Origin of the sequence: Natronobiforma cellulositropha (assembly GCF_025629245.1) — an archaeon.
Classification (GTDB): Archaea; Halobacteriota; Halobacteria; order Halobacteriales; family Natrialbaceae; genus Natronobiforma; species Natronobiforma cellulositropha.
Window position 1 is genome coordinate 386757 of the sequence record NZ_JANZXN010000015.1, and the last position, 53736, is coordinate 440492.

The following is a 53736-nucleotide window of genomic DNA, read 5'->3' on the forward strand; positions in this document are numbered from 1 at the left end:
GCCGAGCGAACTCGTCGTCGACGACTTTCTGCCGACGTTTCGGGCGATGCTCGCCACACGGCTCTCGGACCGGGGGATGACCCAACAGGAGATCGCCGCCAACCTCGGCGTCACACAGGCGGCGATCAGCAAGTACGTGGGCGGGGGCGCAGGCGGTGACGACCGGTTCCGTGACGACCCGGACACCGCCGCCACCGCCGACCGCATCGCCGACGGTCTCGCCGAGGGTGACCTCGAGCCCTACGACGCGCTCGCCGAGACACTCGCGCTCGTCCACCGACTCACAGACCGCGGGCCGATCTGTGCGCTCCACGAGGAGGCGATGCCCGCACTCGCCGGACTCGGCTGTGACCTCTGCGTGCGCGGACTCGACCCGGACGCCCAGCGCGAACGCGAGACGCTCGCGACCGTCCGGAAGGCTGCACGGACGCTGGCGACGATTCCCGGTGTTGCCGCGTACATTCCGAACGTCGGCACGAACGTCGGCATGGCCCTCCCCGAGGCGAGCGACCCGACCGACGTGGCGGCGATTCCCGGCCGGATCTACGAACTCAACGGCCGTGTCGAAATCCCCGCGGGTCCCGAGTTCGGGGCCTCGAGACACGTCTCGACGGCGATCCTCGCCGCGAGTGCCGTCGACGGGACCGTCCTCGGCGCGGTCAACGTCGCGACCGACGACGCGCTGCTCGCGGCCGCTCGAGCGCTGGGTATCGAACCGCTCGAGTTCGACCCCGACTACGCAGACCGGGGTGCACACCTCCGTGAGCGCTTCGACGCGGTTGGCGGCGTCCCGCGAGTGGTCTACCACCGCGGCGCGTTCGGCATCGAGCCCGCGACCTACGTCTTCGGGGAGAGCGCGCTCGAGGCGGTCTCACGGGTTGGAGAGCTGGTCGAGTTCGCTTCCAGGGACGACCGCTGAGCGGGGTGCTCTACCCGGCCGCCGGGTCGCGGTAGACAGTATTGAATATAAATATGTTTCGGTGACTTGCCGACCGGCGCAGTCGGTGGTCCCCTATATTGTCCAGCCGTGTGATGCTCGAGTCGATGCGATCACGAGAGACGGAACGACGTGGCGGTCGAGGGCGGCGGGCAGTCCTCCGGTCTGCCGGTAGTGCACTGGCGACAGGGATCGCGGCCTCGGTTTCGGGGTGTCTCGCGTCGATGCCCACCCTCGGCCAGCAGGTCCGGTACGAACCGGTCGACGTCCCCGAACCCGACGAACCGCGCTACCGCGAGTGGATCCCCGCCCCCTCCGCGATCGAGACCGACGGGGCCGACTGGGGCGGACTCTTCCACACCGCTCCCGGTGAAGTCGGAGACGGGACCGTCGGGACGCGACTCTCCCCGCTCGAGGCGTTCGCGAACGCGCAGGTCGATCACGTCGGTATCGGCTACGACGGATACGAGCACGTCGTCAGCGTCGGGCCGGCCGTCGTCGGTCTCGGCTCGTTCGACGCCGAACCCGTCCGCGAGGCAGTCCTCGACCGGGGCTTCGAGCGCGTCGACTCCTACGAGGGGTACGACCGTTTCGAGCGGACCGACCCCGCGAGCGCCGTGGCCGTCCGCGACGGAACGGTCGTCTGCCGTCGCCGCGGCCGACTCGGGGAGCGACCCGAGATGGACACCATCGAAGCGGTGATCGACGCCGGTGACGGTCGGCTCGAGCGTCGCCACGAGGTCGACGAGGGCTTCGACGCGCTCACTCGAGCGGTCGGTGCGTACCCGACGGTCCAGTTGTTCGACTCGGGTGGCTTTCTCACCGACCAGCTCGAGGACGAACTCGGCGTCGAGCGGGCCGTACACGCCTACGCGTTCGACGACGACGGCGTGTACTTCCAGTCGACTTACCTCGTCGACGACGGGCTCGGAGTTTCGCCCCACCACGTCGAGGACGCCCTCGCCCACGACAGCCGCGCCATCGACGCCTATGCGGTCGAGGTGTCGATCGACGAGCCGTTCGTTCGGGTCGACATGCAAGAGTCCCACGAACAGTTTCGCAACCGCGTCGGTGATGCAGAGTCGACGGTCTATCCACGGGTCACGTGGACCGTCGAGCACAACGGCGACCGACTCGAGGTGACCCACGGCGGCGGCGACTCCGTCGACGCGGAACGCCTGACGCTCTACTATGATTCCCGCTCCCGGAGTGACCCAGGTATCGATCACCAGTTCGGAGACGAGTTCGAGACCGTCTCCGTCGGCGACTCGGTCGTCGTCGACGTCTCCGAGGCACCACCCGACGACTCCGTAGCGCTGCTCTACAGTCCGCCGGATACGAACAACGCCGCTGTCGTGATTCGAGTACCACTGGAGCGTACATGATCGATCCGACCGTCCGACTGCCACGACCCCCCACCGACGGTCCCCTCGTTCCAGCGACGAGGGGACCGCGATACCCCCGAAACGCGAGCCGCCGACAGGCCGAAGCCATTACGTGTCACATGTCCGATCAACCGAACGTGAACGAGGAGCCGACGCTCGAGACCGTCCTCTCGGTGCTCGAAGACGAGTACGCGCGTGCGATCCTCGAGGCGACCCGAACCGATCCCCTGTCGGCGAACGAACTGTCCGACCGGAGCGACGCCTCACTGTCGACCGTCTGCCGCCGCCTCGAGCGACTCGAAGCGGTGAGCCTCGTTCGCGAGCGAACCCGGCCACGAGCGGACGGCCACCACGACACCGTCTACGTGGCCACCCTCGAGGAGTTCCGGCTCCGGCTCGAGCCCGACGGGTTCACGTTCGACTTGCGACGCGACGAGGAAGACGTCGCCGACCGACTCAGGCGGCTGTGGGGTGACCTCTGAATGCTCGAGTGGCTCGAGACCGTTCGCCCGATCGAACTCGCCGTCGGTGCACTCGCCACGGGGGCGACGCTGATCGGTCTCTACATCGGTTATCAGGCCTTTCGTGCCTGGGGCCGTCACCGCGACCCTTCGATGCGGTATCTCGCCGTCGGACTCTTCTTGCTGACGGCCGTCACGTATTCGACGGCCCTCCTCGGAACGGTTCTCGTCCACCTGCGCCTACTCTCGCTGCCACAGCAGGACTGGTTCTGGCTCGCGGTGCACGCCTCGCAGTTCGCCGGTCTCGTGTTGATCGCCTACGCGCTACACAGACGGTGACGGTCACACGACACCCGCGGCTCTATTACCGTGCGTCACAGGCTGGAAATCGCGAAAAATCGTCCGTCTCAGAGCATGCTCTCGAAGTCCTCGAGCGAGTAGGACGGCTCTGCGCCGCGGCGGTCGAGGACTTCGTTGGCGAGCAACCAGTAGACGACCGACAGCGCCTTGCGCCCCTTGTTGTTCGTCGGGACGACGAGGTCGACGTTGCTGGTCTGGTTGTTCGAGTCACACATCGCGATGACGGGGATACCGACGGTGATCGCCTCTTTGACCGCCTGGGCGTCACCGATCGGGTCGGTCACCACGACGACGTCGGGCTCGATGTAGCCCTTGTACTTCGGGTTCGTCAGCGTACCGGGGATGAACCGGCCGGTGCGCGCGCGGGCACCGACGGCCTCGGCGAACTTCTCCGCCGGGAACCGCCCGTACTGGCGCGAGGAGGTGACGAGGATCTGCTCGGGGGCGTAGTTCGCGAGGAAGTCCGCGGCCGTACGGATGCGGCCGTCGGTCTTCGAGACGTCGAGCACGTAGAGACCGTCGGTTCGGACGCGGTGGATGAACCGCTCCATGTCCTTGGTCTTCTGCTGGGTCCCGATGTGAACACCAGCCCCGAGGTAGTCCTCGACGGGGATGAGGAGGTCTGCCTCCTCGTCGCTCATGACGTCGTCGTCGAGCGTCGGCCCCTCGTCTTCGGGTTCCTCGTCGGTCGTTTCGGCCTCGACGTCGTCCGTCTCGGCGTCCTGTTCGTCTACTGGCTCGATGGTCTCCTCCTCGGCGGAGCCGGCGGCGGGTCCAGCCCCCTCGGCTGGCTCCTCGTCGATCTCCGCCTCGGCGGCCTCGAGCCCTTCCTGTGGTGCGTCGTTGTCGGTCATGTCGCGTCGTCTGCGATTCTGATGAGTTCGTTGAGTTTCGCGGTTCGCTCGCCGCCGACGGCACCCGTCTTGATGAACGGTGCGTCGGTCGCGACGGCGAGGTGTGCAATCGTCGCGTCCTCGGTCTCGCCCGAACGGTGGGAGATAACCGAGTCGTAGCCGTGGTCTCGAGCGAGTTCGATCGCGTCGAAGGCGTCGGTGAGCGTCCCGATCTGGTTCGGTTTGATCAGGATACTGTTTGCCGCACCGATCTCGATTCCCTCGGCGAGTCGCTCGGTGTTGGTGACGAAGAGGTCGTCCCCGCAGACGAGCGTCCGGTCACCGACGCGCTCGGTGAGCGTGGCGAACGCCTCGTAGTCGTTCTCGTCGAGGGGGTCCTCGACGTAGACGAGGTCGTACTCCTCGACGAGGTCGGCGATGTAGTCGATCTGCTCGTCGGTGTCTCGCGTCGTGTCGCTGTACTCGTAGACACCGGCGTCGGCGTCGTACATCTCGGCAGCGGCGACGTCGAGTCCGAAACGGATCTCGAAGCCGACCTCGTCTTCGACCGTCGAGACGGCCGTCTCGACGAGTTCGAACGCGTCGGCGTCGTCGATCGACGGTGCCCACGCGCCTTCGTCGCCCTTCCCGCAGGCCTCGCCGCGCTCGGCGAGCAGCGAGGAGACCTCCGCGTGGACGGCGGCGTTGGCGAACACCGCGTCGGCGACGCTCGGCGCGCCAACGGGTGCCGAGAGGAACTCCTGGATGTCGGTCGCGTCGGCGGCGTGTTCGCCACCGCCGACGACGTTGCCGAACGGGATGGGGAAGTTCTCGCCGCGGAAGGTGCCACCCAGGTGCTGATAGAGCGGTGCACCGAGGACGTCGGCGCCGGCTTTCGCTGCGGCCATCGAGATGGCGACCGCACTGTTCGCGCCGATGCGCGAGAAGTCGTCGGTGCCGTCGGCGGCGCGAAGTATGGTGTCGACCTCGCGCTGGTTGCCGGCGTAGGTCTCGCCGACGAGGCGCGGCACGGCGTGTTCGCGAGCCGCTGCGATGGCCTCACCGGCCGGCCGTTCGATCGCCTCGTATTCGCCGGTGCTGGCACCCGAGGGCGCTGCAGCGCGGCCGAACCCGCCGCTCTCGGTGAGCACGTCGGCTTCGACGGTCGAGTTCCCACGCGAATCCAGAATCTCTCTGAGTCGAACGTCTGTGATGAGCGTCATTAGTTGTTCCCTCGGTGGACGGTGAACGGGAGCACACCCGCGTCGTACTCTTCGGCGGCGATCAGAATCGGTTCTGAGAGGTCGGTGTCGGTCAACACCGGCGCGCCGTAGGACACCTGCAGCGCTCGAGCGCCGAGGATGCGAGCCTTCTCGTAGCGGTTGTATCGTTGTCCTTGCATTATTGGTACGGTGAGACGACGTCGACGAGGTCGGTGTGACTGACGAGCATCCGCCGACAGCAGTAGCGCTCGACACCGAGTTCGTCGAGTACCTCCTGTGGGTCCTCTTCACCCTCTTTCGCACGCGTGTCGAACTCCTCCCAGTGCTCGCCGACGACGTTACCGCACGTGAAACACCGGACCGGTACCATCATATCCTGGTCACCTCAGCGGTAGGATTTCTGGTAGCGGGCCCGTGCGCCTGGGCCGCCCCACTTCTTGGGTTCGGACTGGCGAACGTCGTTGACCAGCAGCGAGCGGTCGAACTCCATGAACGCATCACGGAGTTCGGCGTCGTTCTGGTACTGGACGATGCCGCGTGCGATAGCGGTACGGACGGCGTCTGCCTGCCCGCTGATCCCGCCACCGTCGACGCGGACGTCGACGTCGATCCCGTCGCGAAGCTCGTCGCCCGCGATGCGGAACGGCTCGAGCATCTTCAGACGCGACATCTCGGGTTCGACCAGCTCGACCGGCTGGGAGTTGATCCGTACCCGACCCTCGCCCTCACGTACGGTTGCGCGGGCGACGGCCGTCTTCTTCTTGCCACTCGTGTTCGTTACCATGTGACGTTTGCTCCGAGTTGTTCTGCGATTTCGTGTAAGTGCACGAATCGGATGTTCGAGAGGCGATCCAGCGACGTGTCCGCGAGGACCTCGCCGTCTTCCTCGTACGGGTTGCCGACGTAGACGCGAACGTTCGAGAGCGCCTCTCGTCCGCGCGGCTTCTTGTACGGAATCATGCCGCGAACGGCCCGCTTGAAGATCATGTCCGGCCGTTTCGGGTAGTACGGCCCGCTGTCGGAGCCGAGGTGAAGCCGGGTGCGGTAGGTCTCGAAGACGTCCTCTTTGTCGCCGGTGATGACGGCGTCTTCGGCGTTAACGATCGCGATGCGCTCGCCCTCGAGCGCGCGCTTTGCGACCTGGCTCGCGACGCGACCGAGAATGCAGTCGCGCGCGTCGACGATCACGTCGGCGTCGAACTCCGCGGCGCTCGCACTCATGCGATCACCCGTACGCCGCTGCCGTCTGGGTTCTCTTCGAGCAACTGCTCGAGCGGTACTGACTGGCCGACCTGATCGATCTTGGTCGCGGCCGACGACGAGAAGTCGACGGCGGCGACGGTGACGTTCTTCTGGAGTGCGCCGGATCCCAGCACCTTGCCGGGAACGACGACGGTCTCTTCTTCACGTGCGTATCGCTCGATCCGCCCCAGGTTCACCTCCGCGTGGCTCGCTCGGGGCTTCTCGAGACGGTCGGCGATATCTCGCCAGACGTCGGCGTCGGCCTCGCGAGAGGTCGACTTCAACTCGGCGATGAGATCGGTGAGTCTCGGATTCGTTTTACTACTCATTGATGTCCTCCGTAGTGGTTGCGTGGAACCGACGCGGTCGAGAGCGTCCCGACTCGGCGTCCGGTTCCGGAGAGAAGTGGATGCAGGGAGCAGGATTTGAACCTGCGGACTCCTACGAGACAGCGCCCTGAACGCTGCGCCGTTGGCCAGACTTGGCTATCCCTGCGTGCACTTCCGTCTACTTCTCGCCCCTTCAAACCCCTTTCGATTCGCTCGCTCGAGACGACGCCGCGGCTCTCGTAGCTCACGGGACCGCAGAGCGCCGTCGTAGGGTGGGAGGGGCGTTCGATCATGTTACAACTGCACCGCGTCTTCGAGTTCGCGTGCGCGCTGCTCGAGCGAGTCGATCGCTCGCGTGACGAGTTCTTCGACCGAGAACGAGCCGTCGGTCTCGACGTGGAAGACGAAGGCGTTCGGAACGTCCTCGATGCGTACCTCCTTACCGGGGTAGCGCACGGTGAGGTCGTGGTCGAACTCGCTGGTCGGAACCAGCTCGCCGTCGTCTTCGATGACGCCGCGAACGATGTGTGGCTCCTCGTCCTCGAACTGGTCTCGGTCGCCGACGACCTCGACACGCTGGAGGTGACGGTAGCCGACCGCCACGCCGCCCTGGTGTCTCGCGTGAGACTTCCCGCGGTCCATCGCCGCATCGGCCTCGGCCTCGAGTCGCTGGCCGTCTTTGAGGTCGATGATCGGCACGTTCAGGTCTGCGGGTTTCACCAGCTCGTCACTCGAGACGAAGTCGCCCGAGTAGGCCGTTCCCGGTCCCTCGACGTCGATCGCGAGCGTGACGGTGTCGCCCTCGACGAACTCGCCTTCCGGTGGCGTCGTCAGGGGGATCAGCCCCATTCTGAGCGCGATCTGTTCGTCGAACATCACCGAGGAGTTCTCGATGAACCGGACCTCGTCGATGGCCATGGTGGGAACGTCGGCGACCATCGCCCGGCGGATGCCGTTGGCGAACGCCGGCGTCACTCCACGGACGAGAAAGCGCGCTTTTCGCTCCTCGCGTTCGACGAACTCGACGTCGTATGCAGGTGCCATGGGTTCAGTATCCGCCTTTTCCTTTCGGTGCTCGCGACCCGTCGTGTGGGATCGGCGTCACGTCTTCGATGCGGCCGATTTCGATGCCCGCACGCGCGAGCGCTCGGATCGTCGCCTGCGCACCGGGACCGGGCGACTTCTGGAGGTTGCCGCCGGGACCACGGACTCGGATGTGGAGTCCGGTGATGCCCGCGGCCTTGACCTCCTCTGCGATGCTATCGGCCATCTGCATCGCCGCGTAGGGCGACGCTTCGTCGCGGTTCTGTTTCACTGCCGTCCCGCCGGAGGACTTCGCGATGGTCTCGGCGCCCGTGAGGTCGGTCACGGTCATGACGGTGTTGTTGAACGATGCGTGCACGTGGGCGACGCCCCATTTCTCGTCTGCCATGTTATTGTCCCTCCGCACGTTCCGGGTGCAGTTCGTCCGCGAGCGGACTGTTCTCCTCGAACGCGACGAGGTCCTCCTCGTCGACGTCGACGACGTACGACGGTACACAGTGGCGCTGGCCGTCGACGACGATGTGGCCGTGGAGAATGAACTGTCGTGCCTGCTGGGGCGTGTTCGCCAGCCCCTTGCGGTAGGCGACCGTCTGGAGCCTGCGCTCGAGAACGTCTTCGACCTCGAGCGAGAGGATGTCACCGAGGTCTGCGCCCTCGTCGAGGACGCCGATCCGGCTCAGCCGTCCGAGGAACTCCTCGGTTCGGCGGACGACGACCTCGTCGTCCTGGGCCTGGGCGAGGAGGTCTCGAGCCTCGCGTCGGTACGAGCGCAGTTCCGACTGCGCGCGCCAGAGTTCCTCTTTGTTCTTCAGGCCGTAGCGGTCGAGCAACGAGTGCTCGGTGGCGATGCGTTCGCCCTGGTAGGGGTGATTCGGCGTCTCGTACTGTTTGGTGTTCGAGCCGAGCGCCATTATTCGTCACCACCCTCTTCGGCCTCTTCACGGATCTGTTCGACGTTGACTCCGATGGTCCCCTCCGTACGGCCGGTAGACTTGGTTCGCTGTCCGCGGACCTTCTGGCCGCGCATGTGGCGAACGCCCTTGTAGGAGCTGATCATCTTCATCCGGTTGATGTCCTGCTGACGGGTCAGCTGGAGATCGTTGCCGATCTCGTGGCTCGTCTTGCCGGTGTAGAAGTCGTGCTGGCGGTTCGCAAGCCAGTCTGGGACCTCTTCGGCGTAACTCTCTACGGTTTCGACGACGTCCTCGATCTCCGACTCGTCGAGTCGACCGAACGTCGCGGTTCGGTCGACACCGGCTTTCTCGGCGATGATGCGGGCGGTCCGTCGACCGATCCCGTTCATCTCCGAGAGCGAGCGCTCGACGGACTTCGTCCCGTCTAGGTCTGTCCGACCGATCCGGACGAAGTACTGGATGTCGTCGTCCTGTTGTTCTTGAGGTTCTTCCTCGCTCATGTGTTGTGTCTGTTGTCTGGTGTGTGTGCGATTCGAGTCCGTGTCTGGCGGCGAGCCGCCTGTACGGACTATCGTCTCCGGCGGAAAGACCGCCGGTGGGAGTCGTATCCGACGTCGCGGCGGGGATTCGAACCCCGGAGGCTTGACGCCACATGGTTAGCAACCATGCGCCTTGGGCCGCTTGGCTACCACGACACCGTCTCTATCGTCGCCCTCGCGGACTCGGGGACGGCGTCCCCTACAGCGTAGTGCACTCGAAGGTACCCGCGTGGGGTACTTAAGCGCAACGAATCGCCCGAGGCACTCGCCTCCGTCGGTCTCACTGCCGGGTCTTCGTCACAGTCTCGCCAACGCGTGCCCAACGGTCCCTTTTATGTCTGACCGACCGATAGGTCAGGACGACAGGTGTCCCGACGTAGCCTCCTCGTCCGACTCACCGGTGCAGTGATCGGCATCGGTGCGATCGCTCTCGCCGCTGCGACCATCGATAGCCCGCTCGAGCCAGGTGGCGACGGTGGCTCCGGTGGTGGGGCCGACGGATTCGCACCGGAGTCGCCACCGATGGAACCGGAGCCACTCGCCGAGGGCGTCCCGCCGTTTCTCGAGTACCTCGTGATCGCGCTCGTCCTCGCCCTCGCGCTCGTCCTCGCCTGGTACCTCCTCGCTCACCGGCGCGACGCGCTCAAACTGCTCGCCATCGTGGCAGTCTTCGCGCTCGGCCTGCTGGCGGTCATCTACCTCGTCTCTACGATCGACGTGACGGTGGATCCACCGCCCGCGGAGCTTCCGCCACCCGAAAACGAGACCGGAGGCGAACCCGGAGGCGGTGGCGACGGCACGGCCGATACGCTCCCGGTCGGGACGTTACTCGTACTCATCGGTGCCGTCACTGCGGTCTTCGTCGGCGCGCTCGCGCTGACGCGCTCGTCGGACGACACGGCGCCCGCCCCGTCGTCGACGGTCTCCGAGGACGACACCCATGCCGCTGCGGTCGGGGCCGCGGCGGGTGAGGCCGCAGCGCGGATCGAGGAGGCGGCCGGCGACGACCTCGACAACGAGGTGTACCGCGCCTGGCTCGAGATGACCCGGCTGCTCGAGGTCTCACACCCCGAAACGACCACACCCGGCGAGTTCGCCGACGCGGCCGTCGACGCCGGTCTCGAGGGCCAACACGTGGCGGCGCTCACCCGACTCTTCGAGGAAGTCCGCTACGGCGACGCGGAAACGACCGCCGAGACGGAACGGCGAGCACTCGAGACGTTGCGAGCGATCGAAGCGGCCTACGCGGGCGACGCTTCGGTTACGGACGACACGCCCGCCCGACCCGGACGAGACGGTGGTCGACGATGAGCGTCAGAGTCGTGCCGCTCGTCGTGGGCGTGCTCGCCTTCCTCCTCGCCGTGTTCGTCCTCTTCGGTTCGGTCTCGGTCCCGGCCGGCCAGGGGCTTCTGGGTGTCGTCGCGCTCGTCGTCTTGCTCATCGCCGCGGTCGCGATGAGCAACCGTCGCCAACGCACCCGGAACGCGTTCGACGCGCCCGACCCCGAACGCCGCCAGCACGTCCCCGTCCCCGGCGCGTCGCTCACCGGCGCCGCCGGCCTGTTCCACTCGCAGGAGTCGCCGTTCAGCGCGGGTGATCGCGTCTCGAGCGGTCTCTACGAGGCCGCCACCGCCGCGCTGACCCGCTTCGACGGCTGTTCGCTCGAGGAGGCACGCGAGCGCCTCCGGGAGGGGACCTGGTCCGACGACCCGTACGCGAACGCCTTCTTCGCCCCCGAGGTCGACCCGCCAACCCGGACGCTCCGCGACCGACTCACGCGCGGCTTCGTCCGTCACACCTCCTACCGCGAGGGAGTTCGCCACACCGCTCGCGCCGTCGCGACCATCACCTCGCCACACGCCGACGAACCGCCACTCGCGGCGTACGACCCCGAGGAACTCGACGAACCGGAGACGCGGACGACGGCCGACGCCATCACCGAACCCGTCGTCGAACGCTCCGAACGCTCGACCGGCCACTGGGTCGGCATCGGCGTCGTCTCCCTGCTCGCGGTCGGTCTCGGGGCACTCCTCGAGTCGCCGGCCATCGTCGTCGCCGGCGCAGTCGCCATCGGCTACGCCGCCGTGGCGAACGCGACCGACCCACCCACACCCGACCTCTCGATCGAGCGGCAGTTCGACCGCGAGACGCCGGAACCCGGCGACGAGGTCACCGTCACCGTCACCTTCGAAAACGAGAGCGGGCGGATACTCCCCGACGTGCGCATCGTCGACGGCGTTCCGACCGGCCTTCCCGTCACCGACGGCGTCGCCCGCATCGCCACCGCCCTGCGCCCCGGCGAGTCGCTCACCTTCGAGTACACGGTGACGGCGCTGAACGGTCGCCACACCTTCGATCCGACGCTGGTGGTGACGCGAGATTTCGCGCGCTCGAGCGAACGGGAGTTCCTCGTCGCCGCCACGGACGCCATCGTCTGCGAGCCGGTGTTGCGCCCAGTCACGTCGAACGTCCCGCTACGGACGACCGCCTCGACGTTCGCGGGCCACCTCACGACGGCCGAAGCCGGGTCGGGCACACAGTTTCACTCCGTGCGCGAGTACCGAAAGAGCGACCCGCTCAACCGCATCGACTGGAACCGCCACGCGCGCACCGGCGAACTCGCGACCCTCGAATTCCACGAAGAGCGCGCCGCGCGCGTGGTCGTCCTCGTCGACGCCCGGAAAGCCGCCTACCTCGCGCCGACACCCGACACCACCCACGCCGTCGACCGCTCGGTCGGCGCGGCGGGCCGAATCGCCGCGACACTGCTCGAGAACGGCGACGCGGTCGGACTGGCGGCGCTCGGACCCTACTACAACCGTACCGACGACCCGTCACCGGAAGCCTGCTGGCTCGCACCGGGGTCGGGGGGACACCACCGTGCGCGCTACCAGCGGACGCTCGCGGCCCACCCGCAGTTCTCCTCGCGCCAGCCCGAATCGGAGGGACTGTGGTCGCCACAGGTACGTGCGCTCGATGCGCGTCTCTCCGCCGAGACACAGGTGGTCTTCCTCACGGCGCTGTGCGATCGAACCTCGAAACACATCGCCGAGTGGCTCGACGCACACGGCCACACGGTCACCGTCGTCAGCCCGGACCCAACCACGACGCGAACGGTCGGCCACCAGCTCGTCCGCACCGCCCGCCGAATCTACCAGTTCGACCTCCAGCGCGGCGGCATCCCGGTCGTCGACTGGCCCCACGAGGAGTCCATCGACGACGTGTTCGCCCGCAACGCACTCGCTGCCCGCTCCGGAGGTGGACGGTGAGCGACCACCTGACCCGGAGACCGACGCGACGCTCGAGCGCCGTCGCCCTCGGGAGCGCCCTCCTCGTCACGACGCTCTCGGTGCTCGCGAGTACCGACGCACTCGCGCTCGCCCTCCTCGGGACCGTTCTCGTCGCGCTCGCGCTGGCTCGCACCAGCCACGCGCTGCTCGACGTCGCCGGACTCACGCTGTTTCTCGCCGTCGTCCTGATCGGCTACCGCAACGGCTCCGTCGAACTCACACTCCTCGCGACCGTCGCGGTCGTCGTCGCCTGGGACCTCGGCCACTCGGCGCTCGACCTCGGCGAGACGTTCGGCTGGGAGTCGACCACCGCGAGACTCGAGACCGTCCACGCGGTCTCGAGCGCGCTGATCGGACTCGTGACGGTCACGTTCGCGTACACGCTGTACCTCTTCGCAGCCGGTGGACAACCGGTCGCTGCGGTCGCGCTGTTGCTCGTCGCGGCGACACTCGTGACGATCGGGCTGGGTGCCGGCGGCCGGTCCTCCCGTCGCCGGTCGCGTCGCCCGCGGTGAGTGTGACACCGCTCGGCTCAGCCGCCGGAATCCGGCCCCGTCTGCCCCTCCATCTCGACGAACTCGAATAGCTCCGCGTACTCGTCGGGAAGCCCATCACGCACGGCTCCGATCGCCCCCTCGTCGACAGCGTCGTCGACGACGTCAATGACGACACGGCTCCGGTACACCACGTCCGCGCGCTCGCCCTCACCGACGCGCTCTCGCTCGGCGACCGTCTCGTAGAACTCCTCGAGATCGAAGCGGTCGGCGTCGTCGCTTCGCTCGAGGTGGCGGCCGATCTCCGTCGGAAGCTGTGCGGCGAGGTTCTTCGCGTCACCCGGCTGGACGCGCTCTGCGAGCGTCTCGAGTGTCGCCCGACTGGTGCTGAGTGCGGCCTCCTGGGAGTCGAGTTGGGCACGGTGTTGGACCTGCCCGACGAAGTCTGCGTACTGCATGTGAGCGGCTTCGACAGGCGTTCGAAAGAGCGTGTGGCCGTCGAGTGAAAGCCGCCGGTGTGCGCTGTCCCCCGTCGGCCGCAAGGGCGCTCGAGCCGCGGCCGTTCCGAACGTTTCGGACGGTCACCCGTGGAATCGAAAGACAGTTTCCCCCACCCGCGCTACTCCGGGGCATGCTCTCGATCGCCCTCGCCGGAAAGCCAAACGCCGGGAAGTCGACGTTTTACACGGCGGCGACGATGGCCGAAGTGGACATCGCCAACTATCCGTTCACGACCATCGACGCCAACCGTGGCGTCAGCTACGTCCGCACCGAGTGTCCCTGTCTCGAGCGCGACCAGCGCTGTACCAGCGACCACTGCCAGGACGGCAAGCGCTACGTCCCCGTCGAACTGCTCGACGTGGCGGGACTCGTCCCCGGCGCACACGAGGGGAAGGGGCTGGGCAACCAGTTTCTCGACGAACTGACCAACGCCGACGTGATCGTCAACGTCATCGACGCCTCCGGCGGGACGAACGAGAAGGGCGAACCGGTCGACATCGGCGAGCACGACCCCGTCTCGGACATCGACTTCATCGAAGAGGAGATGGACATGTGGCTCGCGGGTATCGTCGAGCGTAACTGGGAGTCAGTCGAGCGCAAGTCCCGCTCACCCGGCTTCGACTTAGACGACGTCCTCGCCGACATGCTCACCGGCTTCGGGGCCTCAGCCATCGACGTCGCGACCATCCTCCGCGAACTCGAGTACCCCGAGGACCCCATCCAGTGGACCGACGACCACCGCGAGGCGCTCGCCAGGGACGTCCGCGCGCGAACCAAACCGATCGTCGTCGCCGCCAACAAGATCGACGTCGCCCCGCCGGAGCACGTCGAGGCGCTGCTCGACCTCGAGAAGCCCGTCATCCCGACGACCGCCGAGGGCGAACTCGCCCTCCGACGCGCCGCCGACGCCGACCTCGTCGCCTACGATCCCGGCGACACCGACCTCGAGATCACCGGCGACGTGACCGACGGCCAGCGCGAGGCGCTCGAGGACTTAGCCCAGACGATGGCCGACTGGGACGGCACCGGCGTCCAGGCCGCGCTCAACTACGCCGTCTACGACCTCCTCGAGCACCTCACCGCCTATCCCGTCCAGGACGCCTCGAAGTGGACCGACGCGAGCGGAAACGTCCTCCCCGACGCACTCTTGCTCCCCGAGGGATCGACCCCCGTCGACCTCGCCTACGCCGTCCACACCGACATCGGCGACGGCTACCTCCACGCGGTCAACGCCAAGACCAGCCGTGAAGTGAGTGATAGCTACGAACTCGAGGAGGGTGACGTGGTCAAGATCGTGAGCACGAACTGAGACCACTCGCAGAAACTGAACAGTGCGTTGTAGGTTGGTGCGGTGGTCAGCAAAGGAGATGCATTATTCGTCTTTCGCTCTTCTGTAGGAGATTGTTGATACTGTTCAGCTGTGGCTCTGAAATCGAAGAGGACAAGGACACCGCGTCAGCGGTGTCCGATACGTATGATTCCGCTAGATGTGTTTGGGTCGGAATCGGTCGCAGCGGACCTGTTACAGCAGGTTCGCTGGCGTAACGGAGTTTCCTGTCCCCGCTGCCGTTCAGACCGAACGGTCAAGAACGGCAGCTATGGACACTTTCAGCGCTACCTCTGTAAGAATTGCGACCGCACGTTCAACGATAAGACTGGCACGATCTTCGCCCATTCGAAGATCGCGCTCAGAAAGTGGCTGTTCTCGATTTACGCGTTTCTCCGGTTTAACACAAGCCTGCGCCAACTTCAGCTCGAAATTGATGTCCAGTACAAAACAATCTACCAGCGCGTCGAGCGCTTCACGAAGGCGCTCGACGCGCCTTCGCTCACCCTCGTCGGACCGGTTGAGATCGACGAGGTCTACGTCTCTGCGGGGATGAAAGGCCGCGAGCGCGACCACCCGTCGCGCTCGCGTGGCCTCTCTACGCGCGGACGAGGAACATACGAGCAGGACAAACCGCCGGTATTCACGATCGTTGATCGTGGCACCGGCAACCGGTACGTGATCCCTGCGAAATCCGCCGACGAATCGACGATTCGGCTCCTTCTCGCAAACCGTGAAAAGGAGCCGTTGACTGTTTATACAGACGGATTTCGAGCGTACGAACCACTAGAGAAGGACGACGCATTCGAACGCGAATACGTCGTCCACGGTGACGGTCAATACGCCGATGACGACGTTCACGTCAATAGCTGCGAGAGCCACGGCTCGCTGCTGCGACCGTGGCTCTCGCCTCATCGAAGTATCTCGAAGGATAAACTCACACAGTATCTCCGAGCGTTTCAGCTTCGACGAGAGTTACTGCGAAAACCGGGAAGAGAAGCGCTTAAACACGCCATCAAAGCGACGCTGTGAGATCAACAAAGTGCTACACAAGAGCGTCGAAGGTATTCGAGGGGTTCCGTTTCGTCGACGGTTGCCTGATCCGTGCCGAACTGCTCGAGGATCGTCCTGATTTCGTCGTCGCACGCGAACCAATACCCGTTGAGAACGTAGAATTCCTCACAGGCTTTATCCCCCTTGGACCCCTTTATCGATACGGGACCTCAAACATACTGTGCGTTCGTGCCCATTCACGGGCCGCTTGGACCGGATACCCGGTCGCGCAATCATCTTCGTTCTCTTCGCGTGGCAGTCGCGCGGAACGTATCACAGAGTACACGTGTTCCGCACCAACGAGCCACGCAACCATGAGCCAAACCACCACTTCGGCGTCTCTCGACGTCATGTTCGACATGCTGGGAAATTCGTACCGCCGCCGCATTCTGCTCGCAGTCGCAGACCATAACCCCCGCGACGAGGACGAATTTGCCCCGGAAACGTTCAATTCAGACAGCGTTGACGAAAACGAAGTTGAGCAGATGAAGACGGAATTGTTCCATTCACACCTGCCAAAGCTAGCAGATGCGGGATACATTGCATGGGACCCGGACACCGAGACGATTCGACGAGGGCCAAATTTCGAGGAAATCGCACCGCTGCTCGAACTGATGGACGAACACGAGGACGAATTACCAGCCAACTGGCCGTGACAGTACAAATAGGTTCGCAGCCATACTTGGCACAGAGCGGACACAACGTCCACCTCCGCGAGACCGTGAGACGGTGAGCCACTCGAGCGACAGAGATGGAGAACCGGCGTCTCGGTTTTCGGCCCTGGTTTCGTCCCACCTCGAGACGTGAGAACGAAACGTACCACCAGGATTATGCTCTCGACCGGTGAGCCACGCCTATGTCTCCCGAGGAGTATCCATCGATTTCGCTACACAACGTCGCCGAGACGACGCCCGCCGAGTGGGCGGCCGACGGCGAGCGGCTGTATCGCGTGCCTGCGGCCGTGATCGAGGGGTTGAACCAGCGTGCCAGCGACCGGGTGCGCCACCCCACTGGCTGTGAGATCAGGTTCGTCCCCGACTCGCCCGAGGCGGAGATCGAGGTGACGCTCTCCGCGCCGGAGCCAACGCGGGTTCACACCTTCTGGGGACCGTTCCAGCCCTGGCAGCCGACCGACATCGGGCCGGAGCCGACGACGCTCACCCTCTCGCTTCCCGAGCGTCTTCGCGATCTCGCAAAGAACGAGGCGACGGGACGGTTCGCCCCGCAGGTGTGTCGGCTCCGCCTCGAGCGCGTCCCCGCGGTCGCGCTCCACGAGGTTCGCGGTGACTGTCGCCCACCCGACGCCGACGAACTGCCCGACCGACGCTACCTCGCCTACGGGACCTCGATCACCGAGGGGGCCGTCACCTCCGCACCGCACCTGAACTACGTCACCCACGTCGCCCGCACCTGCGGCTACGACGCGCTGAACCTCGGCTGCTCCGGCTCTGCCTACGCCGAATCGGCGATGGCCGACTACATCGCGAGCCGCGAGGACTGGGACGTGGCGACGCTCGCGCTCTCGGTGAACATGGCCAACGGCGGCTTCTCACCGGCGGAGTTCCGCGAGCGCGCCGACGTCTTCGTGAACACGGTTGCTGCGGCCCACCCCGACAACCCAGTCGTCTGCGTGACGCTCTTTCCCTACTTCGCCGACCTGACCGAGACCGGCGACGCCGAACACGCTCGAGCCTACCGCGAGGCGCTGCGCTCGGTCGTCGCCGACGCTCCGCACGCGAACCTCTCGCTCGTCGAAGGACCCGAGTTACTCGAGGTATCCGGACTCACCGCCGACCTCCTCCACCCGGGCGACGCCGGGATGGCGGCCATCGGTGCCGGACTGGCCCGCCACCTCGAGCGAGTGGTCGAGTGAGCGCCTGCTCGCCGATGTTGCGTGCAGGCCGCAGACTCGGAGCGACGGCCCCTGTGGTCACGCCTCTGTTGGCTTTCGGGCGTGTGCATCGCGGGGTCTCTCGAGCGTCTCGTCCAGCCAGTCGAACAGCCGTCGGTGAAACACCGACTGGCCGGCTCCCTCGCAGTGGCCGCCAGCGCCTTCCGCGTCGGTGAAGCGCTCGAAGGTAGTCGGTGCGGCCGTCGACTCTGCCAGCGTCCGTGACTGCACCGAGAGGTGGTCCGATTCGTTCTCGGTGATCAGCGTCGGACACGCGATGCGCTCGCTGCGCCCCTCGAGCGTGTACGCCTGTAGCTCGCGGACGTACTCGCCGAGGGAGTCGACGCCGTGGGCGGCCATCCGCGAGCCGAAGTACTCGAGGGCGTGTGGCTCCTCGAGCTTGGCTTCGAGTGCCGCGTCGGCGTCGGGATCACCCTCGAGCACGCCGTCTCGAAGCGCGTCGGGGAGCCGGTCGTTCACGAGTGTGCCGAGGTCGTACAGGCCGGGGTCGGCGACGAGGGCGGCGAGACGGTTGTCGTCAGTGGCGGCCCGCGGTGCGAGGTAGCCACCGAAGCTCCGGCCGACCAGCGCGAGGCGGGAGGCGTCGACGGCCGTCCGGCCGACCGCGTAGTCGACGACAGGAGTGACCACCGCTTCGTAATCGGGGCGAAACGGAAGACCCTGCTCGTAGCGGACGCTACCCTGTCCGGGACCCTCGAACAGCAGGCAGGTGTATCCGCGTCTGAGCGCAGCCTTCGCGAGCATCGGATAGGACTCCTCGAGTGGTGCGTCGTAGCCCGGAAAGCCGATTACCGTCGCCCGTGCTTGAGTCGAGTCGTCGGGTGTGAGCAGATACCCCGGCAGCGTCGTTCCCTCGTAGGGAATCTCGACGACCGCTGCGCCGTGGTCGGCCAGCGAGAGCGCCTCCCGGAAACAGGCGCGCTGGCGACGCCACGCCTCGAGGAGCGTCGGATCGTCGAGGTCGTGTCGGCGAAAGAAGTACGCCGAGCGGTAGTACTCGGTCGCTCGCAGGAACGCCTCGCGAGCGCTCACGTCGTGGCCGCGCTCCAAGGACTCACGCGCGGCCGTCTCGACCGCCCTCGCCGTTTTACTCCACTCCTCGTACCAGCTCACGTAGTCGCCGTCGTCGATCCGTGCTGCGGTTGCGAAAACCTCTCCGACATCCGCACAGCCAGCGGGGGCCTTTCCAAGCGTTCGCTCGAGTTGTCCAGAAAACTCCGCGCCGAAGTGATCGAGGGCCATGGCCCTCGGACCACGGCGACGGGCATAATCCCGTCACACCACGGTTGCGCCGCTCGAGGTGGCTCACGCGTCGCTCGAGTGACCCCCCTGCTACCGACGGCCGATGGCAGCGACGAGACCGACCCCCCAGAGACCGGTGATCGCCGCTGCGCCAGCGAGTGCGCCAGCGAACTGTTCGTCGATCCCCAGAGCGACGAGCGTCGTGGTGATGGCGATGAAGGCCGCCGACCCCACGAGTACGCCCCCGAGCATCGCATTTCCCCCCACGAGGTTGACGGTCGAGGTGACCATTGAGATAATTAAAATCCACATCAATATAATATTTTCTGCGAGTTGTCCCGTTCATTGACACACAGCACCAGGGTGATGGTCGGCCGCTCGAGTCGGTACGTCCGCCACCCCAGCCCGGCTGGCTGACACCCAGTCCACCCCACACTCCGGTCCGACCGGCCGACATCAGTCGCTCCCCTCACCCGAGTCCGACGAACGGGTCGAACCAGACGGCGGCGACGAGGACGGCGAGGAAGACGTAGGAGCCGCGGATGAGCAACATGGTCGCGAGCCGTGGCTCGGCCCGTCTGGCGACGGCGGCGACGGCGGCGAAGGCGAGGACGGCAAGGACGGCAGTGGGTGGAAAGACCCGGACGGCAGCGAAAGCGACGACGACCAGGAGCGCCGTGACCATCAGGCCGTAGGCGACGGTGTGCGCCCGGTCGGGACCGACGACGACGGCGACCGTCCGTTTCGCGATCGAGCGGTCGTACTCGTAGTCCTGGGCGTCGTCGATCACCTTGATCCCCGAGAGCAAGACGAGAAAGACGAGCGCGAAAGCGAGGACGACCGGCGAGAGCGTCGCCGTCTGGACGGCGTAGCCGCCGAGGATCGCCAGCGCGATGCCGAGCGGGTAGCCGGTCGTCGCCGTAATCGGGTTCATGTCGAGCTGTGGCGCGTGGTGGTAGGCGATCAGCCACGTCGGCACCGTCAGCGCCACCGCCAGCAGATTCGCCCCCAGCGCGAGAACGAGACAGCAGCCAGCGAACACGGCGGTCGAACCCGCGAGACCGACCCGACAGCCACGCACCGTCAGCGGGTGGTCGTCGTCCTCGCCGCGGACGTGGAAGTCGACGTAGCCGTCTTTGAGGTGGGCCGTGTACACCGCCGCGAAGATGGCGAGGACGTGCACCGTCGCGAGCGCCCCGTCGACCGTCCCCGCCAGCAGTGCGCCGAACAGCGACGCCGCCAGCGGCGGCAGCATGAACACCGGGTGGACCTGTGAGAGGTACGCTCGAGCGCTCGCCGTCGGGCCGGTCGCACCTCTCGCCAGTGACATGATCTGTGCCACCACGGACGGGCCAATAAGCCTCGGGGTCAGGACTCCGAACAGGTCTCGAGAGTCAGCCCCGGCTACGCCTCGAGTGGCTGCGGTTCCGGGGCGACGGCGCGCGGCCGTCGTCACTCGAGAACCGTGTGAACGTAGTCGCCCATGTCCCGCGAGAGTGCGACCGAGCGCGGGCAGGTGAAGTAACAGGAGAAGACCATGCCGTCGTCCTCGCCCGCGCCGGTGACGACGTGGTCCCACGCGTCGCGCGGTTCGTCGACGAGGACGTGGAAGAAGTGTCGCCGGTAGATCGCACGCCGGCGGTCGTGGACCCAGCGGTCGCTCGCGAGGTGGGTCACCTCGGTCGGTTCGTCGATGCCGGTCTCCTCCTCGAGTTCGCGGACGACCGCCTCGGCGGGGGCTTCGCCCTCGTCGACGGTTCCCTTCGGGACCTGGACGCCGGTTCCGGGCGTCGGCTGTTCGAAGACGAGTAACTCGAGGCCGGTGTAGCCTCCAGCGTCTCGAGTCACGTAGGCGTACGCCTTCTCGACGGTGGGGTACGCAGGGTTCATAGACTCCGTACGCAGATGGGGGTCCTAACCCTTCTGTCAGCCGTCGTCTGGCAGGACTTTCCCGGGGTTGAGCGTGCCGGTCGGGTCGAGCGCGCGTTTGATCGCGGCCATCGCCCCGACCGCGCCCGCGCCGTGTTCGGGGACCATGTAGCGGCGCTTGCCCTCGCCGATGCCGTGTTCGCCGGTCGCCGTCCCGCCGAGGTCGATCGCGCGCCGCACCACGCGGTCGTAGATGTTCTCGGCGCGCTCGAGCGCCGCCGGGTCGTCGTGGTCGACTAAGACGGTGTAGTGGAGGTTGCCGTCGCCCGCGTGGCCGTAACACGGAACGTAGACGTCGAACTCGGCGGCGAGGGCTTTCGCGAAGCCGACGATCTCGGGGTAGGCGCTGATCGGCACCGTCACGTCGCCGTGGTGGACCGGCTCGAGCGCCTCCTCGTAGGTGAGAATGGCGTAGGCGAGTTCCTTGCGGACGGTCCAGAGGTCGTCCATCGCGGCCCGGTCGGCACCGATCTCGAACGCCCGCACGCCGTGGCTCTCGAAGAGCGCCTCACAGAGGGCGATCTCCTCGTCGATGCCGTGGTTGGCGTGGAACTCGAGGAAGACCATCGGGGCGTCCGGGAGGTCGGTCTCGAGGTAGGTGTTGCTCATCCGGGCGCTCAGATCACAGAGGAGTTCGATCTTCGCGACGTCGACGCCCGCGCCGATGGCGTCGGCGATGGCCTCGGTCGCGTCGGAAATGGAGTCGAAGATGGCTCGCCCACCACGGACCTGTTCGGGCCGCCCTGCCAGCTCGAGTGTCGCCTCGGTGACGACCGCGAGCGTGCCCTCGCTACCGACGAGGAGGTCGGTCAGGTTGTAGCCGCTCGAGGTCTTCGTCGCTCGCGATCCCGTCCGGATCACCGTCCCGTCGGCGAGGACGGCCTCGAGTCCGAGCACCCAGTCGGCGACCTCGCCGTACTTGACGGTCTGCATGCCGCTGGCGTCGGTTGCGATCATACCGCCGACGGTCGAAATCTCACCAGAGGAGGGCAGCGGCGGGAAGAAGAGCCCGTCGCGGCCGACGTGCTCGTCGACGGCCGCACCGAGAACGCCCGCCTGGACGTCGATCTGGAAGTCCGCGGGGCGGTACTCGAGCACGGCGTCCATCCGCGTCAGGTTCATGCTGATCCCACCCTCGACGGGGACGGCGTGACCCTCGAGTCCGGTGCCGGCCGCGTAGGGCGTGACGGGAACGCCGTGGTCGGTCGCCGCGGCGAGGATGCGCGAGACGTCGTCGGTCGACTCGGGCCAGACGACGGCGTCGGGGCTGACGCCGTCGCTGATCCGCTCGGTCGCCCAGTCGGTCGCGTGCTGGTCGCGGCTCGCCCGCTCGAACGAGACCTGGTCGTCTCTCAGGCCGAGATCGGTCAGAAACGAGCACTCGTGGTTCATGGATGGACCTGTGCGAGCGAGCCTATCAAGCTTTCAGAACCGGAACGCGACGGGGGTGGCTCGGGGCCGAAACGCCGACGGCACTCGCGGCCGTACGGTGCGTATGGACCCTGACTCACAGCTCTACGTCAACGAACTCTACGCCAGACTCGAGGCGACGGCGGCGCTGCCGGTCGACCCGCGGACGAACCGGTGGCTCGGCGAGGCGGAAGCCGTCGCCCGCGACGCCGCGACGAACGACCTCGACGCGGAGACGACCGAAAAGCGCGTCCGGCAGGTGGCGTCGCTGCTCGAGTCGGCTGACGAGCCGGAGAACGAGGAGGCGGCCGCTCACGTCGAGGCGGCCAGAGAACTGTGTGAGACGATTCTCGAGTAGCGAGCGGCCTACCGGCTGAGCGCGCGAGTCGCCTCGCGCATGATCTCGAGGGCCTCCTCGAGTTCGTCCATGCCGGTGGCGTAGGAGAGGCGGGCGTAGCCCGCGCCGTTCGCGCCGAAGGCCTCGCCGGGGACGACGACCACGCCGCGGTCGATGACCTCGTCACACCAGCCATCGGGTACCTTCGGCATGGCGTAGAAGGCTCCCTGTGGGGTGGGGACCTCGAGTCCGGCGTCGGTGAGACCGTCTAAGACGACGTCGCGGCGGTTTTCGAACGCGGAGACCATCTCCTCGACACAGTCCTGTGGGCCGGTGAGGGCGGCTTCGGCGGCGTACTGGGCGGGGGCAGAGGCGCAGGCCTGGCCGTACTGGTGGACGCGGAGCATGCGCTCGATCCGGCGGTTCGAGGCGACGACCCAGCCGAGTCGCCAGCCGGTCATCGAGTAGGTCTTCGAGCAGGCGCTGACGACCACGACGTTGTCGCTCTCGGCGAACTCGAACGGCGAGCGGTGGACGCCGTCGAAGACGATGCGCTCGTAGACCTCGTCGGTCAGACAGAGGACGTCGTGTTCGTCGGCGATGCGGGCAAACTCGCGCACGTCGGCTTCGCTCTGGACCGCGCCGGTCGGGTTCGCGGGGCTGTTGACGACGAACACCGCGGTGTCGTCGGTGATCGCCGCCTCGACGGTCGCCGGGTCGAGCGTGAGGTCCTCGCGCAACGGCAGCGGCTTCGGCGTCCCGCCCGCGATGTGCGTCAGCGCGTCGTAGGAGACGAAGCCGGGGTCCGGGAACAACACCTCGTCACCGGGGTCGACGTGTGCCTGCAGGGCGATGTGGAGCGCCTCGCTGCCACCGGCGGTGACGATGACGTCCTCGGGGTCGACCGCCTGTCCGTAGTCGGCGTCGTACCGGCCCGCAATCGCCTCGCGGACCGCGAGCGTCCCCTTGTTCGAGGTGTAGGCGTCAGTGCGCCCGGTCTCGATCGCTTCGATCGCCGCCTCGCGGGCGTGTGCAGGCGTCGGAAAGTCTGGCTGGCCCAGGCCGAGGTTGATCGCGTCCTCGCCTGCGGCCTCGAACACCTTCCGGATGCCGCTTATCGACACCTGTTCGACGCGGTGTGCGAACTCCGTCATAGCTGATCCGGTGGGCCGGAGGCGGTTAATCCTTGCTGGTTGCCATCCTGTCCCTGCGGCCGGAACGGATTTACGGGCCCGCTGACTCGTAGGCGCACATGTACTCGAGACGGGCGATTCTCGCCGGTAGTGTCACCGGAATCGTCGCTCTGAGCGCGGGCTGTCTCGACCTCGTCAGGGGAAACCCCGTCGAGTTCGAGGCGGCTGCCGTCAGACCGACCGACGACGCACTCGCAGAGACCGGCTACGAAGAGGGGGAAGCGGACTGGGAGCGGATCGAAGAGACGGTCGAAGCCGCTGGCGTCGAGCGCGAGATCCACGCCTCGATCTGGGCGGCGATCTACGGAAAGGAGGTCGCCATCGCCGGCGTCGAACGCGAGGCTGCGGTCTTCGCGGCCGTCTCGCTCCCGTCGATGGAGATTCTCGGGCGGACGATGAACCCACTCGAGGACATGAACAACCGCGAGGTACTCGAGGAGGTCCGCGGCGAGATCGAGGGTAACTACGGCGGTCTCCGGAACGTCTCACACCGCGAGACGTTCGGTCTCGAGATCCTCGACGCCGAACGCACCGTCGAAGCCTACGACGCGACCACCGACGTCGACGGCCAGGAGGTCGAGATCGTCCTCCTGCTCTCGACGTTCGACCACGACGACGACATCCTCGTCCTGCTCGGGGGCTACCCCCGACTGCTGCCCGACGAGGGCGTCGACCTCGAGACGCTGCTGGAGTCGGTCGAGCACCCGCTCGAGGAGTGAGAGCGGAGTCGAGAGGTCCTGGCTCAGCGTCGGACGCGGACGATCTTCGTCGAGCCACTTCGCTGGTCGATGTGGACGTGCCACTCGCCCTCGTCGGTCGTCGCCGGGACGAGCCACGTGCCGCTCGTCTGGTAGGGTGTCGTCGTCACTACCGACTCACAGCCAGCATCCGTCAGCGCCTCGTAAGCCGTGCTCGCGGCAGCGTCTTCTGAGGGGACACGTTTCGTCTCGCTCGAGGAGGGAAGCCTGTAGTTCATGATTATAAATGATTGTACATCACTCACACACATGAAGGTTGGCCCAGACCCCCCCAGCGGCGGGACCGACGCGATACTCACGGGTGCGGCCGGTGCGTCCGCTCTCGTGAGGGTGCTCGCTCGAAACGGTTCGAACCCGGTCGTGCTCAGTAGAACTCGCGGACGAGGTCCATCGCGTCGTCGGGTGCGCCGTCGGGAATCTCCGACATATTCTCGGTGACGCCGTGTTGTTCGTGATACGGCACGGAGTTCTCGTTCTGGTAGATGACGCCCTGGTACTCCTTCTCGGTGTCGAGGATGACCTCGGCAGCGGCGTCGTAGTCGCTCGAGTCGTGGTCTTGCTCTTTCAGGTCGACCAGGGTGTCGCGGAAGTAGTCGTAGGTGTCGACGTCGTTGAACGTGACACAGGGGCTGAAGACGTTGACGAAGCCGAAGCCGTCGTGTTCGATCGCCTCCTCGACGATCTCGGTGTGACGAAGCGCGTCGCTCGCGAACGACTGGGCGATGAAGGTCGCACCCGAGGCGAGTGCGAGGGCGAGCGGGTTGACGGGGGGCTGTTTCGGTCCCTCGGGAGTGGTCGAGGTCTCGAAGTTCGACCGCGAGGTGGGCGAGGCTTGGCCCTTCGTCAGCCCGTAGATGCGGTTGTCCATGACGACGTAGGTCATGTCGACGTTCCGCCGGACCGCGTGGATGAAGTGGCCCGCACCGATGGAGTAGCCGTCACCGTCTCCACCGGAGACCAGCACTTCGATGTCCGGTCGGGCCATCTTCACGCCCGCGCCGACGGGCAGTGCGCGGCCGTGGACGCCGTGGAGCGCGTAGCTGTGCATGTAGGTTCCGATCTTCCCGGAACAGCCGATTCCGGCGACGACGAACGTGTTGTCCGGGTCGTTGCCGGTGTTGGCGAGGGCTTTCATCATGCCGTTCATCGTGCCGAAGTCCCCACATCCGGGGCACCACGTCGGCTGTTTGTCGGATTTGAAGTCGGTGAAACGGACCTGTTCTGAGCTCATGCTGGGACCTCCGTCGTGAGTTGTTCGCGGATCTCCGCGGCGAGTTCGTCCGCGAGGAAGCGAACACCAGTGTACTTGTTGATGCGTTTGACGCGGGTAAGCGTGTCGTGTTCGATGACGTCGGCGAACTGCCCCGTCGCGTTACACTCGACGACGATCACGTCCTCTGCCGCCTTGACCGCCTCGGTCAGATCCGGCCGCGGGAAGATGTACGGCACCGAGAGGAACCGCACGTCGATGTCGTCTTCCTCGAGCAGCGCCATCGCCTCGACGATCGCCCCCTCGTTCGATCCCCACGAGATGACGAGCGTCTCCGCGTCGGGGTCGCCGAACTCGCGCCAGGAGAAGTCCTCCTCGCGTTTGGCCGTCTCGACCTTGCGGTAGCGCTTGTCGACCTGCTCGACGCGCTCGTCCTCGCGCTCGGTTCGCCGGCCGAGTTCGTCGTGCTCGAGACCGGTCGACATGTGTGCGCCGTCGACCGTGCCGGGCAGCGCGCGGGGGCTGATCCCATCGTCGGTGTTGGCGTGGGCGCGGAAGCGGCCCTCGTCGTCGAGCCACTCGCCGACGGTGTCGTCGTCGACGATCTTGCCGCGGTCGATCTCGACGGCGTCCATGTCGAACGCCTCGGGTGGGAAGGTCTGTTCGGTGACCGCGAGCGCCAGGTCGGAGACGAGGTAGACCGGCGTCTGGTACTTCTCGGCTAAGTTGAACGCCTCGACGGTCTTCCAGAAACACTCCGAGATGGTCGTCGGGGCGACGACGAACCGGGGGATCTCGCCGTGGCCGCCGTAGAGCGTCATGTTCAGGTCGCCCTGTTCTTGCTTGGTCGGCATCCCCGTCGAGGGACCCGAGCGCATCACGTCACAGATCACGAGCGGCGTCTCGCTGGTCGCGATCAGGCCGAAGGTCTCGGCCATCAGGTCGATACCCGGGCCAGAAGTCGCCGTCATCGAGCGCGCACCCGCGCGGGCGCCGCCCAGCGCCATGTTGATCGCCGACAGTTCGTCCTCACACTGGACGACGTGGCCGCCGTACTCCTCGATGCGTCCCGTCAGGTACTCCATCACGGCCGTCGCGGGCGTGATCGGATAGCCGGCGTAGAAGCGACAGCCAGCGGCGAGTGCACCCATGCCGATCGCCTCGTCACCGTTGAGCAGGACGTAGTCCGCGTCGGTCGTCTCGAGTTCGTAGCCGAGATCCAGGTCGTAGTGCTCTTCGACGTAGTCACGGCCCATCCGGGCGGCCGTCTTGTTGTTCTCGACGATCTTCGAGCCCTTCCCGCCGAAGCGCTTCTCGAGCGACTCGTCGAGGTACTCGACGTCGAAGCCGGTCAGCGCGCAGGCCGCCCCGAGCGCGACGACGTTGCGCATGATCGCTCCGCCAGCCTCTTCGGCGAGGCTTCGGAGGGGGACGTCGACGGCGGTCATCTCCTCGGGAATGTTCGCCTCCCAGGAGCGCTCACCGTCGTAGATGATCGCGCTGCCGTCGTGGAGTTCGTCGAGGTTCTCGTCGATCGTTCGCTGGGTCAAGGCGACGAGGATGTCGAGGCGGTCGACGACGCTCTGTACTTCGTCGACGGCGGTCCGGATCTTGTAGGCCGTGTAGCCGCCGCGGATCCGCGACGCGAAGTCTTTCGACGTGAAGACGTGCCGTCCTGCTCTGGAGAGTGCCTGGGCGAAGATTTTCCCGGTAGAGTCGATGCCGTCACCGGCTTCGCCTCCGACCGCCCAGTTTAGGTCCTCAGCCATGTTACGGCGAACGTTGCCTTCCCCCTATGAAAAGGCTTCTGAAACACCCACCGACTCGCAGGTATTTTCACCGGATCGTTTGTACTGATTGTAGTGAATGTCACATCCGCTCTAAAAGGGAACGCCTTTTTGACCGGCCGGTGAATCTCTGAACCGATGGAAGGAACACCCGTCACCGTCGACAGCGTCCGCGAGGTCGGCACCGACACCGTCGCCCTCGAACTCACGACTCCCGAGGACTTCGACGCCCTCCCCGGGCAGTTCGTCGTCCTCCGCACCGAACTCGAGGGCGAGGAGTTCACCCGCTACTACACGCTCTCCTCACCGACCGTCGACGACACCTTCGAGATCACCGTCGGTATCGACCCCGAGGGCGACCTCTCGCCGTGGCTCGCCTCGCTCGAGGGCGGCGAAACCGTCCACCTCGACGGCCCGTTCGGCGAGATTACCTACGAGGGCGACACTGACGTCGTCTGCGTCGCTGGCGGTCCCGGCGTCGGTCCCGCCGTCGCCATCGCCGAGGCGGCCCACGCCGCCGGCCACGGCGCCGTCGTGATCTACCAGGACGACGCGCCCGCCCACGAGGACCGACTCGAGTTGCTCGCCGAGGCGGACGCGACGGTGACGGTGCTCGAGGGAGACGCGGACGACGACCTCGCGAGCGCCGTCACGGCCCACCTCGAGGACGGCCAGTACTACGTCTTCGGCTTCAGCGACTTCGTCCACGCCGTCGCCGACGCCATCGACGACGCCGGTGGCGACCGCGAGGAGGCGCTCATCGAGAACTTCGGGTGAGCGCTCGTCCGACGGGCCGACCACGGCCGAACACAGACGAACAGGGGACTTCGATCGATTTCTGACGGTCTCTCAGCCGTGAAAAAGACGTTTGAGCGCGAGCGTGGAGTCCTCGTCTATGCGCCGACGACCGGCCCTCGCACGCATCGCCACCCTCTCCGGGAGCGGCCTCGCCGTCGTCCTCGCGGGCTGTTCGGGGACCCTCGGTTCCGGAGACGACTCGAGCGCCTCCGACGGTGGAGGCGACCACCTCGAACCGGCTGACACCGCCGACGGCGACGCACTCGAGCGCTACGAACTCGGCGACCTCGACCCAGACGACCCACCGTTCACGATCACCGTCGAGAACGTCGGCGACGACACTCGAGCGCTCTCGCTCACCGTCACGGCCGCAGACGGTGGCACCGAACTCGACGAGACGGTCGACCTCGAACCTGGTGGAGAACTCGAGGTACTCGTCGGCGACGAGGCGGGCTACGACCTGGACGTCGAGACGGCGGGCTCCGTCGCCCAGACGAGCGTCCGGCGTTCGGACGGTGGCGGCGAAACGCTCGTCTCCGTCGACGATGGCGGCGTCAGCGTACGGACGAGGTAGTCAGTGCTCGACGAACTCGACCAGCACGCCGCCGGTATCTCGCGGGTGGAGGAACGCGACCTCGTGACCCCACGCCCCCGGCCGTGGCTCCTCGTCGACGGGTTCGATTCCGACCTCGCGTGCGCGCTCGAGCGCCGCCGCGGCGTCGTCCGTCTCGAAGGCGACGTGGTGGATGCCCGACCCGCGGCGCTCGAGGAAGCGGGCGATGGGACCCTCGTCGTCGACCGGCTCGAGGAGTTCGAAGAGGCTGTTCTCACAGTCGAGAAAGACCACGCGCAGGCCGTCGAACGTCTCCTCGTGGACGACCTCGACGGCGAGGAGGTCGGCGAACAGTTCGGCGAGCGCCGCGGCGTCGTCGGTCGCGATACCGACGTGATCGATGCGCATGGCTCGAGGTGGGTCGGGTTCTCACCTGAGTGTTGCGCTCACCGCCGCTGGTGTCGAATCGATAACAGTAAGCCGCTCGAGTGGGTAGCCGCGCTCGATGGAGATCACGACGACCGAAACGGTTCCGGGCCGAGAAATCGCCGAGGTTCTCGGCGTCGCGCGGGGGAACACGGTACAGGCGAAGAACGTCGGCCGCGACATCACCCAGGGGCTTCGCAACGTCTTCGGCGGCGAACTCGAAGCCTACTCTGAACTGCTCGCGACCGCCCGCGACGAAGCGGTCGACCGGATGGAAGCCGACGCCGAGGCGATGGGTGCCGACGCCGTCGTCACCGTCCGCCTCGAGACCTCCCAGATCACCGACGGCGGCTCCGAAGTGATGGCCTACGGGACGGCCGTCCGCCTGCGCTGACGGTCGCCCCCGGGCGCGTCACTCCTCGAGTTCACAGGAGAGCGTCAGCCCGCTTCTGGTACACGTGATTCGCGTCGCCCCGTCGTAGGTGATCGAGAGACAGTCGACGGCGGAGAGATACCGCGTCGGCGAGCCACTCTCATCCGTCTCGGCCGCGCGAACGAGACCCGCCTCGGCCAGTGCCTCGACCTTTCTGTAGGCCGTACTCTGTGGAATCCCGTGTTCCTCGACGATCGTCTCGACCGACGTTGGCTCGTCGAGCGCCAGAAAGATCGCTCGAGTGCGGTCGTCGGCGAGCGCCTCGACGATCAGGGCCGGCGAACACCCTCGTCGTTCGTTCATCGCACACTGGATCGGCTGTGTTGGCGAGGTGCCCATAGTGGATCTATTCTCCGTTCGGGACGTAGGTGCCGGTGATCGCTCCCAGCTTGTGGGAACGGCACCCCCCTCGAGAGACGGCCGTCTGGAGGGGCCTCGGTCGGCGGGCGAACGGGTTCGGGGTGGGCTACTGGTTTCCTCGAACCCAACCCTCGAGTCGAATGAATCCCTTCGCTCGCGGCGACACCGGCGGCGACTTCCTCGAGGAGCGCTCGGAGTGGAACGCCGACCTCCTCCCCGAACCCGGCCCGTTTCTCGAGGGCCACGACGTCCTGACCGACGACGCCCACGTGGCGTTTCACGACCTGACCCACGAACTGTTCGAGCGTCGCGGCGTCTACGACGTGACGTTCGGGTACAACCTGGCGGCGCTGAACCGAGACCGGCGCTTTCCCGACGCGGGCTTTCGCTACGCCGTCGACGCCGGCGACCCGGCGGTACTCCGGGCGGTGTTCACCCCGACGACGGCCTTCTGTCCGCAGGCGGAGACGCTAGTGAAGGGGTCGTTTCGCGCCTGGAACGGCCTGGGTGACGACCACGACTACGACCTGGTGCGCGTCCGCGTCAGCCCCGACCACTACCAGGCGGACGCCATCGCGGCTGAACTCGACACACTCGAGGCGGCGTTCCTCGAGACGGGCACGGTCGACCGGCAGAGACGGTCGCTCTTCTGAACGGCTCGCTCGAGCACACTTCGCTCCCGGCTACGAGGTCTCGAGCGCGTCCTCCGTGCGCTCGCCAGCCCCCGTCTCGTCGCCGCTACCGAGGAAGAGGCCACGGACGCCCCCGGGACTGTGGCGGTGGATCGTTCCGACGGCGTTGCAGACGAACACCGTCGCACCGAGGGCGAACAGCCCGAGTCCGAGCGCGCTCACGCTCTCGGGCAGCGAGAAGAGGCTGCCAGCGGCCAGCGCGCCCAGCCCTGCCACGCTCGCGACGTACTCGGCCCGCTCGAGTCGGCTCGAGTAGAGGTCGTCGATCATCGGGACGGGCTCGAGACCGAGGCGGTCGCTGTAGCGCTCGTGCCAGACGATGAAGGGGACGATGTGGTAGAGCGTTCCGACGACGACGAAGCCGAAGACGCCGACGAACAGCAGCGGTCTCGCCCCCTCGTGGCCGGCGAGGGTCCCGTACTCGAGCGGTGACTCGGCCCACGCGACCGCGGTGAGGACGCCCCAGAGCGCCAACGAGCAGGCCACGACCCAGTAGCGCCGCGTCATCGGGCTCGAGGCGGCGCTCGCACGGACGAGGTTCCGCACGAGCACGGCCGTCGCGGCGAGGAGTGCGACCAGCACCAGGCCCGCGCCGAGGCGGGCGAGGGTGGCCGCCTCGAGTCCGCGCCCGAGCGCGAACAGTCCGACGCCGGAGCCGAGGGCGACCGTCTCGAGGCGGAACAGGGGAGTCTCGAGCGAACTCGGGGGTGGCTGGGTGAACATCTTCGAGAGCTGAGCGAGCGCGCCGACGATGGTGGGGAGGACGGCTCCGAACAGCGCGAGCGTCACGTGGACGAAGAGGACGTTCGCTCGCGTGACGGGGAGGTGGTCGAAGGGCGCGAGCGAGAAGTCGAGTGCGAGCAGCCAGCCCAGCGGTGCGAGCAGGGCGAACGAACAGAGCGCGAGCGCGAAGTGGCGTTCGGTGACGTCGAACGGCCGCGCGGGTGCGAGCGTCCGGCCGACGTTGTAGACGAACGTCCAGAGTCCGGCGAGGACGACCGTCGCGAAGATGGCCAGAGCGAGCAGCGAGCCGAGGAGTGCCGCGGCGACGAAGCCGACCAGACCGCCGGTGACGAGCCACAGCTGTGCGACTGCGAGCCGGCGCGAGTGGATCGACTGGCCGGACCAGACGGGGACGAACTGGGTCATCGCCCCCATGATCGTCACGCAGACCCAGCCGAGGAGGAACGTGTGAAAGAGCGCGACGCGCTGTAGCCCCGGCAGGCCGACGGCCACAGAGACCAGGCTCAACCCCAGTCCAGCTAACAGAAAGACGAACGCGACGACCACGTGCCGGAGCGGAATCGCCATCGGCGGCCGGTGGCCGGTGTGTGAGCCACCTGGAAGCGTGTGCATGTCTCGAGAGACGGGACCTGCTACCGTCTCACTGGTTGCGAACCCGTTCGCTGCGTGCTGTGTCCACGTGTGTGTCGGCCACCGGCCGCTCCCCGCGGCGTTCGTCCGCCCGGAGGTAACACTGCGGGTCGGGCCCGAAGAGGTCACCGGTCGCCGTCAGCGCGCGCAGCCTCGAGCCACCGCGACAGATCGGCCGGTACCGACAGTCGCGACAGCGGCCGGTGAGGCGTTCCTCGCGCGTTCTGAGTGCGGCGAGCAGGGGGTTCGACTCGTCGTCCCAGATCTCGCCGAACGGGCGGTCGCGGACGTTCCCCAGGCTGTACTCCTGCCAGAACTGTGTGGGGTGGACGTTGCCCTCGTAGTCGACGTCCGCGATGCGTTCGCCGGTCGGGTCGCCGCCGTTCCGTGCGAGGTACTCGGAGACTCGTGCCGCCCGCTCGGGACCGAACCGCTCGCGGGCGTACTCGACGAGGAAGCCGGCGTCGGCGTAGTTGCCGACGAGCAACGTCTCGATCTCCGCGCCCCGGTCGTGGTACTCGAGAGTGAGGTCACAGAGGCGTTCGACCGCGGCGCGCTTCTCGTCCGGGGTGAGGTCGAGGTCGACGATGTCGCGGCCGCGCCCGCCGTAGTCGAGGTGGTAGAAACAGAAGCGGTCGACGCCAACGTCGACGAGCAGGTCGACGACGTCCTCCAGGTCGGGCGCGTTCGCCCGGGTGATGGTGTAACGCAAGCCGGTCTTCAGCCCGACCTCGAGACAGGTTTCGATCCCTCGGACCGCCGCGTCGAACGCGCCATCGCGTCCCCGGAAGGCGTCGTTTCGCTCGGCCAGCCCGTCGACGGAGACGCCCGCGTACTCGAGTCCGGCCTCGCGCAGGGCGACGGCCCGCTCGCGGGTGAGCAACGTCCCGTTCGTCGAGAGCACCGGCCGGAGACCGAGGTCGGCGGCGTAGGCGACGAGGTCGACGACGTCCCCACGGACGAGCGGCTCTCCACCCGAGAAGAGGACGATGGGCACGTCGTAGGCGGCCAGTTGCTCGAGAAAGGCGCGCGCTTCGGCGGTTGTGAACTCACCCGGTGCGGGTTCGGTCTGTGCCGCGGCGTAACAGTGGGTGCACGCGAGGTTACACCGCCGGGTCGCGTTCCAGACGACGACCGGGCGACGCTGCTTCTCGGCTGCGATCTGTGGGACACTCGAATCCGCCCCCGCGTCGTAGCGGAGCCCGTCACCGGCGGCGTCGAGGTCACAGAGGAGCCTGCTGATCGAGATCACGGCTCCGACACCTCGCTCGAGTCGCGGCTCGGCCGGGCCGTGGATGTCGGCGTGTCGTCTCGCTCGTCGCTCGTCACCGCGCGTATCGAGAGCGGGCGCGCCGACGCGCGCTCGAGTGCGGCGGCCGGACACACCCACAGGTCGAGCGCACACCACTCGAACAGCTCCGTGGCGTACGCCAGCGCTTCCTCGCCGTTCGCCGCGCTCACGCTCCCGGCGTGGGCGAGCGGGCCGTCTCGGCGCTCGCGAACGAACACTTCCCACTGTGGGTGCGTCGTCGCTCGCGCCCGCGCTCCGCTCGAGGGGGGACGCTCGTGCATAGGTCTCGTCGGCCGCTTCGCCACCGCGAGCCATCGCTCTCGTGGTGAACGTATTCGGGCCGGTTCCCGCGACACGGGAACGACGCCGGAGCGTCATTGTCCTCGAGCGCCGACGGGACGACGACGATGTCCTCACCGCCCGGTCACCTCGACACCGCGACGGCTCCGCTCGTCTGTATCTGGGAGCTGACACAGGCCTGTGCGCTCGCTTGCGAGCACTGCCGGGCCGACGCCAGAGCGCAGCGCCACCCCGACGAACTGACCACGGCCGAGGGGCGGGCCCTGCTCGAGGACCTCCGCGAGTTCGGCGAGGGCCAGCTCGTCGTCCTCTCGGGAGGCGACCCGCTCGTCCGTGACGACGTCGAGGAACTGGTCGGCTACGGCACCGACCTCGGCCTGCGGATGACGATCACTCCCAGCGGCACCGACTCACTGAGCGCCGACCGACTCGCGGCGCTCGCCGACGCCGGTCTCCGGCGGGTCGCCTTCAGCCTCGACGGCGCGTCGGCCGCGACCCACGACCGCTTTCGCGGCGAAGATGGGAGCTTCGAGGCGACGGTTCGCGCCATCGAGGACGCACAGGCCGCCGGGCTCTCCGTCCAGGTGAACACGACCGTCTGCCGGGCGACCGTCGACGACCTGCCCGCGGTCAGGCGACTCGTTCGCGACCTCGAGACCGTCCTCTGGAGCGTCTTCTTCCTCGTCCCCGTCGGCCGCGGGCGGCTGCTCGACCCCGTCACGCCCGACGAGGCCGAGCGCGTGATGGCCTGGCTCGCCGAGGTGGCCGAGACCGACCCCTTCGGCGTGAAGACCACCGAAGCGCCCCACTACCGCCGGGTGGTCCTCGAGCGAGCGGCGCAGGCCGAGACCCCTCGGGACGCTCGCGGCAGCGAGAGTCCAGAGCGTCCCCCAGCGGGTGTTCGCCGCCGCGGCGGTATCCTCGCCGGTGACGGCTTCGCGTTCGTCTGCCACACCGGCGAGGTCTACCCCTCCGGCTTCCTCCCCGAGTCGGCGGGCTCCGTCCGCGAGACGCCGATCACCGACTGCTACCGGGAGTCACCGCTCTTTCGCGCCCTGCGCGAGCGCGAGCGCCTCCGCGGGAAGTGTGGCCACTGTCCCTACCGCGCCGTCTGCGGCGGCAGCCGCTCGCGCGCCTACGCCTACACCGGCGACCCGCTCGAGAGCGACCCGCTCTGTCCGTACGTCCCACCCGACTACGACGGCCCGCTCCCCTGGGAGGAGACCGACGCCCCCGCTCCCGAACCGACGGCCGCAGACGCCGACTGACCCGTCCCAACACCATGCTCCCGACACACACATTTCCGATTGCACCGACCACGAGAACCCACGAGGTACAGACTCGAGTGCAGGCGCTCACCCTGGACGTGATCCGGCACACGGACGGCGGTGGTGTGCGATGACCGGGGCGATCCGGGCGGAGATCGAGATCGAGTCGCCGGGTGACTGCCCGGTCGCGATGGCCACGGCAGCCGGTGACACCACCGTCGAGGGCGTCACCCGCACCGCCGGAACCGACGCCGACGGCCGCTTCGTCGAGGAGTTCGCCCTCGAGCGCGGAGCCGAGGAGTCGCTCCCGGCGGACCTCGGCTGTGAGCCGGTGTTCGACCTCGACGCACACACCGTCTACCGCTTCTCGCGTGATCCCGACGACGACTGCGTCTGTACCTGCATCGAGCGCTTCGGCTGGCCGGTCTCGGACGTCCGCGCGAGCGAGGGCGCGCTGATCGTCTCGTGTTACGCAACCGACGTCGCCGAACTCTCGGCGCTCGTCCGCGACCTGCGCGAGGCGTTCGGGACGGTACGGGTCCGCCAGCTGATCCAGTCCGGCGGCGACGCCGACGGCGACCTCCTCCTGATCGACCGGCGCTGGCTGACCGACCGCCAGCGCGAGGTGCTCGAGACCGCCCACGAGATGGGCTACTTCGAGTACCCGAAAGGCGCGAACGCAGGCGAGGTCGCCGCAGCACTCGGCATCTCGCGCTCGACGTTCAGCGAACACCTCGCGGCCGCCCAGCGAAAACTCCTCGACGCGCTGGTGACCTACTGAGCGGCCGGCCGCTCAACACCACTCTTCGTACTGGTGGACCCGGGCCGGATTGAGCGCCTCCGGCTCCCGGTCGGTGCCGTCGTAGGCCGCCCGGTGTTGCTCGTACGTGATCCCGACCGAGCCTCGCGGCTCGAACCGTCGGGGTAACGCCTCGAGCGCACGTCGCTGGTTCCAGTCGGCGATGCGTTCGAGCGCGCCGGTCTCCGCGAGCGCGGCCGTCTCGAGACCGGCACTCGCGCGCTCGAACGCCCGTCGGCCGCGCTCGGTTCGGACCACTAGCGTCGTCGAACCCTCGCCGCTCCCGACGCTGCCCGCGCTGATGTCGGCCGCGCCGCCGACGAAGTCGCTACACTCGAGACAGCCACGCAGCGCGGCGGTGTCGAACGAGCCGATCGGCTCCTCGAGTACGACCTCGCCGTCGGCGTCGACGGCGTAGAGGACGCCCGCATCCACGTCGAGTTTCTCGACCGCGGCGGGGTCGACGCCGTGGGACTCGACCGCCTGCTGGAGGCGCTCGTGTTCGAAACTCCGCGTGCACATCAGCGCGACCGTCAGTGCGATCGGCTCGCTCTCGCCCGCCCAGTCGTAGCGCTCGAGTGCGGCCGCTCCTTCGATCACGCAGGGCGTTCCGACGAGCGCGATTCGGGCATCCGACGCGTCGAGACCCGCTTCCTCGAGCGTCTCCTCGAGACGGCCGAGTTGCATCGTCTGGGTGTAGACGCTGCCCGCCGCCTCGCGCAGGTCCGCCCTGCTGGTCGCGAGGAACGCCTCGCCGCGGAGCGGTTCGTCCGCCCGCTCGCGGGCGACGAGCGCGCCGTCGAGTGCGCCACTCTCGAGCAGTTCGGCGAGCAGCGCCGTGACGGCACCGCCGTCCTGGCCCGCGGCGTGCTCGCTGCGGTCGCGAGCGCGGGCGGCGTAGGGTTCACCGACGATGATGGAGTCGTCGGCCCCGTCGGCCCCCTCGTTCCTGCCGTGTCTGGGGAGACCGGCGTCGCGGGCGACGAGGTCGACGATCCGCTCGTACCGGAGCCCGCTGCGGGGACAAAAGTCCCAGCAGCGCGAACAGCCGGTACACATCCTGACGAGCGTCGGGCGGCCGGTCGCCTCCTCGATCCCGATCGAGTCGGAGGGACAGGCGGCGACACAGGTGCCACACTGGATACACCGGTCCGTCTCGACGACCGCCTCGTCGAGGTCGCGGAACCAGGTCTTCCCGTCGGGGTCGCTGACGGGACCGACCGACTCACGCGGATCGCCGCCGACGCCAGGTAGCCGTGGCTCGTCCGCTCGCTTCGAGCGGTCTTCGGACATCAGCGCACCTCCGCCGTCGAGGACTCGGGGGCGTCCCCGTATCCCTCGAGCAGTCCGCGCAGTCTGTCGTTCGGCACGCGGTCGACCCACTCGCTGAAGCGCTCGTCGGCGAGACGCTCCGCCTCGTAGGCGAGGACGAGCCGTCCGATCCCCTCGGGTGCCGCCTCCGCTGGCACCCGCCCGGCGATCCAGTCGGCGAACCGTCCTGCACCGAGGTCACCGCCGAGACCGACGTCGACCGCCGCCGTCGTCCGGTGGTCGTCGCGGTAGATCTCGCCTCGGAGACCGACGTCGCCGAGCTGGGGCTGGGCACAGGAGGCCGAACAGCCCGAGAGGTGCAGGCGGATCACCTCGCGTTCGTCGAGTCCGCAGCGCTCGGCCCACGCGTCGAGCGAGCGCGCCCAGCCGACCGCCCGGTTCTTCGTCTCGATCACGCCGTAGCTGCAGAACTCGTGGCCCGTACAGGTGACGATGCCGCGTGTGAACGGTCCCGGCGTCGGCGAGTAGCGCTCGAGCAGCGGCTCCGCGAGCAGCGGCTCGAGGTCGGCCGCCCCGACGTGGGGGAGCAGGGCGTTCTGATTCGGCGTGAGTCGGAGTTCGCCCGCACCGTAGGCGTCGGCGAGGTCGGCGAGCGTCGCGAACTCGCGGCCAGCCAGTCGGCCGACGGGAACCGCCAGTCCGACGTAGTGGCGGCCGTCGGCCTGGTCGTGGACGCCGACGTGGTCGCCCCGGTAGCTGGTCGTGACCGCCTCTCCAGCGGGGTCGAACGAGAACGGGACGGCACGCTCGAGTTCCTCGCGGAAGCGCTCGACGCCCAGTTCCTCGACGAGGTACCGCAGGCGGTTGACCGCCGTGTCGAGGTAGCTGCCGTAGGTTTTGAACACCTCGGCGGTCGCGGCGACCACCGCTGGCACCTGCTCGGGTTCGACGAACACGCCGAGGTCGCTCGCCAGCCGCGGCCCGTCGGAGAGACCGCCGCCGACGTGGACGGCGAACCCGCGTCGGTCGCCGTCGACGGCCGGGGTGAACGCCAGGTCGTTGATCTGGGCGCGCGCGCAGTTCTCGTGACAGCCGGTGACGCTCACCTTGAGCTTCCGGGGGAGGTTGCCGTAGACGGGGTCGCCGAGGAAGCGCTCGGAGATGGTCTCGACCTGCGGGCGAACGTCGAGCGTCTCCTCGGGGTCGAGACCGGCCGCGGGACAGCTGACGACGTTGCGAACCGAGTTGCCACACGCCTGCAGCGTCGTCAGCCCGACCGCCTCGTACCGGTCCCAGATCTCGGGGACGTCCCCGAGTCGGATCCAGTGCATCTGGACGTCCTGGCGGGTGGTGAGGTCGAGGTAGGCGTCGCCAAAGATCGGATTCTGCCGGCTCGCACCGTAGCGCTCGGGCGCGCAGGCGAACTCGCTGGCGACGCGTCCGATCACGCGCGCCTGCTCGCTCGTCAGGATGCCGCCGGGCACCTTCGTCCGGAGCATGAAGTAGCCCGGCTGTTTCTGGTGGTAGAGCCCGACGAGCTTCAGCCGGCTGAGTACGTCGTCGCCGCAGGCGTCGACCAGCCCCTCGATGCCGTCGTCGGCGTGGGCTCGAACCTGCCCCGCCAGCTCGAGCGGGTCCCACGCCGGGGCGCGCGCTCTGACCCAGTCGGTCAGACTGCCTTCGTAGTAGGCGAGGTCGTCGAAGCCGAGGTGGGCGAGGACGACGAACGTGTGGCTCAGCCGCCGCGCCGTGTTACAGTAGAGGATGACCCGCCGGTCGGGGACGAGTCCGCGCGACTCGAGCAGGTGCTCGAGGTCCGCTCGCGGCTTCAGCCACCCCTCCTCGTCGAGCAGCGCCTCCCAGTCGAGACCGACCGCGGAGGGGACGTGGGACGCCTCGAACTCCGCTCGCGTCCGCGTGTCGACGATGACGGTGTCGGTGTCGACCGCCGCTTCGACCGCTTCCCGGCCGACCAACGGCGAGTCCGCCGGTGGCTCGACCTCGTAGCTCGTCGGTTCGAGCGCTGGCGGATCACTCGAGAGTGGGTAGCTCGCTCGCCAGCCGTCGAGACCGCCGTCGAGCAGGTAGAGCGGTCCCCGGTGGCCGAACGTGGCCGCGGTGAGCAACAGCCGTGCGGCGAGCGGGCCGCCCTCGTCGTCGTAGGCGACGAGCGCGTCGTCGGGACCGATCCCCGCCCGCTCGAGCAGGCCCGAAAACGTCTCCCAGTCGGGCAGCGTCCCGGCGGCGACGCGTCCGGGCTCTCGAAACCGCTCGGCGGGGACGTTCACCGCTCCAGGGACGTGACCCAGGTCGGCGTACGCCCGCTCCGGGCGCACGTCGACCGGCGTGACCGACTCGAGTCGCGCCTCCAGCCACTCGGGTGAGACGACGACGGGAGCGCTCAGTCCCATCGACGCCTCCGTGGGCCGTGCGCCCCTCGAGCCAGTCCCCGCGGCGGCACGTTCCCCTGCTGGGTCGTCGCGCCGCCGGTCGGTCGTGTGTCCGGTCGCTCGGCCGTCGTCCGGGGGTCCACAGTGTTCATCTCCACCGACTTCTTTGGAAGCAGATACCTTTCGCCTTCCTCTGTGAGCAAACCGTTCCCCTGCTCCGGGAGAGCGGTAGCGACTGCCTAGTATCGAAGACTGACAGGTATCCCGCCATACGACTGGTCTTTATATACGCCTCGAGCGGAAAACCGCACGACTCGAGCGCCGTCGACCGGCCGTGGCTCGAGCCGCCGCCCGTCACCGGAACCAGCAGTTCTTGCCACCGGCCGCCACAGTGCGGCTCCCACGCGACCGGGTGAGGCGTCGCTCCCTCCCACGTCCAGCCACCGAGGCGAACACCTTCGGCACCACCCCTACGCGCGCACGAGGTGACCATCGAGACGAGGGTATGACGATCTGTTCACTCTGTGATCTGCCGGTGTCGGGACCGCCGCTGACCGAGGCGGACCTGGAGGGGTCGTTCTGCTGTCGCGGCTGTCTCGAGGTCGCACGCTCGCTCGAGGAACTCGACGGGGTCGGCCGCGACGCCGTCCGCGAGCGGGCGAGCGAGTCGCCCACCCGCGAGGTTCCCGACGGCTACGTGGAGGCGTTTCTGGTCGTCGACGGCATGCACTGTTCGACGTGTGAGGGGTTCGTCGCGCTGCTCGCCGAACGCGAGACGGGCGTTCGCTCACTCGAGGCGAGTTACGCGACGGAGACCGCCAGGGTCGTCTACGATCCCGAGCGCGTGTCACTCGAGGCACTCCCGGAGCGTCTCTCCGGGTTCGGCTACGAGGTCCGGTTCCCGGACGACGACCACGACGAGTACCGCCGGGCGGACGACCGGATGCAACGGCTGTTGATCGGCGGTTTCTGTGCGATGTTGATCATGCCCTGGTACCTCTTCTACCTGTATCCGAGCTACGTCGGCATCGAGACGGGGATTCTGACCGTCGACTCGAACACCCCCGTCGGTCTCTACTTTCCGATGCTCGTCATCGCCGTCCTGACCACCATCGTCCTGTTCTACACGGGTTATCCCACGCTCAGAGGGGCGTACGTGAGCCTCCGCGTCGGACAGCCGAACGTCGACCTGCTCGTCTCCATCGCCGCGCTCTCGGCGTACGCCTACAGCACGGTCGCACTCACGATGGGCAGTACCCACCTCTACTACGACGTCTCGGTCGCCGTGATCATGGTCGTGAGCCTCGGTTCGTACGCCGAACGCCGGGTCAAACACCGCGCGACCGACCTCCTCTCGAGCGTAACCGACGCACAGTGCCACGAAGCGACGCGCCTCCGTGAGGGCCGAACCGAGACGGTTCCGCTCGCCGACCTCGCGGGCGGTGACCGCTTGCTCGTCCGTCCGGGTGACCGACTCCCCGTCGACGGACGCGTAGACGACGGCGTGGCGGCCGTCGACGAGTCGGTCCTGACCGGCGAGTCGGTCCCGGTAACCAAGGGACCCGGTGACGAGGTCATCGGCGGCGCGGTCGTCACCGACGCCCCGCTCGTCGTCACCGTCGGCGACCCGGTCGAGAGCACGGTCGACCGGATCGCCGCGATGCTGTGGGAGATCCAGAGTTCGACACCCGGCGTCCAGCGCTTCGCCGACCGACTGGCGACCGTCTTCGTCCCGTTCGTCCTCGTGCTCGCGACCGTCGTCACGGGATACCGACTCGCGACGGGGACACCACCCGCCTCGGCGCTGCTCTCTGGACTCACCGTCCTCGTCGTCTCCTGTCCCTGTGCGATGGGACTCGCGACCCCGCTCGCCATCGCGTCGGGTCTCCGTGACGCCCTCGAGCGCGGCATCGTCGTCACGAACGCCGCCGTCTTCGAGGCCGCTCCGGCCGTCGAGACGCTCGTCTTCGACAAAACGGGGACGATCACCGAGGGCGACATGCACGTCCTCGAACTCCACGGCGACCCGGACGCACTCTCCCTGGCGAGCGCCGTCGAGCGCTTCTCCGAACACCCGGTCGCCCGGGCGATCACGAACGCCGCCGACGAGGCGGTCCCGGTACGGGCGGATGGCGGCGAAGCGCACGCGAGCACACGCGCTCGAGTCGACGGCGAACCGGCCACCGAGCACTCGAGCGCGTCGGCCTTCGAGCGCCACCCCGGCGAGGGTGTCAGCGGCCGCGTCGACGGGACCGCCGTCGTCGTCGGCACGCCCGGACTGGTCGAGCGGATGGCCGGACCACTCGGCGAGGACCTCGAGTCGGCGGTGTCGACGGCTCGAGCGGCGGGCAGACTCCCCGTCGTCGTCGGCTACGGCGGGCGGGCGCGTGCGGTAATCGTCGTCGGCGACCGGGTGCGCGCCGAGTGGCGGGCCGTCCTCGACGAGGTCGCCGACTTCGAGGTCGTCATCCTGACCGGTGACGACGAGTCGGCGACCGCCGCGGTTCGCGCTCACCCGGCCGTCGACCGGGTCTTCGCGGGCGTGCCTCCGGGCGGCAAAGCGGAGACGGTCCGCCGCCTCGGAGGAGAGGGCATCGTCGCCATGGTCGGCGACGGGACGAACGACGCGCCCGCACTGGCGGCGGCCGACCTCGGCATCGCCATGGGTGGAGGCACCGCTCGAGCGGCCGACGCGGCCGACGTGGTCCTCTCGAGCGGCGACCTCCGCGAGGTCCCCCCGGTGTTCGCACTGGCGCGGGGCACCCGGCGGCGCATCCGCGAGAACGTCGGCTGGGCGCTGCTGTACAACGCCATCGCGATCCCGCTCGCGGCGCTGGGGCTGATCAACCCCCTGTTCGCCGCCGTGGCGATGGCCACGAGCAGCCTGCTCGTCGTGGTGAACTCCTCGCGGCCGGTTCTCGAGGAGTGAGCGGACGGACTCGAGGAAGTCGTTCGATGGCGGTGGACTCGAGCGCGGCATCGGACGGAGACGACACACGAGGTGTCCGCCGCGGGCGGGACGAACGCGGGCGCGTTCCCGCGTACACGAACAGTAGAACGCTGGCGGGAGAACTGTTCACTACAGGTTCCCTCCGGTCTCGTCGTGAGACGCCTGTTCTCGGCGATCTCTCGACACCTCACCCGTCCTGTGGCAGGAAATTCGACCCCTGGACCTCGATGTGGAGTTCAGTATGCAGTCTGGCTAACGAAGTCTGGAGACTGATGGCAATCTGGTGTGCCTCACGAAGCTGGACGAAGTGCTCCCACTCACCGACACTCTCGAGTCGCTCTCGACGTTCTTCGGCCGAGAACTCGTCGCTGTCGGTACTCCGGCGGAGGTCTTCGAGCGAGTCGACCTCGTACGTGGTTTTCCACGCGTCGATTTCGTCGCTGAGCGCTCCGATCCCCTCGATGAGGTCCTCGACGGGGTGTTCTTCAGCGAGTGAACGAACCGTACGAAGGAAGTGCGTGACGCCGTCGAGCTTGTAGCACGTCCCTTCGGTCGTCTCTACAACCTCGAGGTCCCACTGGTCGACTAACCAGGTGAGACACTTCACAGCCGTATCCGTCGAAACGTCCGCCTCCTCGGCGATCCACTCCGCGTCTCGGGGGGTCGTCTGTGTCTGCGCAACGTGACGAACGCGCTCCGCTCCATCGATGTCAACAGGCCACTCACGGGTCTGGTCGGTCATCCGTTCCGCTTGGGCGTCAGATGAGTAATAGTTCACCATCAGTGTATATGGATCGTACGCTCCCGTCGATGGGGGTATTGTCAGGCCATAGTCGACTCCGGCAGCCATGTTCTGACACTCGTGTTGGGCTATCAATACATCTCTCAACTCATCAGTGGAGAGTTATCTTCGTTACAGGCTCGCTGAAAGGTGTCCTCGAGATCGGTCTCGACGTCCGACCAGCGGACGGTTGAGAGGAAGAATTGTATATCAGAACTGAGAGCAGAGGGTATGAGTAGGCCGCCATCGGGACGGTGCGGATACACGTGGCCCGAAGAGCACGAACTCGATGACCACCCGCGGTATCAGAACTGTTGCTGGCGCGAAGCCGTGGACGGGTCGGACCACTGTGTCTGGCACGCAGACCCGGAGCAGGTTACGAAATCCGTCGAGGATCTACGAGAAACGAGGGCGTCACCTGAAGTCCGAGAGCAGACGTCGATTACGACCCCATTCGATGGTAACGTGCGGACAGAAGCCCTCGATGGGGCACAGTTATCGGGGGTGAAAATGGCGAACAACATCGGCTTCGAGAAGGTCACGCTGCGTGATGGCGACCTCTCGAAGGCAACCCTCCGGAGAGCCACCTTCTCGGAGGCGGACCTCAGAGAGACCGACCTCTCGGGTGCGAACCTCAGGGAGAGCAACCTCTCAGAGGCGTACCTCAGTGAGGTCGACTTCTCGGAGGCGGACCTCAGTGAGACCGACCTCTCGGATGCGCACCTCAGGGAAGCCGACCTCTCAGGCGCGTACCTCAGTGAAGCCGACCTCTCAGAGACGTTCCTCGTGGGGGCGGACCTCTCAGACGCATCTCTCACAGAGGCTGACCTCTCGAACGCGATTCTCACGGGGGCAGACCTCTCGGATGCATTTCTCGTGGGGGCTGATCTCTCGGGTGCAGTTCTTCTGGGGGCAGACCTCTCGGATGCGGTCCTCGTGGGGGCGGACCTCTCGGGAGCGAATTTGAGGAACGCGACCGTTCACAATGCGAACCTCGAGGAAGCAGTACTGAGCCGTGCGACGCTTTTTGGGAGTAGCCTCCGAGGCGCGAAGCTTTACGGGAGCCTTCTCGGAGACGTTCGAATCGACGCAGAGACAGAGTTCCTGGGACCACCAGTCGATGATGGTGTACACTCACCTCATACACTTGCTGCGATCTTCTCGAAATCCTGCTGTGTGTACGACCCGAACTACTCTGGTGAGAGCGACGAAACGAACGAAGACAAGGCCAAAAGTGTCTATCAGGCGCTCGAAGAACTGGCGAGCAGGGCAGCGCAGACGCGCTTACAGTCACAGTGTTTCGTCCGCCGTCAGGATATTCAAAAGGACTCGTACAAAAGGGCACTCCTGAACGGGTCTCGACGAGACAGCGACGGGAGTACCGGAGGGGAGTCTGAAGACGGTTCGGAAAATCTCAATTTACAATCATCTCCCCGATCGATGCTCCACTCACTCGAAGTACGGTCGATCGCTGGACTGCGCTACGCCCGCGCGAAGACGGCCCGCATGACACTGCTGTACGGGGAAAGCCCCTGGCGGATTATCGCCTGGAGTGGTGGGTTCATCGTTGCGATGGCACTCACCTATCCGCTGAGCGAGTGGCTGAGACCAGTCGGTGAGGAGCCAATCACGTACAGCCGAATCGCTGAAGAGCCGGCGTTGTTCCTGGAATCGCTGTATTTCAGCACACTCACGTTCACCACACTGGGGATGGGCGATTACGAGCCACTCGGCTGGGGACAAGCGATTGCGACACTCAACACCGCCTTCGGGGCCATCCTCATCGCTCTGCTCGTGTTCGTCCTCGGGCGTCGTGCTTCGAGATGATTTCCGCGATATGCAGAACCCGACACCGATCGGTTGGTTCCGAACTCCGCGCAGGGGTCGACGCTCGAGTCCACCGTCTCGGAGGGTCACGTAACCGAACTCACCGGCGGTGGGAGACGCACGCGATATTCAGCACGTTCCCGGCAGGTGATGGGAAGATCACGAATCCGCCATCCTCGAGCGACGGCCGACGAACGAAGACCGGAGACGCCCACTCGAGTTCACGCATCCGTCCAGGCGTGCCACCGCACTACAGCGGCTGGTAGAACGGAATCGGTGGGTGCGGGAGGTGGATGCCGTAGAGCAGCAGGCCGTGCTGGAGGGGGATGTAGCCGAGGAGGACGAACGCGACGCCGAGAGACCGGTGGAGCCTGACGCGGTTCGTATTGCTGAGCGAGCCGAGGAGCGTCCCGTAGAGAAAGAGCGTCGGCACCGTCCCGAGACCGAGGACGGCGAGCGAGAGCGCACCTCTGCTCGGTGAGCCGAGGGCGAACGCGTAGAGGTAGGCGGGGTAGATGATCGGACAGGGGAACAGGCCGTGGATCGCCCCCAGGCCGACGATGCCGGGCGAGGTCGCGAGCCGGTCGACGCGGCTCACGACGGCCATCGAGAGCCGGGAGAACAGCGGCCCGAACAGGGGAATCCCGTGGGGCAGACCCGGCCGCCCACGGACGTAGTAGAGACCGCTCGAGATGATGGCGATGCCGACGAGGATCCCGACCCCGCCTCTGACGCCGTTGCCTGCCACCGAGACGGCGTCGACGGTGGTGAACGCCAGCGCGCCGAGTGCGCCGAACAGCCCCCCGAGCAGCGCGTAGCTGACGGTCCGTCCGAGGTTGAACAGGCCGTGCTGGCGGACCTCGTAGAGCGTCAGCGTCTCGCGGTGGGCCGTCGACTGCGCGGCGCCGATCCGGTCCGCGTACGCCGTCACGAGCGGTCCACACATGCCGAGGCAGTGAACGCCCGCGAGGAGACCGACGAGACCGATCACCAGGAGGTCGACGTTGTCGCTCACGGGGGACGTCGCCGAGTGGTCGTGGGCGGTCGCTATCGCAGCGATCGTACTCGAGACGGTCGGTCCCTGGTCGGCGAGGAGGATCGTGGTCTGGGTCATCGGTGCTCAGGACGTGCCGATCGCGTCGGCGTTTCTGGTGTACCGGCGGAGGCGGTCGCCGTCCTCGTCGCGCAGTTCGACGTCGAAGCGTTGCTGGCCGACGACCGTCTCGAGGTCGTCGACCCGTATCTCGAAGGCGAAGGGTGGGTCGTCGACGACTTCCAGGTGCGAGCCGCCACTCGTGACGACGATGTGGTCGATGCCCTCGTCGGACGAGAGGTGACACGTGATGAGATCGTCCGAGACCGTACACAGCAGGTCGGGATCGACGTCCGGGCTCGAGTCGCCGGTCAGCCCGGACTGGAAGTCGAGTGTCATGGGTGCGACGGGGAACGTCCCGAGGACGAGCACGATGGCGAGAAACACCGTGAGGTTGAGCTTCGAGGCGTGTCGCGTGAACGCTCGCGTGAGCGGGTGCTCGCCGGTTCGGCGCAACCGGATCACCAGCGGGACGATCACGGCGTGCGTCAGCGGTCCCCAGACGATGAGGAGGAAGCCGTAGGCGGCGACGTACCAGAGGACCGTCCAGTCCGGCCGGTACGAGAGCAACAGGCTCGCCGCCGACCAGCAGAAGAAGCCGAAGACGAGCAGCCCCCCGCTCTTCAGGGTCCGCCAGATGGGCGTGTTGGCGTAGTAGACGCTGAGCGTGTCTCGCCAGGCCTGTCTGAGGAGTCGTCTGCCGTACGAACGTACCGACGGGGGTGGTGTGTCCGAGCTGTTGGTCATGGCTGGTTCAGGGTCCGGGTCGTGAGTGTGGCCGCTCGAGTGTGGCCGGCTGGAGATCGGTCTACGCACCGATCTGCCAGAGCTGGGTGATCAGGTACCAGTTCAGGATGTAGGTGATGACGAACGCGGCCAGGAACAGCAGACAGAGCACGAACGTCCCCCGCATCTCGTAGGCGTGGACGGGGTCGTCCGGGTCCTGTGAGAGGTCGATGCTCTCGCGGGTAGTCAGCTCCGTGCCGTCTGCGAAGCCGAGGCTCGCGTCGCCACCGTCGGCGAGCAGCGAGTCGTCGACGCGCCCCGGTTCGATACGTTCGCCGAACAGCAGCGAGCCGACGGCGAGGACGACGAACAGCGCCCCGCCCGCGATGGCGACGAAGGCGGCGAGACCGAAGACGACGAACAGCGGCTCGGCAGCCGAGAGGCTGAAGTCCGTCCCCGGGATGTTCGCGACGACCTCGGGCGTCCGGCGGGGGACGCCGTAGAGGATGCCGACGTACATCATCATCAGCGCTGTCAGCCCCATCGCGCCGCCGTAGAGGAACGGCTGGAGGCTGGCGAGGCGGTTCGAGACGAACCGGCGCATGAACATCGTCCGGATGACGAAGTAGACGACGGCCATGAACGTGATCGTCGTCCCGAGCACGACCGTCGAGTGGAAGTGGCCGACGGTCGCGAACGTGTTGTGCCAGGCCATGTTGAGCTGGAGCTGTCCCATGAGTACCCCGGTGATGCCGCCGAGGAAGCCGAAGAGGATGATCGCGATCACGGGCGCGGCGAACATCGGGTTCTGCCAGGGCGCGGAGGTGAGCCAGCCGAACAGGCCGCCGCCTTTCCCGCGTTTGCGTCGCCCGGCTTCGATGCCTGCCGGAATGGCGAAGGCGTGGATCAGGCTCGCCAAGGTTGCGCCGTAGAACGCGTAGGAGGTGTTCCAGATGCGCCAGCCGGTCGAGATGCCCGGGTCGACCAGCAGGTGGTGGGCCGCGCCCATGTTGATGAAAAAGAGGTAGAGGATGAACGCCGTCCGCGAGACCTTCTCGCTGACGACCTCCGCGCCGCCGACGACGTGCGTCAGGAAGTACCAGACGACGATCATCGCGACGAGGTTGATCTGCTGGGTGCCGTGGCCGACGATCCAGAACCACATGCGGTAGGCCGCCGGATCGAAGGTCAGGATCTCGAGTCGCCAGAGCAGCGCGCCGCCGAAGGCGACGACGCCGCCTAACAGTGCCTCGACGGCGATGATGCCCGTGATGAACGCGCCGAAGGTGACCAGCGGCAGGGTCTCACCGGGCTTCTCGCGCTTCTCGCGCCAGAGCGTCACGAAGAACGGTACGGCCGCGATCACGACGCCGACGACGAAGGTGAGCGCCCCGGCGTAGAACAGCGGCGACGAGGGGAGTGGAATGTAGGCCGTCAGCAGCGGTGCCTGGTCGGGCGCGCTGGTGGTCCAGATGGCGTAGTAGATCGTCAGGACCCCGCCGACCATGACGAGGTAGCCCGCCTTCGCCAGTTTCGTCAGCGGGAGCCGTCGCCCGAGGACCATCGGGCCGCCGACGTAGAGGATAGCGACCTCCACGAAGACGATCCAGAACAGCAGCATGCTCCAGGCGTGCATGCTGAGGTGGATGTAGTAGTCACTCGCCGAGAGCAGGCCGATCGCCTCCCAGCGCGTGCCGACGACGGTGATGGCGAACAGTCCGCCGACGAGCAGCCAGACGACGGCGGTGACGCCGAACAGTTTGACGTGGTTCTCGACCGAGCGGTGGACGTCGAGACCGGTCACCGAACACTGGCGGTAGCCGTCCTCGTCGTACTCGTTGTCGAACAGGCCGAGGACGTCGAGCCGGTGGCGGCTCGAGGTGCTCATTGCTCGCCCTCCCGGACGACGAGTCGCCCGTGCATCGCCTCGTGGCCGTCGCCACAGAACTCGTTACAGAGCACGCGGTAGGTTCCGGGTTCGTCGAACGTCATCGGGACGACCCACTCGTAGCCCGGAATCGTCTGGAGGTTGATCTGCTTGCTCAGGGTCTCTTCGGGTCGGATCGAGAAGCCGTGCTGGACGTCGTAGGCGAAGAGGTGGATGTCGTACTGTCGGTCCGCCTCGAGCACCACCGGGAGACCGTCCCAGTAGAACTGTCCGGCACCGATGAGGACGTCGTCACCGGGTGGGACGAGTCCCTCGTCGGTCTCCTCGCCGGCGTCCTGGTACTCGCCCATCTTCGCCCTGAACTCCTCGGCGCTGACGCGGTAGGTCTCGCCGATGGGGTTCTGATCGCCGACGCGGGTGAACGCGCTCATCCAGCCGAAGAGAACGAGTGCCCAGCCGACGCCCAGCCCCAGCCAGATCGTCTCGCGTCTGTCAACGGGCTGATCCCACCAGTTTCCTTCGGGGGGTTTGAGTGGCGACGTCATGGAATCACCCCACCGGTACCGAGTAGATGTCGATCAGTCCCCAGACGACGTACGACAGCGCGAAGAACAACAGGGCCAGCAGGGCCAGCAACCACACCCTGTTGTACAGCCGCTGCATGAACGGGATTCGGTCCTCCGATTGTGCGGTAGTCATAACTCGTACACGACGAACTCGTCTCGAATACCCGGTAGCCGTTCTCCCGCACAGGTTCGTCCCGGTTCCCGGATTCTGGAAACCGGCGCGTTTCGGCCGAACCAGTTCGCACGCATCGAGTGAGCCGACCGTCCCCGGGTCGGCTCAGCCGCCAGCGATGGCTAGCTGTGCGACTCCAGCGACGACGAGGACGACCCCCGCGAGTCTGACGAACGCGTCGCTGTAGCCGGCGACCCGTCTCGCACTCAGGTCGTAGCCGACGGCGACGGCCACCGTCACCGCCAGCAACAACGCCGCGAAGCCGCTCGCGTACGCGCCGACGACCGCCACCGTCTCCGCGGGCGACATCGTCAGCGACCGGAGGACGAGCGCCAGAAACAGCGGGAGGACACACGCCGTCGCGGCCAGGCTGTAGGCCGCCCCGAAGGCCGCGAAGCCCGTGACCGAGGCACGCCGCCGTGGCAACAGGACGTGGACCGCTCCGGTGCCACCGTAGAGCACCCAGAGACCGACGAGAACCAGCGCCACGCCCACACCGTACTCGAGAAACGGGAGCGCTCGCTCGAGCGTCGACCCGGCGACGACGGCGACAGCCGCGAGCAGTCCGAACGTGGTGAGCGCACCGACGGCGGCCGCACTCCCCCTGACGAGCGCGCCAGCGAGCGGCGGCCGTCGCTCGCCGGTCGCCGCGACGTAGTAACCGACGTAGCCCGGCAACAGCGCGTACGAACACGGCGCGAAGAAGGTCGCCACGCCGGCGAGGAAGGCGAAGGCGACCGCTCCGAACAGTTCAGGGGACATCGCCGTTCACCTCCGTCACCGCTCCGTCCGTCACCGCCCCGCTCGTCACTGCTCCGTCCGTCACCGCATCACCCGCCACCCCTCCCGTCGCAGTGGCGGGCACGGGAGGCTCACCCCTCGAGCGCTGCGGTGATCGGCGCGCGAAGCGCTTCGACGGACTTGTAGCCCGACTCGGCCCAGACGACCGCGTTCGTCTCGTCGAGGACGACGCTGTAGGGGACGCTCGTCGCCTCGAGCGCGCTCGTCAGTTCGAGGTCGGCGTCGTGGGCGAGCGACCACCGGCCGTCGTGGTCGGCCCACCACGAAGCGACGTCCTCGCGGGTGATCGTCCGCCCGAGCGGTTCGTTCGTCACCGAGACGAACTGGACGTCCGCGCCGAACTCGTCGTAGACCGTCCCGAGCGGGACCATGAGTTCCGCACAGACGCCACACCAGGTCGCGAACAACTCGAGGACGGTCACGCGCCCTCGCTCGGGGACGGTGATCGTTCCCGCGGCGCTGCCGGGTGCCTCGAGCGACTCGAGGTCGAACGCGGGGACGTCACCCTCGCGCTCGAGGGGGTTCCAGCCGCCGAGGGCGAACGCCCCACCGGCGGCGACGCCTGCCAGGGCGACCCCGCCCGCGAGCAGTTCGCGTCGGCCCATCGTCACGGCTCCCACCCGTCGACGACCGTGCGGACGTCCTCGATGAGCGCCGCCGGAGTGGGGAGGTCCATCCCGGTGTAGGTGCGTTCGACGTAGCCGCCGGCGTTGACGAGGACGATCATCGAGGCGTGGGCGAACGCCATGTCGGAGTGGCCGCCACCCGCACCGCCAGCGTCTGTGTCGTCGTTTCCGCCGTGGTCGTGGTCGTCACCGTGGCCATCGCCGTGGTGTTCGCCGTGATCACCGTGGCCGTTGCCCTCCTCGTAGTCCTCGTTGCGCTCGAAGTAACAGCCGAACGCCTCGGAGACGACCTCGTGGGCGTCCGCCTCGGTCTCCGGGCGCAGGAAGTGCCAGTTGCCGAGGTCGTAGTCGACGCCGAGTCCGTCGCCGTAGGACTCGAGCACGTCGGGGGTGTCGTGTTCGGGGTCGAACGTCACGTTACAGAGGGCGACGTCGTCTACGTAGTCGCCGTCGACCGAGTCGTCCTGGACGTGACGGAGCGAGGCGGTCAGCGTCGGACACGCCGCGTGACAGCGCGCGAAAATGAACGTGTAGAGCGCGTGGCGCTCGCCCGCGAAGTCGGTCGTCCGGACCTCCTCACCGGTGACGGTACACGGTGCGCCCACGTCGGGCACCTCGTCGCCGTAGACCGGGCGGGCGAGGTCGCCGCCGTCTCGAGACTCCCGCAGCATCTCGTAGTGTTCGGGTGGCTCGAGGACGACGTGGTCGTAGCCGTCCCCGCCGAGGAGGCTGGTACAGCCTGCGGTCAGTGTGAGAGCCGCTGCGCCCGCCGCAGCGAGGTAGGCTCGTCGAGTGTGGGAAGTCGGTGTCGGCATGGTCGTTGTCTACTCCTCGTCTCCGCCCGGGCTAAACCTCCACAGCAGTTCTCTGTCGGTGGGAACAGGCACGAATATGTTCGGAATTTACGTACGCCGGGGTCGCTCGAGGGCGGCGAGCGTCTGCTCGTCGTACTGCCGTGTCACGGTCGCTGCCCGCCCCGGCAGCTCGGATCCGTCGTGGGTGAGTGCGGGTTCGTCCGCGGGGTCCGGCCAGCCGACGACGACGCGGCCGACCGCGCCGAGGGCTTCGTGGCTCGCACAGAGTGCGCGCGTGTCGACGTAGTCGTAGACGCCCTCGGTCTCGAAGGTTCGCTCGAACTCCCGGCCGCCACGGAGGAGACCGCTCGCCCACGGCTGTGCGCCGTCGGGGATCCGCTGTGGGCCGTCGGTCTCCGGGTGGTAGGCCGTCACGTCGTGGCGGTGGCCCTCGACGACCCAGCGGACGGTGCCACCGGGGACGACGTGGACGATTCCGGGCTCGAACGCGACGTTCGGCACCGACACGACGCGCACCTCGACGGTCTCGGCAGGCTCGCCGAGTTCGCCAGTGGCGTCGCTCTCGTCGGCCCGGCTCGCACTCGAGGGACGCTCGAGACAGCCAGCTATCGCCAGTCCGACGGCGCTCGCGCTCAGACCGAGCAGCCGTCGTCTCGTCACGGTGGGTGGCATGGGTAGGGGATGGGGACCGCGCGTGGGGGAGACCGACGCGCGTTACGGGTTCGGGTTGAAGATCTCCTCGTTCGGCTCGCCCTCGACGTCGATCGTCGCGAGCAGGCCCTTGTGCACGACGCGGCTGAGGGCGTGGTCGACGAGGTGGATCGGACCCGGCACCTCGAGGTCCATGTGGCCGAATGCCGTCACACCGGCGGGGAGTGCGGTCCCCTCGATGTACCTGGCGGGGTCCGACAGGACGTCGCCGTCGCGGTACCACTCGCTCCAGACGTTGCCGATCGGGTGGGGACCCGCAACGAGGTTCGGCCCGCCGTTACACCAGAACACCCGGACGCGCTCGCCGACTTCGGCGTGCAGCGGCCCGCCCGCACCGTTCGCGGTGAAGCGAGCCACCTCGCCGTTGAAGAGGACGTAGGTCGGGTCCTCGTCGGCCGACGCGCCGAAGTCGAAGGTGTGGTGGCCCTCCTCGCCGGTGTCGCCGTTGGTGTAGAGTTCGTGCTGGCCGAGGTAGAACTCGCGGTCGACCTCGGGTAAGCCCTCTTCGGGTTCGACCAGGATCGTCCCGAACATCCCCAGGCTGATGTGCTGGTCGTGGTTGCCGGGCGCACAGTGGTAGATGTGTGCACCGGGGTAGGTCGCCTGGAACTCGATCTCGACCTCCCCCTCGCCGGGGGCGATGGTCGTATCGATCGCTCCGCCGCCGGGACCGTAGACCGCGTGGAAGTCGACGTTGTGGATGTCGACGTTGTGCTCGTCGGGCACGTCGAACGTCAGGTGGACCGTATCACCCACACGGCAGCGGAACATCGGTCCCGGAACCTGCCCGTCGTAGGTCATGTACCGGATCGTCACGCCGGGTTCGATCTCGGCGACCGCTTCGATCGTCTCGAGTCGCCACTCGTGACGGCGGGGTTCGTCCCAGTCGACCGGGTCGGGCACGTCCGTCGGATCGGCCGCGATAGTCTCGACATCGACCGGTTCCGCGGGTGGCAGCCCACCCTCGTCGGCCGGTTCGGTCGCCGGTTCGTTCGTTCCGTTCGACTCCGGTTCCGTGTCGGCGTCACTCACGCAGCCAGCGATCGCGACGACGCCAGCAGCGCCGGCCACCTGCAGGAACCGTCTTCGGGTGTGCTCGTTGTAGGTCATCGTG

60 protein-coding genes and 2 tRNA genes (1 of these 62 cut by a window edge) are annotated in these 53736 nt (G+C 67.3%); 21 read left to right on the top strand and 41 right to left on the bottom strand.

Going from position 1 to position 53736, the window contains the following annotated elements; translation table 11 throughout:
- The 4 genes from N0B15_RS07665 to N0B15_RS07680 all read left to right on the top strand — a co-directional run.
- A protein-coding gene (locus tag N0B15_RS07665) for a thiamine-phosphate synthase family protein (protein WP_263019068.1) crosses the window boundary here: on the top strand, positions 1-919 show its 3' portion. The gene continues 14 nt to the left of window position 1, outside the view; the window shows 919 of its 933 coding nt (coding positions 15-933); the start codon falls outside the window, past its left edge; the stop codon is at positions 917-919.
- A 242-nt stretch (positions 920-1161) separates the two neighbouring features.
- A complete protein-coding gene (locus N0B15_RS07670; protein ID WP_263019070.1) occupies positions 1162-2322 on the top strand; it encodes a hypothetical protein in 1161 nt (386 codons plus the stop codon).
- A 119-nt stretch (positions 2323-2441) separates the two neighbouring features.
- Positions 2442-2804 (top strand): ArsR/SmtB family transcription factor, encoded by a 363-nt coding sequence (locus N0B15_RS07675; protein WP_425494215.1) that lies wholly within the window; start codon positions 2442-2444, stop codon positions 2802-2804.
- A complete protein-coding gene (locus tag N0B15_RS07680; protein ID WP_263019072.1) occupies positions 2805-3122 on the top strand; it encodes a DUF7521 family protein in 318 nt (105 codons plus the stop codon). It abuts the gene before it with no gap.
- 68 nt (positions 3123-3190) lie between these two features.
- Here the strand turns inward: N0B15_RS07680 and rpsB are convergent, their stop codons facing one another.
- The 13 genes from rpsB to N0B15_RS07745 form a co-directional block, all read right to left on the bottom strand.
- On the bottom strand, positions 3191-3997 hold the full coding sequence (rpsB, locus tag N0B15_RS07685) for a 30S ribosomal protein S2 (RefSeq protein WP_263019074.1): 807 nt from the start codon (positions 3995-3997) through the stop codon (positions 3191-3193).
- Positions 3994-5199, bottom strand: coding sequence for a phosphopyruvate hydratase (gene eno, locus N0B15_RS07690; RefSeq protein WP_263019075.1), 1206 nt, complete (start codon positions 5197-5199; stop codon positions 3994-3996). The genes rpsB and eno overlap by 4 nt, the downstream gene beginning before the upstream one ends.
- The gene (locus N0B15_RS07695) at positions 5199-5378 is read right to left on the bottom strand and encodes a DNA-directed RNA polymerase subunit K (protein WP_263019076.1); all 180 of its coding nucleotides are present in this window, start codon (positions 5376-5378) and stop codon (positions 5199-5201) included. The genes eno and N0B15_RS07695 overlap by 1 nt, the downstream gene beginning before the upstream one ends.
- Positions 5378-5572 (bottom strand): DNA-directed RNA polymerase subunit N, encoded by a 195-nt coding sequence (locus tag N0B15_RS07700; RefSeq protein WP_263019078.1) that lies wholly within the window; start codon positions 5570-5572, stop codon positions 5378-5380. The genes N0B15_RS07695 and N0B15_RS07700 overlap by 1 nt, the downstream gene beginning before the upstream one ends.
- Positions 5573-5584: 12 nt before the next feature.
- Complete coding sequence (locus N0B15_RS07705) at positions 5585-5983, bottom strand: 30S ribosomal protein S9 (protein WP_263019080.1); 399 nt, start codon at positions 5981-5983, stop codon at positions 5585-5587.
- Positions 5977-6420 (bottom strand): 50S ribosomal protein L13, encoded by a 444-nt coding sequence (locus tag N0B15_RS07710; RefSeq protein WP_263019081.1) that lies wholly within the window; start codon positions 6418-6420, stop codon positions 5977-5979. The genes N0B15_RS07705 and N0B15_RS07710 overlap by 7 nt, the downstream gene beginning before the upstream one ends.
- Entirely contained in the window at positions 6417-6770 is a 354-nt protein-coding gene (locus N0B15_RS07715) for a 50S ribosomal protein L18e (protein ID WP_263019083.1), read from the bottom strand. Before N0B15_RS07715 ends, N0B15_RS07710 begins: the two co-directional genes overlap by 4 nt.
- Before the next feature lie 81 nt (positions 6771-6851).
- Positions 6852-6936 (bottom strand) — tRNA-Leu (locus N0B15_RS07720).
- Between the two features lie 128 nt (positions 6937-7064).
- On the bottom strand, positions 7065-7814 hold the full coding sequence (locus tag N0B15_RS07725) for a DNA-directed RNA polymerase subunit D (RefSeq protein WP_263019085.1): 750 nt from the start codon (positions 7812-7814) through the stop codon (positions 7065-7067).
- Between the two features lie 4 nt (positions 7815-7818).
- On the bottom strand, positions 7819-8202 hold the full coding sequence (locus N0B15_RS07730; RefSeq protein WP_263019086.1) for a 30S ribosomal protein S11: 384 nt from the start codon (positions 8200-8202) through the stop codon (positions 7819-7821).
- Between the two features lies 1 nt (position 8203).
- Positions 8204-8725: a 30S ribosomal protein S4 gene (locus N0B15_RS07735; RefSeq protein WP_263019087.1), complete on the bottom strand. Its 522-nt coding sequence runs from the start codon at positions 8723-8725 to the stop codon at positions 8204-8206.
- The gene (locus N0B15_RS07740; protein ID WP_263019088.1) at positions 8725-9228 is read right to left on the bottom strand and encodes a 30S ribosomal protein S13; all 504 of its coding nucleotides are present in this window, start codon (positions 9226-9228) and stop codon (positions 8725-8727) included. The genes N0B15_RS07735 and N0B15_RS07740 overlap by 1 nt, the downstream gene beginning before the upstream one ends.
- Positions 9229-9340: 112 nt before the next feature.
- A tRNA-Ser gene (locus N0B15_RS07745) sits at positions 9341-9423 on the bottom strand.
- 210 nt (positions 9424-9633) lie between these two features.
- Here N0B15_RS07745 and N0B15_RS07750 point away from each other — a divergent pair.
- From N0B15_RS07750 to N0B15_RS07760, 3 genes are read left to right on the top strand one after another with little or no spacing between them, the layout of a single operon-like run.
- The gene (locus N0B15_RS07750; RefSeq protein ID WP_263019090.1) at positions 9634-10578 is read left to right on the top strand and encodes a DUF4129 domain-containing protein; all 945 of its coding nucleotides are present in this window, start codon (positions 9634-9636) and stop codon (positions 10576-10578) included.
- Positions 10575-12536: a DUF58 domain-containing protein gene (locus N0B15_RS07755; RefSeq protein WP_263019092.1), complete on the top strand. Its 1962-nt coding sequence runs from the start codon at positions 10575-10577 to the stop codon at positions 12534-12536. Before N0B15_RS07750 ends, N0B15_RS07755 begins: the two co-directional genes overlap by 4 nt.
- Positions 12533-13072 carry a DUF7519 family protein gene (locus N0B15_RS07760; protein WP_263019094.1) on the top strand — a complete coding sequence of 180 codons (540 nt, stop codon included), beginning with the start codon at positions 12533-12535 and terminating at the stop codon, positions 13070-13072. The genes N0B15_RS07755 and N0B15_RS07760 overlap by 4 nt, the downstream gene beginning before the upstream one ends.
- 17 nt (positions 13073-13089) lie before the next feature.
- Here the strand turns inward: N0B15_RS07760 and N0B15_RS07765 are convergent, their stop codons facing one another.
- Positions 13090-13509, bottom strand: a complete 420-nt coding sequence (locus tag N0B15_RS07765; RefSeq protein ID WP_263019096.1) for a DUF2267 domain-containing protein — start codon at positions 13507-13509, stop codon at positions 13090-13092.
- A gap of 173 nt (positions 13510-13682) precedes the next feature.
- Between N0B15_RS07765 and N0B15_RS07770 the strand changes: the two genes are divergently transcribed.
- The 4 genes from N0B15_RS07770 (at position 13683) to N0B15_RS07785 (ending at position 17805) form a co-directional block, all read left to right on the top strand.
- Positions 13683-14861, top strand: coding sequence for a redox-regulated ATPase YchF (locus tag N0B15_RS07770; RefSeq protein WP_263019098.1), 1179 nt, complete (start codon positions 13683-13685; stop codon positions 14859-14861).
- 165 nt (positions 14862-15026) lie between these two features.
- A complete protein-coding gene (locus N0B15_RS07775) occupies positions 15027-15911 on the top strand; it encodes an IS1595 family transposase (protein ID WP_263019100.1) in 885 nt (294 codons plus the stop codon).
- 335 nt (positions 15912-16246) lie between these two features.
- The gene (locus tag N0B15_RS07780) at positions 16247-16588 is read left to right on the top strand and encodes a DUF7344 domain-containing protein (protein ID WP_263019102.1); all 342 of its coding nucleotides are present in this window, start codon (positions 16247-16249) and stop codon (positions 16586-16588) included.
- A 200-nt stretch (positions 16589-16788) separates the two neighbouring features.
- Complete coding sequence (locus N0B15_RS07785) at positions 16789-17805, top strand: GDSL-type esterase/lipase family protein (protein ID WP_263019104.1); 1017 nt, start codon at positions 16789-16791, stop codon at positions 17803-17805.
- Positions 17806-17862: 57 nt separating this feature from the next.
- Here N0B15_RS07785 and N0B15_RS07790 read toward each other — a convergent pair whose 3' ends face one another.
- The 5 genes from N0B15_RS07790 to N0B15_RS07810 form a co-directional block, all read right to left on the bottom strand.
- Positions 17863-19086, bottom strand: coding sequence for an alpha/beta hydrolase family protein (locus N0B15_RS07790; protein WP_263019106.1), 1224 nt, complete (start codon positions 19084-19086; stop codon positions 17863-17865).
- Between the two features lie 90 nt (positions 19087-19176).
- Positions 19177-19377: a hypothetical protein gene (locus N0B15_RS07795; protein ID WP_263019108.1), complete on the bottom strand. Its 201-nt coding sequence runs from the start codon at positions 19375-19377 to the stop codon at positions 19177-19179.
- Between the two features lie 178 nt (positions 19378-19555).
- Entirely contained in the window at positions 19556-20416 is an 861-nt protein-coding gene (locus N0B15_RS07800) for a UbiA family prenyltransferase (protein WP_263019109.1), read from the bottom strand.
- A gap of 122 nt (positions 20417-20538) precedes the next feature.
- On the bottom strand, positions 20539-20976 hold the full coding sequence (locus N0B15_RS07805; RefSeq protein WP_263019111.1) for an NUDIX hydrolase: 438 nt from the start codon (positions 20974-20976) through the stop codon (positions 20539-20541).
- 36 nt (positions 20977-21012) lie between these two features.
- A complete protein-coding gene (locus N0B15_RS07810; protein ID WP_263019113.1) occupies positions 21013-22407 on the bottom strand; it encodes an FAD-binding oxidoreductase in 1395 nt (464 codons plus the stop codon).
- Between the two features lie 103 nt (positions 22408-22510).
- Here N0B15_RS07810 and N0B15_RS07815 point away from each other — a divergent pair, with 103 nt between their 5' ends.
- On the top strand, positions 22511-22783 hold the full coding sequence (locus tag N0B15_RS07815) for a DUF8152 family protein (protein WP_263019115.1): 273 nt from the start codon (positions 22511-22513) through the stop codon (positions 22781-22783).
- Positions 22784-22791: 8 nt separating this feature from the next.
- Here the strand turns inward: N0B15_RS07815 and N0B15_RS07820 are convergent, their stop codons facing one another.
- Positions 22792-23916 carry a pyridoxal phosphate-dependent aminotransferase gene (locus tag N0B15_RS07820; RefSeq protein WP_263019117.1) on the bottom strand — a complete coding sequence of 375 codons (1125 nt, stop codon included), beginning with the start codon at positions 23914-23916 and terminating at the stop codon, positions 22792-22794.
- Positions 23917-24014: 98 nt separating this feature from the next.
- On the opposite strand from N0B15_RS07820, the gene N0B15_RS07825 reads away from it, so the two are divergent.
- The gene (locus tag N0B15_RS07825) at positions 24015-24674 is read left to right on the top strand and encodes a DUF6517 family protein (protein WP_263019119.1); all 660 of its coding nucleotides are present in this window, start codon (positions 24015-24017) and stop codon (positions 24672-24674) included.
- Between the two features lie 23 nt (positions 24675-24697).
- On the opposite strand, the gene N0B15_RS07830 is transcribed toward N0B15_RS07825, so the two are convergent.
- The 3 genes from N0B15_RS07830 to N0B15_RS07840 all read right to left on the bottom strand — a co-directional run bounded on the left by N0B15_RS07830 (position 24698) and on the right by N0B15_RS07840 (position 27692).
- A complete protein-coding gene (locus tag N0B15_RS07830; RefSeq protein ID WP_263019121.1) occupies positions 24698-24931 on the bottom strand; it encodes a hypothetical protein in 234 nt (77 codons plus the stop codon).
- A 146-nt stretch (positions 24932-25077) separates the two neighbouring features.
- Positions 25078-25944 carry a 2-oxoacid:ferredoxin oxidoreductase subunit beta gene (locus N0B15_RS07835; RefSeq protein ID WP_263019123.1) on the bottom strand — a complete coding sequence of 289 codons (867 nt, stop codon included), beginning with the start codon at positions 25942-25944 and terminating at the stop codon, positions 25078-25080.
- Positions 25941-27692, bottom strand: a complete 1752-nt coding sequence (locus N0B15_RS07840) for a 2-oxoacid:acceptor oxidoreductase subunit alpha (protein WP_263019125.1) — start codon at positions 27690-27692, stop codon at positions 25941-25943. The genes N0B15_RS07835 and N0B15_RS07840 overlap by 4 nt, the downstream gene beginning before the upstream one ends.
- A 156-nt stretch (positions 27693-27848) precedes the next feature.
- Between N0B15_RS07840 and N0B15_RS07845 the strand changes: the two genes are divergently transcribed.
- Complete coding sequence (locus tag N0B15_RS07845; protein ID WP_263019127.1) at positions 27849-28487, top strand: FAD-dependent oxidoreductase; 639 nt, start codon at positions 27849-27851, stop codon at positions 28485-28487.
- A 118-nt stretch (positions 28488-28605) separates the two neighbouring features.
- The gene (locus tag N0B15_RS07850) at positions 28606-29082 is read left to right on the top strand and encodes an Ig-like domain-containing protein (RefSeq protein WP_263019129.1); all 477 of its coding nucleotides are present in this window, start codon (positions 28606-28608) and stop codon (positions 29080-29082) included.
- Here the strand turns inward: N0B15_RS07850 and mce are convergent, their stop codons facing one another.
- On the bottom strand, positions 29083-29469 hold the full coding sequence (gene mce / locus N0B15_RS07855) for a methylmalonyl-CoA epimerase (protein WP_263019130.1): 387 nt from the start codon (positions 29467-29469) through the stop codon (positions 29083-29085).
- Positions 29470-29566: 97 nt separating this feature from the next.
- Here mce and N0B15_RS07860 point away from each other — a divergent pair, with 97 nt between their 5' ends.
- Positions 29567-29881, top strand: a complete 315-nt coding sequence (locus N0B15_RS07860) for a YbjQ family protein (RefSeq protein ID WP_263019132.1) — start codon at positions 29567-29569, stop codon at positions 29879-29881.
- Between the two features lie 18 nt (positions 29882-29899).
- On the opposite strand, the gene N0B15_RS07865 is transcribed toward N0B15_RS07860, so the two are convergent.
- Complete coding sequence (locus tag N0B15_RS07865; protein WP_263019134.1) at positions 29900-30259, bottom strand: winged helix-turn-helix domain-containing protein; 360 nt, start codon at positions 30257-30259, stop codon at positions 29900-29902.
- A gap of 161 nt (positions 30260-30420) precedes the next feature.
- Between N0B15_RS07865 and N0B15_RS18395 the strand changes: the two genes are divergently transcribed.
- Positions 30421-30933, top strand: a complete 513-nt coding sequence (locus N0B15_RS18395; protein ID WP_263019136.1) for a DUF7998 family protein — start codon at positions 30421-30423, stop codon at positions 30931-30933.
- 30 nt (positions 30934-30963) lie between these two features.
- Here the strand turns inward: N0B15_RS18395 and N0B15_RS07875 are convergent, their stop codons facing one another.
- Genes N0B15_RS07875 through N0B15_RS07885 form a run of 3 tightly spaced genes read right to left on the bottom strand, consistent with a single transcriptional unit; the run spans position 30964 to position 33918 of the window.
- Positions 30964-32328, bottom strand: coding sequence for a heme-copper oxidase family protein (locus N0B15_RS07875; protein ID WP_263019137.1), 1365 nt, complete (start codon positions 32326-32328; stop codon positions 30964-30966).
- Between the two features lie 28 nt (positions 32329-32356).
- Positions 32357-33598 carry a TIGR04347 family pseudo-SAM/SPASM protein gene (locus N0B15_RS07880; RefSeq protein ID WP_263019138.1) on the bottom strand — a complete coding sequence of 414 codons (1242 nt, stop codon included), beginning with the start codon at positions 33596-33598 and terminating at the stop codon, positions 32357-32359.
- Positions 33595-33918 (bottom strand): Htur_1727 family rSAM-partnered candidate RiPP, encoded by a 324-nt coding sequence (locus N0B15_RS07885; protein ID WP_263019139.1) that lies wholly within the window; start codon positions 33916-33918, stop codon positions 33595-33597. The genes N0B15_RS07880 and N0B15_RS07885 overlap by 4 nt, the downstream gene beginning before the upstream one ends.
- A gap of 126 nt (positions 33919-34044) precedes the next feature.
- Here N0B15_RS07885 and N0B15_RS07890 point away from each other — a divergent pair, with 126 nt between their 5' ends.
- Together N0B15_RS07890 and N0B15_RS07895 are read left to right on the top strand one after the other, a co-directional pair.
- Positions 34045-35205: a TIGR04053 family radical SAM/SPASM domain-containing protein gene (locus N0B15_RS07890; protein ID WP_263019140.1), complete on the top strand. Its 1161-nt coding sequence runs from the start codon at positions 34045-34047 to the stop codon at positions 35203-35205.
- Positions 35206-35335: 130 nt separating this feature from the next.
- Positions 35336-35986 carry a helix-turn-helix domain-containing protein gene (locus N0B15_RS07895; protein WP_263019141.1) on the top strand — a complete coding sequence of 217 codons (651 nt, stop codon included), beginning with the start codon at positions 35336-35338 and terminating at the stop codon, positions 35984-35986.
- 12 nt (positions 35987-35998) lie between these two features.
- Here the strand turns inward: N0B15_RS07895 and N0B15_RS07900 are convergent, their stop codons facing one another.
- On the bottom strand, positions 35999-37297 hold the full coding sequence (locus N0B15_RS07900; protein ID WP_263019142.1) for a Coenzyme F420 hydrogenase/dehydrogenase, beta subunit C-terminal domain: 1299 nt from the start codon (positions 37295-37297) through the stop codon (positions 35999-36001).
- The gene (locus tag N0B15_RS07905; RefSeq protein WP_263019143.1) at positions 37297-39687 is read right to left on the bottom strand and encodes a rhodanese-like domain-containing protein; all 2391 of its coding nucleotides are present in this window, start codon (positions 39685-39687) and stop codon (positions 37297-37299) included. Before N0B15_RS07905 ends, N0B15_RS07900 begins: the two co-directional genes overlap by 1 nt.
- A gap of 484 nt (positions 39688-40171) precedes the next feature.
- On the opposite strand from N0B15_RS07905, the gene N0B15_RS07910 reads away from it, so the two are divergent.
- On the top strand, positions 40172-42595 hold the full coding sequence (locus N0B15_RS07910; RefSeq protein WP_263019144.1) for a heavy metal translocating P-type ATPase: 2424 nt from the start codon (positions 40172-40174) through the stop codon (positions 42593-42595).
- Positions 42596-42803: 208 nt separating this feature from the next.
- On the opposite strand, the gene N0B15_RS07915 is transcribed toward N0B15_RS07910, so the two are convergent.
- The gene (locus N0B15_RS07915; protein WP_263019145.1) at positions 42804-43358 is read right to left on the bottom strand and encodes a DUF7342 family protein; all 555 of its coding nucleotides are present in this window, start codon (positions 43356-43358) and stop codon (positions 42804-42806) included.
- A 270-nt stretch (positions 43359-43628) separates the two neighbouring features.
- On the opposite strand from N0B15_RS07915, the gene N0B15_RS07920 reads away from it, so the two are divergent.
- Positions 43629-45224, top strand: coding sequence for a pentapeptide repeat-containing protein (locus N0B15_RS07920; protein WP_263019146.1), 1596 nt, complete (start codon positions 43629-43631; stop codon positions 45222-45224).
- Positions 45225-45474: 250 nt separating this feature from the next.
- Here the strand turns inward: N0B15_RS07920 and N0B15_RS07925 are convergent, their stop codons facing one another.
- From N0B15_RS07925 to nirK, 10 genes are all read right to left on the bottom strand, one after another.
- Positions 45475-46338: a sulfite exporter TauE/SafE family protein gene (locus tag N0B15_RS07925; protein ID WP_263019147.1), complete on the bottom strand. Its 864-nt coding sequence runs from the start codon at positions 46336-46338 to the stop codon at positions 45475-45477.
- 6 nt (positions 46339-46344) lie between these two features.
- The gene (locus N0B15_RS07930) at positions 46345-47064 is read right to left on the bottom strand and encodes a hypothetical protein (RefSeq protein WP_263019148.1); all 720 of its coding nucleotides are present in this window, start codon (positions 47062-47064) and stop codon (positions 46345-46347) included.
- A gap of 61 nt (positions 47065-47125) precedes the next feature.
- Positions 47126-48931 (bottom strand): cytochrome c oxidase subunit I, encoded by a 1806-nt coding sequence (locus N0B15_RS07935; RefSeq protein WP_263019149.1) that lies wholly within the window; start codon positions 48929-48931, stop codon positions 47126-47128.
- Positions 48928-49476, bottom strand: a complete 549-nt coding sequence (locus tag N0B15_RS07940) for a cupredoxin domain-containing protein (protein WP_263019150.1) — start codon at positions 49474-49476, stop codon at positions 48928-48930. The genes N0B15_RS07935 and N0B15_RS07940 overlap by 4 nt, the downstream gene beginning before the upstream one ends.
- A gap of 4 nt (positions 49477-49480) precedes the next feature.
- On the bottom strand, positions 49481-49630 hold the full coding sequence (locus N0B15_RS07945) for a hypothetical protein (protein ID WP_263019151.1): 150 nt from the start codon (positions 49628-49630) through the stop codon (positions 49481-49483).
- A gap of 144 nt (positions 49631-49774) precedes the next feature.
- Positions 49775-50431 carry a cytochrome c biogenesis CcdA family protein gene (locus N0B15_RS07950; RefSeq protein WP_263019152.1) on the bottom strand — a complete coding sequence of 219 codons (657 nt, stop codon included), beginning with the start codon at positions 50429-50431 and terminating at the stop codon, positions 49775-49777.
- Between the two features lie 110 nt (positions 50432-50541).
- Positions 50542-51075 carry a TlpA family protein disulfide reductase gene (locus N0B15_RS07955; protein ID WP_263019153.1) on the bottom strand — a complete coding sequence of 178 codons (534 nt, stop codon included), beginning with the start codon at positions 51073-51075 and terminating at the stop codon, positions 50542-50544.
- Positions 51076-51077: 2 nt separating this feature from the next.
- Positions 51078-51911, bottom strand: coding sequence for an SCO family protein (locus tag N0B15_RS07960; RefSeq protein WP_263019154.1), 834 nt, complete (start codon positions 51909-51911; stop codon positions 51078-51080).
- Positions 51912-51998: 87 nt separating this feature from the next.
- On the bottom strand, positions 51999-52583 hold the full coding sequence (locus N0B15_RS07965) for a plastocyanin/azurin family copper-binding protein (protein WP_263019155.1): 585 nt from the start codon (positions 52581-52583) through the stop codon (positions 51999-52001).
- 42 nt (positions 52584-52625) lie between these two features.
- Complete coding sequence (gene nirK / locus N0B15_RS07970) at positions 52626-53732, bottom strand: copper-containing nitrite reductase (protein WP_263019156.1); 1107 nt, start codon at positions 53730-53732, stop codon at positions 52626-52628.
- Positions 53733-53736: the final 4 nt, after the last annotated feature.

Coding starts and splice junctions, on each gene's coding strand:
- N0B15_RS07815 (WP_263019115.1), top strand. CDS start 22,511: ATGGACCCTGACTCACAGCTCTACGTCAACGAACTCTACGCCAGACTC.
- N0B15_RS07935 (WP_263019149.1), bottom strand. CDS start 48,931: ATGAGCACCTCGAGCCGCCACCGGCTCGACGTCCTCGGCCTGTTCGAC.
- N0B15_RS07965 (WP_263019155.1), bottom strand. CDS start 52,583: ATGCCACCCACCGTGACGAGACGACGGCTGCTCGGTCTGAGCGCGAGC.
- N0B15_RS07785 (WP_263019104.1), top strand. CDS start 16,789: ATGTCTCCCGAGGAGTATCCATCGATTTCGCTACACAACGTCGCCGAG.
- N0B15_RS07850 (WP_263019129.1), top strand. CDS start 28,606: ATGCGCCGACGACCGGCCCTCGCACGCATCGCCACCCTCTCCGGGAGC.
- N0B15_RS07915 (WP_263019145.1), bottom strand. CDS start 43,358: ATGACCGACCAGACCCGTGAGTGGCCTGTTGACATCGATGGAGCGGAG.
- N0B15_RS07695 (WP_263019076.1), bottom strand. CDS start 5,378: ATGCAAGGACAACGATACAACCGCTACGAGAAGGCTCGCATCCTCGGC.
- N0B15_RS07825 (WP_263019119.1), top strand. CDS start 24,015: ATGTACTCGAGACGGGCGATTCTCGCCGGTAGTGTCACCGGAATCGTC.
- N0B15_RS07725 (WP_263019085.1), bottom strand. CDS start 7,814: ATGGCACCTGCATACGACGTCGAGTTCGTCGAACGCGAGGAGCGAAAA.
- N0B15_RS07780 (WP_263019102.1), top strand. CDS start 16,247: ATGAGCCAAACCACCACTTCGGCGTCTCTCGACGTCATGTTCGACATG.
- N0B15_RS07810 (WP_263019113.1), bottom strand. CDS start 22,407: ATGAACCACGAGTGCTCGTTTCTGACCGATCTCGGCCTGAGAGACGAC.
- nirK (WP_263019156.1), bottom strand. CDS start 53,732: ATGACCTACAACGAGCACACCCGAAGACGGTTCCTGCAGGTGGCCGGC.
- N0B15_RS07735 (WP_263019087.1), bottom strand. CDS start 8,725: ATGGCGCTCGGCTCGAACACCAAACAGTACGAGACGCCGAATCACCCC.
- N0B15_RS07955 (WP_263019153.1), bottom strand. CDS start 51,075: ATGGGCCGACGCGAACTGCTCGCGGGCGGGGTCGCCCTGGCAGGCGTC.
- N0B15_RS07875 (WP_263019137.1), bottom strand. CDS start 32,328: ATGCACACGCTTCCAGGTGGCTCACACACCGGCCACCGGCCGCCGATG.
- N0B15_RS07770 (WP_263019098.1), top strand. CDS start 13,683: ATGCTCTCGATCGCCCTCGCCGGAAAGCCAAACGCCGGGAAGTCGACG.
- N0B15_RS07675 (WP_425494215.1), top strand. CDS start 2,442: ATGTCCGATCAACCGAACGTGAACGAGGAGCCGACGCTCGAGACCGTC.
- N0B15_RS07860 (WP_263019132.1), top strand. CDS start 29,567: ATGGAGATCACGACGACCGAAACGGTTCCGGGCCGAGAAATCGCCGAG.
- N0B15_RS07705 (WP_263019080.1), bottom strand. CDS start 5,983: ATGGTAACGAACACGAGTGGCAAGAAGAAGACGGCCGTCGCCCGCGCA.
- N0B15_RS07740 (WP_263019088.1), bottom strand. CDS start 9,228: ATGAGCGAGGAAGAACCTCAAGAACAACAGGACGACGACATCCAGTAC.
- N0B15_RS07900 (WP_263019142.1), bottom strand. CDS start 37,297: ATGTCCGAAGACCGCTCGAAGCGAGCGGACGAGCCACGGCTACCTGGC.
- N0B15_RS07755 (WP_263019092.1), top strand. CDS start 10,575: ATGAGCGTCAGAGTCGTGCCGCTCGTCGTGGGCGTGCTCGCCTTCCTC.
- N0B15_RS07700 (WP_263019078.1), bottom strand. CDS start 5,572: ATGATGGTACCGGTCCGGTGTTTCACGTGCGGTAACGTCGTCGGCGAG.
- N0B15_RS07775 (WP_263019100.1), top strand. CDS start 15,027: ATGATTCCGCTAGATGTGTTTGGGTCGGAATCGGTCGCAGCGGACCTG.
- N0B15_RS07790 (WP_263019106.1), bottom strand. CDS start 19,086: ATGGCCCTCGATCACTTCGGCGCGGAGTTTTCTGGACAACTCGAGCGA.
- rpsB (WP_263019074.1), bottom strand. CDS start 3,997: ATGACCGACAACGACGCACCACAGGAAGGGCTCGAGGCCGCCGAGGCG.
- eno (WP_263019075.1), bottom strand. CDS start 5,199: ATGACGCTCATCACAGACGTTCGACTCAGAGAGATTCTGGATTCGCGT.
- N0B15_RS07890 (WP_263019140.1), top strand. CDS start 34,045: ATGTCCTCACCGCCCGGTCACCTCGACACCGCGACGGCTCCGCTCGTC.
- N0B15_RS07910 (WP_263019144.1), top strand. CDS start 40,172: ATGACGATCTGTTCACTCTGTGATCTGCCGGTGTCGGGACCGCCGCTG.
- N0B15_RS07835 (WP_263019123.1), bottom strand. CDS start 25,944: ATGAGCTCAGAACAGGTCCGTTTCACCGACTTCAAATCCGACAAACAG.
- N0B15_RS07895 (WP_263019141.1), top strand. CDS start 35,336: ATGACCGGGGCGATCCGGGCGGAGATCGAGATCGAGTCGCCGGGTGAC.
- mce (WP_263019130.1), bottom strand. CDS start 29,469: ATGCGCATCGATCACGTCGGTATCGCGACCGACGACGCCGCGGCGCTC.
- N0B15_RS07830 (WP_263019121.1), bottom strand. CDS start 24,931: ATGAACTACAGGCTTCCCTCCTCGAGCGAGACGAAACGTGTCCCCTCA.
- N0B15_RS07840 (WP_263019125.1), bottom strand. CDS start 27,692: ATGGCTGAGGACCTAAACTGGGCGGTCGGAGGCGAAGCCGGTGACGGC.
- N0B15_RS07820 (WP_263019117.1), bottom strand. CDS start 23,916: ATGACGGAGTTCGCACACCGCGTCGAACAGGTGTCGATAAGCGGCATC.
- N0B15_RS07960 (WP_263019154.1), bottom strand. CDS start 51,911: ATGCCGACACCGACTTCCCACACTCGACGAGCCTACCTCGCTGCGGCG.
- N0B15_RS07730 (WP_263019086.1), bottom strand. CDS start 8,202: ATGGCAGACGAGAAATGGGGCGTCGCCCACGTGCACGCATCGTTCAAC.
- N0B15_RS07670 (WP_263019070.1), top strand. CDS start 1,162: ATGCCCACCCTCGGCCAGCAGGTCCGGTACGAACCGGTCGACGTCCCC.
- N0B15_RS07715 (WP_263019083.1), bottom strand. CDS start 6,770: ATGAGTAGTAAAACGAATCCGAGACTCACCGATCTCATCGCCGAGTTG.
- N0B15_RS07845 (WP_263019127.1), top strand. CDS start 27,849: ATGGAAGGAACACCCGTCACCGTCGACAGCGTCCGCGAGGTCGGCACC.
- N0B15_RS07800 (WP_263019109.1), bottom strand. CDS start 20,416: ATGTCACTGGCGAGAGGTGCGACCGGCCCGACGGCGAGCGCTCGAGCG.
- N0B15_RS07765 (WP_263019096.1), bottom strand. CDS start 13,509: ATGCAGTACGCAGACTTCGTCGGGCAGGTCCAACACCGTGCCCAACTC.
- N0B15_RS07710 (WP_263019081.1), bottom strand. CDS start 6,420: ATGAGTGCGAGCGCCGCGGAGTTCGACGCCGACGTGATCGTCGACGCG.
- N0B15_RS07865 (WP_263019134.1), bottom strand. CDS start 30,259: ATGGGCACCTCGCCAACACAGCCGATCCAGTGTGCGATGAACGAACGA.
- N0B15_RS18395 (WP_263019136.1), top strand. CDS start 30,421: ATGAATCCCTTCGCTCGCGGCGACACCGGCGGCGACTTCCTCGAGGAG.
- N0B15_RS07925 (WP_263019147.1), bottom strand. CDS start 46,338: ATGACCCAGACCACGATCCTCCTCGCCGACCAGGGACCGACCGTCTCG.
- N0B15_RS07680 (WP_263019072.1), top strand. CDS start 2,805: ATGCTCGAGTGGCTCGAGACCGTTCGCCCGATCGAACTCGCCGTCGGT.
- N0B15_RS07905 (WP_263019143.1), bottom strand. CDS start 39,687: ATGGGACTGAGCGCTCCCGTCGTCGTCTCACCCGAGTGGCTGGAGGCG.
- N0B15_RS07795 (WP_263019108.1), bottom strand. CDS start 19,377: ATGGTCACCTCGACCGTCAACCTCGTGGGGGGAAATGCGATGCTCGGG.
- N0B15_RS07920 (WP_263019146.1), top strand. CDS start 43,629: ATGAGTAGGCCGCCATCGGGACGGTGCGGATACACGTGGCCCGAAGAG.
- N0B15_RS07940 (WP_263019150.1), bottom strand. CDS start 49,476: ATGACGTCGCCACTCAAACCCCCCGAAGGAAACTGGTGGGATCAGCCC.
- N0B15_RS07930 (WP_263019148.1), bottom strand. CDS start 47,064: ATGACCAACAGCTCGGACACACCACCCCCGTCGGTACGTTCGTACGGC.
- N0B15_RS07950 (WP_263019152.1), bottom strand. CDS start 50,431: ATGTCCCCTGAACTGTTCGGAGCGGTCGCCTTCGCCTTCCTCGCCGGC.
- N0B15_RS07945 (WP_263019151.1), bottom strand. CDS start 49,630: ATGACTACCGCACAATCGGAGGACCGAATCCCGTTCATGCAGCGGCTG.
- N0B15_RS07885 (WP_263019139.1), bottom strand. CDS start 33,918: ATGCACGAGCGTCCCCCCTCGAGCGGAGCGCGGGCGCGAGCGACGACG.
- N0B15_RS07805 (WP_263019111.1), bottom strand. CDS start 20,976: ATGAACCCTGCGTACCCCACCGTCGAGAAGGCGTACGCCTACGTGACT.